The organism is Mucilaginibacter sp. P4_E8 (assembly GCF_056401495.1).
Map to the genome: position 1 here is coordinate 57672 of NZ_JBFUJG010000014.1, position 48952 is coordinate 106623.

General features: G+C 44.5%; 42 protein-coding genes (1 of these 42 running past the window's edge). 26 read left to right on the top strand and 16 right to left on the bottom strand.

All coding sequences use genetic code 11. The features are described 5' to 3' along the window. The 15 genes from AC1DRQ_RS08700 to AC1DRQ_RS08770 all read left to right on the top strand — a co-directional run. Positions 1 to 1399, top strand: the 3' portion of a protein-coding gene (locus tag AC1DRQ_RS08700; protein ID WP_477423675.1) for a glycoside hydrolase family 78 protein. It extends 1316 nt beyond the left edge of the window; 1399 of the gene's 2715 nt are visible here — the last part of the coding sequence; its start codon lies beyond the left edge, outside the window; it ends in the stop codon at positions 1397 to 1399. Between the two features lie 177 nt (positions 1400 to 1576). Beyond that, positions 1577 to 1741, top strand: a complete 165-nt coding sequence (locus AC1DRQ_RS08705; RefSeq protein ID WP_477423676.1) for a hypothetical protein — start codon at positions 1577 to 1579, stop codon at positions 1739 to 1741. Between the two features lie 130 nt (positions 1742 to 1871). Beyond that, positions 1872 to 2372 (top strand): hypothetical protein, encoded by a 501-nt coding sequence (locus AC1DRQ_RS08710; protein ID WP_477423678.1) that lies wholly within the window; start codon positions 1872 to 1874, stop codon positions 2370 to 2372. A gap of 365 nt (positions 2373 to 2737) precedes the next feature. Continuing rightward, positions 2738 to 3340 carry an RNA polymerase sigma factor gene (locus tag AC1DRQ_RS08715; RefSeq protein WP_477423680.1) on the top strand — a complete coding sequence of 201 codons (603 nt, stop codon included), beginning with the start codon at positions 2738 to 2740 and terminating at the stop codon, positions 3338 to 3340. A 210-nt stretch (positions 3341 to 3550) separates the two neighbouring features. After that, entirely contained in the window at positions 3551 to 4732 is a 1182-nt protein-coding gene (locus AC1DRQ_RS08720) for a FecR family protein (RefSeq protein WP_477423682.1), read from the top strand. Between the two features lie 215 nt (positions 4733 to 4947). Beyond that, complete coding sequence (locus AC1DRQ_RS08725; protein ID WP_477423684.1) at positions 4948 to 8430, top strand: TonB-dependent receptor; 3483 nt, start codon at positions 4948 to 4950, stop codon at positions 8428 to 8430. A gap of 12 nt (positions 8431 to 8442) precedes the next feature. Then, on the top strand, positions 8443 to 10182 hold the full coding sequence (locus tag AC1DRQ_RS08730) for a RagB/SusD family nutrient uptake outer membrane protein (protein ID WP_477423685.1): 1740 nt from the start codon (positions 8443 to 8445) through the stop codon (positions 10180 to 10182). Positions 10183 to 10323: 141 nt separating this feature from the next. Continuing rightward, complete coding sequence (locus AC1DRQ_RS08735) at positions 10324 to 11670, top strand: DUF3863 domain-containing protein (protein ID WP_477423687.1); 1347 nt, start codon at positions 10324 to 10326, stop codon at positions 11668 to 11670. Positions 11671 to 11767: 97 nt separating this feature from the next. Continuing rightward, entirely contained in the window at positions 11768 to 13414 is a 1647-nt protein-coding gene (locus AC1DRQ_RS08740; protein WP_477423688.1) for a hypothetical protein, read from the top strand. Positions 13415 to 13466: 52 nt separating this feature from the next. Continuing rightward, positions 13467 to 14492, top strand: a complete 1026-nt coding sequence (locus tag AC1DRQ_RS08745) for a GntR family transcriptional regulator (RefSeq protein WP_477423690.1) — start codon at positions 13467 to 13469, stop codon at positions 14490 to 14492. Between the two features lie 246 nt (positions 14493 to 14738). After that, a complete protein-coding gene (locus AC1DRQ_RS08750) occupies positions 14739 to 15299 on the top strand; it encodes an RNA polymerase sigma-70 factor (RefSeq protein WP_477423691.1) in 561 nt (186 codons plus the stop codon). Between the two features lie 481 nt (positions 15300 to 15780). Next, a complete protein-coding gene (locus AC1DRQ_RS08755) occupies positions 15781 to 16983 on the top strand; it encodes a FecR family protein (RefSeq protein WP_477423692.1) in 1203 nt (400 codons plus the stop codon). Positions 16984 to 17313: 330 nt separating this feature from the next. Then, positions 17314 to 20517, top strand: a complete 3204-nt coding sequence (locus AC1DRQ_RS08760; RefSeq protein WP_477423694.1) for a TonB-dependent receptor — start codon at positions 17314 to 17316, stop codon at positions 20515 to 20517. Positions 20518 to 20542: 25 nt separating this feature from the next. After that, a complete protein-coding gene (locus AC1DRQ_RS08765; RefSeq protein WP_477423695.1) occupies positions 20543 to 22342 on the top strand; it encodes a RagB/SusD family nutrient uptake outer membrane protein in 1800 nt (599 codons plus the stop codon). 15 nt (positions 22343 to 22357) lie between these two features. Then, positions 22358 to 23323 carry a BT_3987 domain-containing protein gene (locus AC1DRQ_RS08770; RefSeq protein ID WP_477423697.1) on the top strand — a complete coding sequence of 322 codons (966 nt, stop codon included), beginning with the start codon at positions 22358 to 22360 and terminating at the stop codon, positions 23321 to 23323. Positions 23324 to 23410: 87 nt separating this feature from the next. Here AC1DRQ_RS08770 and AC1DRQ_RS08775 read toward each other — a convergent pair whose 3' ends face one another. The 4 genes from AC1DRQ_RS08775 to AC1DRQ_RS08790 all read right to left on the bottom strand — a co-directional run bounded on the left by AC1DRQ_RS08775 (position 23411) and on the right by AC1DRQ_RS08790 (position 26610). Further along, positions 23411 to 23629 (bottom strand): hypothetical protein, encoded by a 219-nt coding sequence (locus AC1DRQ_RS08775; protein ID WP_477423699.1) that lies wholly within the window; start codon positions 23627 to 23629, stop codon positions 23411 to 23413. Positions 23630 to 23805: 176 nt separating this feature from the next. Further along, a complete protein-coding gene (locus AC1DRQ_RS08780) occupies positions 23806 to 24774 on the bottom strand; it encodes an ABC transporter permease (protein ID WP_477423701.1) in 969 nt (322 codons plus the stop codon). Further along, positions 24755 to 25735, bottom strand: coding sequence for an ABC transporter ATP-binding protein (locus tag AC1DRQ_RS08785; protein WP_477423702.1), 981 nt, complete (start codon positions 25733 to 25735; stop codon positions 24755 to 24757). Before AC1DRQ_RS08785 ends, AC1DRQ_RS08780 begins: the two co-directional genes overlap by 20 nt. Before the next feature lie 23 nt (positions 25736 to 25758). Beyond that, positions 25759 to 26610, bottom strand: a complete 852-nt coding sequence (locus AC1DRQ_RS08790; protein ID WP_477423704.1) for a COG1470 family protein — start codon at positions 26608 to 26610, stop codon at positions 25759 to 25761. A 377-nt stretch (positions 26611 to 26987) separates the two neighbouring features. Here AC1DRQ_RS08790 and AC1DRQ_RS08795 point away from each other — a divergent pair, with 377 nt between their 5' ends. The 3 genes from AC1DRQ_RS08795 (at position 26988) to AC1DRQ_RS08805 (ending at position 28688) form a co-directional block, all read left to right on the top strand. After that, positions 26988 to 27737, top strand: coding sequence for a sulfite exporter TauE/SafE family protein (locus AC1DRQ_RS08795; RefSeq protein WP_477423705.1), 750 nt, complete (start codon positions 26988 to 26990; stop codon positions 27735 to 27737). Between the two features lie 5 nt (positions 27738 to 27742). Next, positions 27743 to 28117, top strand: coding sequence for a hypothetical protein (locus AC1DRQ_RS08800; RefSeq protein WP_477423706.1), 375 nt, complete (start codon positions 27743 to 27745; stop codon positions 28115 to 28117). A gap of 88 nt (positions 28118 to 28205) precedes the next feature. Continuing rightward, entirely contained in the window at positions 28206 to 28688 is a 483-nt protein-coding gene (locus AC1DRQ_RS08805; protein WP_477423707.1) for a DoxX family protein, read from the top strand. Between the two features lie 122 nt (positions 28689 to 28810). Here the strand turns inward: AC1DRQ_RS08805 and AC1DRQ_RS08810 are convergent, their stop codons facing one another. Further along, on the bottom strand, positions 28811 to 29560 hold the full coding sequence (locus AC1DRQ_RS08810; RefSeq protein WP_477423708.1) for an MBL fold metallo-hydrolase: 750 nt from the start codon (positions 29558 to 29560) through the stop codon (positions 28811 to 28813). Between the two features lie 307 nt (positions 29561 to 29867). Here AC1DRQ_RS08810 and AC1DRQ_RS08815 point away from each other — a divergent pair, with 307 nt between their 5' ends. After that, a complete protein-coding gene (locus AC1DRQ_RS08815; protein ID WP_477423709.1) occupies positions 29868 to 31172 on the top strand; it encodes a spondin domain-containing protein in 1305 nt (434 codons plus the stop codon). Positions 31173 to 31225: 53 nt separating this feature from the next. Then, a complete protein-coding gene (locus AC1DRQ_RS08820; protein WP_477423711.1) occupies positions 31226 to 31762 on the top strand; it encodes a carboxymuconolactone decarboxylase family protein in 537 nt (178 codons plus the stop codon). A 45-nt stretch (positions 31763 to 31807) separates the two neighbouring features. Here AC1DRQ_RS08820 and AC1DRQ_RS08825 read toward each other — a convergent pair whose 3' ends face one another. Continuing rightward, positions 31808 to 32146, bottom strand: coding sequence for a putative quinol monooxygenase (locus tag AC1DRQ_RS08825; protein WP_477423712.1), 339 nt, complete (start codon positions 32144 to 32146; stop codon positions 31808 to 31810). A 393-nt stretch (positions 32147 to 32539) separates the two neighbouring features. Between AC1DRQ_RS08825 and AC1DRQ_RS08830 the strand changes: the two genes are divergently transcribed. From AC1DRQ_RS08830 to AC1DRQ_RS08845, 4 genes are read left to right on the top strand one after another with little or no spacing between them, the layout of a single operon-like run. Continuing rightward, a complete protein-coding gene (locus AC1DRQ_RS08830) occupies positions 32540 to 33220 on the top strand; it encodes a peroxiredoxin-like family protein (RefSeq protein ID WP_477423714.1) in 681 nt (226 codons plus the stop codon). Between the two features lie 7 nt (positions 33221 to 33227). Next, positions 33228 to 33662 (top strand): thioredoxin family protein, encoded by a 435-nt coding sequence (locus tag AC1DRQ_RS08835; RefSeq protein ID WP_477423716.1) that lies wholly within the window; start codon positions 33228 to 33230, stop codon positions 33660 to 33662. 58 nt (positions 33663 to 33720) lie between these two features. Continuing rightward, positions 33721 to 34326, top strand: a complete 606-nt coding sequence (locus AC1DRQ_RS08840; RefSeq protein WP_477423718.1) for a sigma-70 family RNA polymerase sigma factor — start codon at positions 33721 to 33723, stop codon at positions 34324 to 34326. Between the two features lies 1 nt (position 34327). Then, on the top strand, positions 34328 to 34615 hold the full coding sequence (locus AC1DRQ_RS08845) for a hypothetical protein (RefSeq protein WP_477423720.1): 288 nt from the start codon (positions 34328 to 34330) through the stop codon (positions 34613 to 34615). 209 nt (positions 34616 to 34824) lie between these two features. Here AC1DRQ_RS08845 and AC1DRQ_RS08850 read toward each other — a convergent pair whose 3' ends face one another. The 5 genes from AC1DRQ_RS08850 to AC1DRQ_RS08870 all read right to left on the bottom strand — a co-directional run bounded on the left by AC1DRQ_RS08850 (position 34825) and on the right by AC1DRQ_RS08870 (position 41474). Continuing rightward, positions 34825 to 35610 (bottom strand): SDR family NAD(P)-dependent oxidoreductase, encoded by a 786-nt coding sequence (locus AC1DRQ_RS08850; protein ID WP_477423721.1) that lies wholly within the window; start codon positions 35608 to 35610, stop codon positions 34825 to 34827. Between the two features lie 326 nt (positions 35611 to 35936). Then, the gene (locus AC1DRQ_RS08855; RefSeq protein ID WP_477423723.1) at positions 35937 to 36512 is read right to left on the bottom strand and encodes a Crp/Fnr family transcriptional regulator; all 576 of its coding nucleotides are present in this window, start codon (positions 36510 to 36512) and stop codon (positions 35937 to 35939) included. A gap of 15 nt (positions 36513 to 36527) precedes the next feature. Next, the gene (locus AC1DRQ_RS08860) at positions 36528 to 36881 is read right to left on the bottom strand and encodes a hypothetical protein (protein WP_477423725.1); all 354 of its coding nucleotides are present in this window, start codon (positions 36879 to 36881) and stop codon (positions 36528 to 36530) included. 2 nt (positions 36882 to 36883) lie between these two features. Continuing rightward, positions 36884 to 37279, bottom strand: a complete 396-nt coding sequence (locus tag AC1DRQ_RS08865; RefSeq protein WP_477423726.1) for an isomerase — start codon at positions 37277 to 37279, stop codon at positions 36884 to 36886. Between the two features lie 715 nt (positions 37280 to 37994). Continuing rightward, positions 37995 to 41474, bottom strand: coding sequence for an ABC transporter permease (locus AC1DRQ_RS08870; protein ID WP_477423727.1), 3480 nt, complete (start codon positions 41472 to 41474; stop codon positions 37995 to 37997). Between the two features lie 427 nt (positions 41475 to 41901). Between AC1DRQ_RS08870 and AC1DRQ_RS08875 the strand changes: the two genes are divergently transcribed. Continuing rightward, positions 41902 to 42114, top strand: a complete 213-nt coding sequence (locus AC1DRQ_RS08875; protein ID WP_477423729.1) for a TetR/AcrR family transcriptional regulator — start codon at positions 41902 to 41904, stop codon at positions 42112 to 42114. Positions 42115 to 42253: 139 nt separating this feature from the next. Next, positions 42254 to 42556, top strand: a complete 303-nt coding sequence (locus AC1DRQ_RS08880) for a hypothetical protein (protein ID WP_477423731.1) — start codon at positions 42254 to 42256, stop codon at positions 42554 to 42556. A 278-nt stretch (positions 42557 to 42834) separates the two neighbouring features. Here the strand turns inward: AC1DRQ_RS08880 and AC1DRQ_RS08885 are convergent, their stop codons facing one another. The 5 genes from AC1DRQ_RS08885 to AC1DRQ_RS08905 form a co-directional block, all read right to left on the bottom strand. Further along, on the bottom strand, positions 42835 to 44211 hold the full coding sequence (locus AC1DRQ_RS08885; protein ID WP_477423733.1) for a glycoside hydrolase family 43 protein: 1377 nt from the start codon (positions 44209 to 44211) through the stop codon (positions 42835 to 42837). A gap of 184 nt (positions 44212 to 44395) precedes the next feature. Beyond that, positions 44396 to 46810: a glycoside hydrolase family 31 protein gene (locus AC1DRQ_RS08890; RefSeq protein ID WP_477423735.1), complete on the bottom strand. Its 2415-nt coding sequence runs from the start codon at positions 46808 to 46810 to the stop codon at positions 44396 to 44398. Between the two features lie 693 nt (positions 46811 to 47503). Beyond that, positions 47504 to 47701: a sigma factor-like helix-turn-helix DNA-binding protein gene (locus tag AC1DRQ_RS08895; RefSeq protein WP_477423736.1), complete on the bottom strand. Its 198-nt coding sequence runs from the start codon at positions 47699 to 47701 to the stop codon at positions 47504 to 47506. A gap of 27 nt (positions 47702 to 47728) precedes the next feature. Then, positions 47729 to 48199: a sigma-70 family RNA polymerase sigma factor gene (locus AC1DRQ_RS08900; protein WP_477423738.1), complete on the bottom strand. Its 471-nt coding sequence runs from the start codon at positions 48197 to 48199 to the stop codon at positions 47729 to 47731. Positions 48200 to 48302: 103 nt separating this feature from the next. After that, the gene (locus AC1DRQ_RS08905; RefSeq protein WP_477423739.1) at positions 48303 to 48644 is read right to left on the bottom strand and encodes an Arm DNA-binding domain-containing protein; all 342 of its coding nucleotides are present in this window, start codon (positions 48642 to 48644) and stop codon (positions 48303 to 48305) included. Between the last annotated feature and the right edge of the window lie 308 nt (positions 48645 to 48952).

Sequence of the window (48952 nt, forward strand, 5' to 3'; positions counted from 1 at the left end):
TAACTACAAAGGTTTTCAATATGTTGAAGTGCGCAGTAATAAACCTATAAAGTTGGAGAAAGAAGATATTAAAGGTTACTTTATGCACAGCGATGTGGAACAGGTTGGCCGATTAAGTTCATCCAATCACTTAATTGATGACTTATGGCGGGCTACGAATGCCTCCTACTTGTCAAACCTGTTTGGCTACCCTACCGATTGTCCGCAGCGCGAGAAGAACGGTTGGACGGGCGACGGACATTTTGCGGTAGAAACCGGGCTGTTCAATTTTGATGGCATTACTGTTTACGAAAAATGGATGGCCGATCACCGAGACGAGCAACAGCCGAATGGCGTGCTGCCCGATATCATTCCTACAGGCGGCTGGGGCTACGGCACAGCCAACGGTACTGATTGGACGAGTACCATTGCCATTATTCCATGGGACCTTTACCTGTTTTACGGCGATACCAGACCCCTGGCGGACAACTATGCTAATATAAAAGCCTACGTAAATTATATAAATAAAATAAGCCCGACAGGATTGACCACGTTCGGCCGGGGTGATTGGGTACCGGTTAAATCGACATCATCGCTGGAATACACTTCGTCCATATACTTCTATGTCGATGCGAACATCCTCGCAAAGGCAGCAAAACTTTTTGGAAATCAAAAGGACGAATTGTATTACACACAGTTGGCAGCTAAAATTAAAAAAGCCATCAATGATAAATACTTTGATAAGGTTAATTGTACCTACGATAAAGGCGTACAAACAGAGTTAAGCATGGCGCTGGTATGGAAAATTGTTCCGGAAGAATACCGTAAACAACTTGCAGCAAATTTGGCCAAACGGGTCGCCAACGATGGAATGCATATAGACGTTGGAGTATTAGGTGCAAAAGCTATCCTGAATGCGCTGAGCGAAAACGGACAGGGCGAGACCGCCTACAAACTTGCATCGCAGGACACATACCCTTCCTGGGGATGGTGGATTGTGAACGGAGCAACAACCCTGTATGAAAACTGGGATATCAATGCGGCAAGAGACATTTCGCTTAATCACATGATGTTCGGCGAAATAGGTGCATGGTTCTTCAAAGCACTCGGCGGAATTAATGTGGATGAAAGCCACCCTGGTTTTAAAAACGTTTTACTAAAGCCGAACTTTGTAAACGGACTGGATCATTTCAACGCCAGTTATGACGGGCCTTACGGAACTATTATTTCTTCCTGGACGCGGAAAGGCAAAACTTTAGTTTACGATGTGACGGTTCCTGCGAATTCTACCGCTGATCTATACTTGCAACCGGATAAGCACCTCAGCATTTATTTAAATGGCATGGCTGCGGACAACAAGGTACCCTTTCATATTACAGCCGGTACCTACCAATTCACAATCGTCCAGAAAGATAAATAAAAAGCGAAGACTACGAGTGTCTTCACCGCACTAAACTGGTTATGTTGTGGTTTGACTGCAGATGAAAACTTAGTAATAATTCGTTAGCACAAGGAAAGACCAATCATGCACTTTCCTTTTTTATACTCAACTCATTCAAACAGACGATTCAACTGCTACCTGTATCCAAATCTCGGAATGAATTTATTACCACCTCTTCGAACCTCTACCCATAAGGTATTGGGTATTCCTGCAAAATTTGTAATTGATGCCAATGGTATTATCAGCTTTGAATTACCCTGGTTTGATGGCAGTAACGAAGCTGCTTTAACTGGTAATCGAAATTTTTCGAAAGTATTTTGATAAAGCCGCTGTGATAAATGAGCTGATCTTTAACCGTGTATCCGGGAATGAGGAAGATCCCGATTCGAAGCCATTTAAATATATCGTTGACAACAAGAAGGCTTTCTGTGAAGTCGCCGGCTAGGAAAAAGTGGATAACTACATCAAGCAAACAATGGTTTATGCAGTTGAATTTAACAAATATCCAACGGATGATGCCTATCAAAAAGCTAAAGAAGCAATAATGCGCCAGGTTCAGCTTACGGATGAAGAGGTACTATCTATCGATAACAATCATTATTGTGAAACAAAAGACCAAGGTAGTTTCCTGAATTCCGGAAAAAAACTGGCTGAAATTTATTGTCAAAAAAAGGACGATTTTGCTTTAAGCAACCTGATTGGAGGAGCTCTTCGTTTTGAATTTGATAAAAACGGGTGGACGATTATCAAAGATTGGGCAGAGCACGCGGTTCAATTTAAGGATAACGCTTTAAACAATGCAACCCTGGCAATGGTATATAAAAAATTAAAAAACAAGGAAATGGCCCTGTCTTTTATCGATAAAGCATTAAGCAATTGTAAGCGCGATAACGAAACTTATGGGGAACGTATTGAACTATTTAAAGAGATCGAAAACGCCAATTATAACTAAACAAATACTTGCATAAAAGCCAGAGGTTCAACGGTATTTTCTGGCTTTTTTGTTTTATTCAATATAATACATTGCTAATACCCGAAGGCAGGTAAAAAGCCAATTTAAAGCGATACGACAATTAATTAACAGTATAAAGAGTATGGGAGAGGGCACTTGGTACCATTCCGGTTTGGATGATGTGCACAGCAATGCAATTCATTATCTAAAGCATTGAATGCTCAGACGGATAGTGATAGTTGCAACTGTATTATTATATACCTTCGAACATAATAAACTTTGAAAAATAACGCAAATGATTGTAACTTAGTAGTTACAATCATGGTGTATCAGATATTTGCGTCCAATTAATGCCTCAACAAACGATGACGTCCGATCAGGAAAAAACTCAGTTAAAAAGACTGCTTGAAGGCGACGAAAAGGCGTTCGAGTACTTTTATGATCGTTACAGCTTACCTGTCTATCGTAAATTATTAAAGATGATTAAGGTAGAATTCGTGGCGGAGGAGATCCTGCAAAATGTTTTTATCAAGATCTGGGAAAAACGTTATTTGATAGATCCCGAAAAAGGGCTTAAGGCCTATATCTACCAGGTCGCCCGAAATATGGTTTATGATTTCTACCGGGAGCTAGCCAGGGAGGAGGAACTTCAGGCCCAGGTGAAATACATTGTTAAGGACCTTTCAGATGACGCCGCTGCGGATCTGCTCCTTAAGGAAACTAACCAACTTCTTGAAATGGCAATAGAGCGGCTGCCGGAACAGCAAAAAATCGTATTCAGGCTTTGCAAACAGGAAGGGAAGAGCTATGATGAGGTCAGCGAGTTGCTTGGCATCTCCACATCGACGATCAATGTGCACATTGTCAGGGCTACCAAAAAGGTTAAAACATTCATGTTCAAAACCCATCATATTTCCTACGGCTTAACCCTAGCAACATTTCTGCATTTTTTTCAACGAAACATGTGACTTTTCCTGTTATTTCCTCTCCCTGAAAGAATTAGGTCCTGGGTATACTTTGCTTCGAGTAAATTAAAAGGTACACCAACTGATTGTCGTTTGGAATTACACAATAATCTATAACCATCCGATTATTTTAAAAAATTAGAAATATTTTTTTTCGCACCATGTAGATGACAGGTCTTTTACAAACGTATTAGCATAAAAGGACCTACTATCTTGGAAGAGAACCATTACCTGTTGTATCGTAAATTTCTGAACAACGTTTGCAGTGAGGCAGAATTGTCTGAGCTTTTTCAGCTGTTCGGGACGGCAAATGAAAGTGTGCTGAAAAACTTAATTAACGAAGAATTGCAGGCAGCGAAATCTGATTTCCCCGCCAATGAGAAAGAAGAAGAGCGCCTAGATTTCGTTCGTCAACAGATTAAAGCAGCGATCAGCCGCCGCAGAAACAAGATCAGAACGCTTGTATACAAACTTAGTGCGGCTGCCGCAATCATTATCGCGGTGACCTCAGGCATACTGCTTTTGCGGCAGCCCGAAATTTATGTTCCTAAAAAAGCGCAAACGGTATCAGCTATTCGACCTGGACAGTTTCAGGCCACCTTGACGCTTGCTAATGGTAAAAAAATTGTCCTGAACCGATCAATGACGGCCACTTTAGGAAAACTTGGTCAAACAACGGTTAATGTTAGCCCCGCCAATGGCGTCGCGTATACGGGAACTGCCAATGATCAAATGACATCCAACGCTGGTAACACCCTTGCAACGGGCCGTGGCGAACAGTCTCCTTACCCGCTGATCCTTGCCGACGGTTCAAGGGTATGGCTCAATGCCGCATCCTCTATCACTTTTCCTACGCAGTTTACCGGCAAAGAAAGGGTTGTTACCATTACAGGAGAAGCTTATTTCGAAGTGGCACATGACCGGTCAATGCCTTTTAAGGTGCGATCCGGACGACAGGAGATCATGGTGCTGGGCACCCATTTCAACATTAAAGCTTATGATGACGAGCAGACGATCAGCACGACTTTATTGCAAGGCAGCGTCAAAGTAAAAGACCTGACCTCGGGTACGACGGGTCTTCTCATCCCCGGTCAGCAATCAAGATTGAACAGAACCAGTGGACAGCTGGCGATTGCGAAAGCAGACCTGGAAGAAGTTATCGCCTGGAAAAATGGATTCTTCATGTTCAATGATCAGCAGGTCACCAGTGTCATGAAGTCGATGAGTCGCTGGTACAATGTTGACGTCGAATATCAGAATTTTGGCAATAATAACGAACGATTCGGTGGAACTTTTTCCCGTTCCTCCAACCTGGCAGATATCCTCAGCAGTTTGCAAACCCTGGGGCATGTTCATTTTAAAATCGATAGGAGAAAAATAATCGTCAGTAACTGATGCTACCAATCATCAGCCCAATATAAAACCTGAAAAATCAACAACCAATGCAAAAATTCAAACTACAAAAAGAAAGGAGTCGCCTATAGAAGGAAAACGAACATAAAGGATTTACCAAAACCAGGAACGTTCGAACCGTTCCTGGCTGGTCAGCGGTGCTGTATCAGGTAATTAATTATTGAAGCTATCCAATAACACAATAACCTAACATTCAAATGTATAAAAAATTTACTGAATTACTTTTCAGGAGGGATTCCTATGTAATTTCCAATCTGATCTTAAAAATGAAGCTCACATGCCTTTTAATAGCCCTTGCCCTTTTACAGGTGCATGCGACCACTTTAGCGCAGCGGGTCACGCTATCCGTAAAAAACGCGCCGCTTTCGACTGTCATTGCACAGATCAAGCTTCAAACGGATTACGACTTTGTTTATAATAACGCCGCGATCGAAGGGGCGAAGCCTATTACCTTGGACGCAAAGGATCTGGATCTTAAAGCTGTACTTGAACAGTTCGTCAAAGATCAACCTTTTAATTATCGAATAGTCAACAAAGTCATCCTGCTGAACCATAGGGAAAATGCGGAACTGCCGCACCCGGCAACCAATTTCGTTGTTGAACAAAGAATATCAGGCGTAGTAAGAGACTCGTTAAGTAATGAGGCCCTGCCAGGCGTAACCGTCGGTGTCGAGGGTACTACGCTCGGTGTTATATCTGACAATAACGGGGCATTTACGCTTAATGTTCCGTCGGCGAACTCGGTGCTCGTGCTCACTTATCTCGGCTACCAGCGCCAGCGGGTACCGCTTAATGGGAAAACAGTCCTTGATGTACGGATGTCGAGAATCGACTCAAAGCTTAGCGAAGTTGTTGTAGTAGGCTATGGAACCCGTGCGAAAGGCGCTGTCACCGGAGCTATTTCCACCGTAAAAGCCGAAGTCTTTGAAAACAGGCCGGTCACCAGCAGCTTTGATGCATTGCAAGGTACGATTCCCGGATTAACTATAGCCAAAAATAGCGGACAGCCGGGTGGCGGCAACTTTGATCTGAAAGTGCGTGGTAATTCCTCTATAAACGGGAACGCACCATTAGTGCTTGTCGACGGTGTACCGGGAGATATTAATACCATTAACACCAATGATATCGCCGAGGTAACTGTATTGAAGGATGCCGCCGCCGCCATTTACGGAGCACGTGCCGCGGACGGTGTGATCATTGTGACCACCAAGCGCGGTAAAAAAGGCCCTCCGGAAGTTACGTATACCGCCAACTTCGGGATCAAAACTCCAATGTATCTCAGGAAAATGATGAATACGCTGCAGTATGCCGAATTCGCCGATGAGGGTTTGAGAAACACCGGCCTTCCCGGCTTTGATCCGGAAGTTTTTGAAAAGATTAAAGCCAATGCCCCGCCAGATCTTGATAAAGGCTGGAATTACGGTGTAACCAACTATCCCGGCTTTTACGGTTATACTGACTGGAACAAAGTTGTTTACAAAAGCTCTTCCCAGCAGATCCACAATGTGGCCATATCCGGCGGCGGCGAGAATAACAATTACATGATTTCCGCCGGTTATAAAAGGGATAACGGTATACTCCGGTTTGGCGAAAATAAGTCAGATGGCTATAATCTTCGTTTAAATTACGATTTTCGGATCAGCAGCAAATTGTCGGTAGAAACACGTACTAATTTTGATAACACCAACACGCTGACACCTTCAGAGATCAATGGAGAAAATCCGCTGAAAAACGTAACCAGGCAATTTCCTTATGCGCCGGTCTATAATGAGGTTGGCCAGTTTTACAGTTATCAGGGCTACGCAAACCCGGCGGGTTATTTAGCAGAAGGGGGTACAACAACCAACAGCTTTTCCCGTTTTGCAACGAATTTCAAAGTCGATTATTCGATCCTCCCGGGACTTAAGCTTATTGGACAGACTGCGGTAAGATTGGATTACCTAAATAACACCGCTATCCATCCTACCATCACCCGCAGCAATTATACCGGTGGTGTGCAGGACATTAGGAACACGCCAAATTCTGCGGCTTATACCAATGCGAAAACGCTAAACAAGCTGTATCAGGTCTATTTTGATTACAACAAGGAATTCGGAGCAGATCACAGGATTAATTTAACAGGCGGCGCATCTCTGGAACAGACCGATTTTTCAGGTCAGACCACGACAGGGTATAATTTCCCGAATAACACCCTATTCACGCTCAACCTGGCTGACCGCACAAAAGTGGCTTATGCAGATTTTACCGGCAACCTCAATGATCAGGCGCTTGGCTCGTATTTTAGCAGGTTAAGCTACAGTTTCAGAAACAAACTGATTCTGGATCTAACCGCCCGCGCTGACGGAAGTTCCAAGTTCGCACCTTCAAAACGTTGGAGCGCTGTATTCCCATCCGCAGCCTTAGCCTATAACCTGTCGGAAGAGAATTTTATCAAGTCGATGAATATTTTTGACCAGTTGAAATTAAGGGTGTCCTACGGCAAAATGGGTAACCAGGAGATCAACAGATTAGGCCTTTATGATTATATCCCATTAATTAATCAAGTGAGGGACAATAATGGCAATCTTATCGTTTACCCGTTAGGCTCACCAAATGCCGGCCTTTCCGGTGTCAATGCCAACCCTGCTTCCACGGACAGGACTTGGGAAACGATCACCAATAAGAACATTGGTATCGACCTTGCAGTGCTGCGTTCACGGCTTAGTTTTTCTTTCGATTATTATAATAAAATCAATGACGACATGCTCGTGAACATCGCTGTTCCGGCAACTTTCGGAGCTACGCCGCCGTCTAGTAACCAGGGAAAGTTGGTGACCAAAGGCTTTGAAGCCATTTTGACCTGGAAAGACAGGATTAATGATTTCCGTTACAGTATCTCGTTGCAACTGAGTGACAGTAAAAATAAACTGGTGGAATTGAAAAACAGTGATAACTATGGTGAAGGCCTCGTCGAGACCCGGAAAGGTTACGCCATTAATTCTTACTTCGGATATGTTTATGACGGTATCATCAAAACGCAGGCGCAACTCGATGCCTATAAAAAGCTTCAGAATGTGCCGGCAAGGGTCTCTATGGGGGATGTGATGTATAAAGATGTTGACGGGGACGGAAAACTGACTGCATTTGGTGATAAAAGCAAGGGGCTTGCCGGTGACATGGTATACCTGGGCAACGTCACGCCGAGATACACCTATTCGTCCAACATTAACCTGGGGTATAAACAATTTGACCTGCAGGTATTTTTACAAGGCGTAGGCAAGAGGAATGTGATCTATGAAAGCAACATCAGCAGGCCCAACACGTTCTTCTGGCCATCGCTGGCATATTTCTATAATAAAACCTACAGCGCCAGCCGGCCGAATGCAGAGTTTCCAAGGTACCTGCCGGGGAATTTAGGATGGGATGATGTATCAGGGTATGATTACCGTGCGTCAACCAAGACGATACAAAATGTCGCCTACCTGCGATTCAAGGTGATTACCTTAGGGTATAACCTGCCGGATGCAATAGCCAGGTCAATTAAGATGAAATCTGCGCGTATTTATGTAAGTGGTCAGGACCTGTTTACTTTTTCGAAAGGAACATTCGGCGACAACTTCGATCCGGAAGACGGTTACCGCCAGGAAGGCACTTACCCGTACAATAAAGTTTACTCCCTGGGCTTAAATGTTAAATTCTAAATGAAACACACGATGAAACTAAAATATTTAACTCATTATGAATCAATGATCAGTGCTTTTGATGTTAATCCAGCCACGGCGCGACGAGGGACTATGGTTATTTGTATCTTAATTATGGCAACGCTCTGGAGCGGCTGCAAAAAAGACCTCAACCTAGTGTCAAAGGACAGTCTCACAGATGCAACTTTCTGGAAAACGGGTTCTGATTTCAAGCTGGCAGCCAATAACCTTTATAATGGACTTGACAGGTTTGGCGAAGAAGATACCGAATCAGATATCGCCTTTAACGTGCCAAATCCGACCAGCAACGGGCAGTTGGTGCCGGGCGAAACATCAGACACGTGGACTCAAAGTTATAACTATATCCGCTCCGCCAATAACATTATGGAAAAAGGTGCCGGGAATGCTGACGCCGAAATTAAAAAGTACGTGGCAGAAGCTAAATTTTTCAGGGCCTGGTATTACTGGAAATTACTCCGGATCTATGGCGGGGTTCCGCTCATTACCAAGGTGCTTAAAACGGGTGACCCTGAATTGTTTGCCCCGAGGTCAAGCCGTACCGAAACGGCTGACCTGATCTTAAAAGACCTGGCTGACGCCCAAAATGATCTTCCGGTGCAATCGGATGTTTCGTCGCCAGATATCGGCCGGATCACCAAAGGCGCGGCATTAGCGCTTACATCACGCATAGCCTTGTTTGAGGGAACCTGGCAAAAGTCAAGAGGAGGAGCGAGTGCCTCCAAATATCTTGATCTTGCCGTGACGTCCTCACAGGCAGTGATCAACAGCGGCGTTTACAGCCTTTACACCGGCAGCGGTGCACAAAGCTACCGTTACCTGTTCCTGGAAGCAGGGGACGATGCCAAGGAAACTATTCTTGACCGTAGATATGCCAGAAATATTTTAGGTCATGATGCGCCGTATATGTATGACCAGGATGGCTATAACCCTACGCGCAAAATGGTAGATATGTACCTGGATAAAAATGGCTTGCCAATCACTGCGGCCGGTACCGTTTTCCACGGCTATAGCACTTTTACCTCGGAATTTCAGGACAGAGACCCGCGGATGACACAAACAATGATCATACCCGGGACGCTGACCAACCGCGTGTTTTTCCCGGTAACAAAAGTGGCCAACTGGCCTGATGCGCCTCAGCGTAACTACAATACAGGGTATATCCTTTATAAATACATGTCAGAAGACCCTGTAGCCAATAATTCAGGCCGTGAAGGTGATAATAGTTTATTTGATTATGATCGGCACCTGATCCGATATGCCGAAGTACTGTTGAACTATGCCGAAGCGGTATATGAAAAGAACGGTTCGATCAGTGACAACGATCTTAATCTATCAATCAATAAGCTGCGTGACCGGGTTGGAATGCCGCATTTGACCACCGCTTTTGTAGCTGCCAATAATCTGAATATGCAGGCAGAGATCAGGCGTGAAAGAACTGTAGAGCTGGCGCTTGAAGGTTTCCGTTACGATGACCTGCGCAGGTGGAAGACAGCGGAAACGGAATTGCCACAGGATGTGAAAGGTATCAAAATATCCGGCACGGATTGGGCAACGAGAAAACCTTATAATGATCCGAGCTTCGCAGGTAAAGTTGATGCCAACGGTTTTCTGATCGCCGAGAAGGGAAGAAAGTTCGATCCGGCAAAAGACTACCTGCAGCCACTGCCTACAAAAGAGGTTGCATTCTACCAGGCCAATGGCCACACCCTGGAACAAAATCCGGGATGGTAATTTATTAAATATCGGGCTGGTTAACTGGCCCGGTATTTATTATACTAACTATGATTGCCCTGGTTTGCCATTGATTTTATGTTTAGGTCAGTATACCACTTTTAATTGCAACAGCACCTTGCTGTCAAAACTTATCTCTATATGAACTTTAAGATCATATTCCCGTTGGCGTTTTTGCTTCTGATTTCATTCTCAGCTGCGGAAGCTCAGCGCGATAAAATAAAACACGCATCGGCCTTGATGGGGAATCGTTTTCTCACCTTTAATACCGTTATCAGGGTTAACCAGATAGAAGTTTCGAGAAACCGTAATGTTGGCGAAGATGAACGCGCGTTACATACGCCGGCACGGGTTATTGCTTTCAGGAATGCTGTGGCGGAAGGGTTTCCGGGCGGAAAAATAACCTGGTCATTCAGCTGGCTTGCACTGAACGACACCACTGCGAATTACAGGGAAATCAGAAAGCTGGTTGTGGGATACCATTACAAATATGGTGACGATGTTACATTTTTACCGGGCGCCTATTTTGCAAATGCTTATAATACAACCAGGCAGGTAAATGAGGATGTACACGATGCGCTGAAAATTATTGAGAAGTTGGTGGGCAATGGTTACCGTCCGTTAAGTATCGTCGCGGGATTTATGTCCGCTAAGAACCAGCAGTATCTTGCGGAATCCGAGGGTATACATGTATGCCAGGGGAATGTATGGAGCCAGTTCAGTATTGATAACCAGGATGGCGACGGGGCTGTAGTTTATCCTTTTTATCCATCAAAAGAACATTTCTGTAAACCTGCGCAAAATAAAAAAGACTTTATTGATTGCGTAAATTTAGATGGCTGGTCGGTTGATTTCCTTGCGGCCCGAAGGGAGGGTTTTAAAGACGGGTTCAATAGCCGCATGGGTGTTGGGCCCATCGAAACCATTGGTAAATATGGTAATGAAACCGGGTTGAAAGAGATGATGCATACAACAGCTATTCATTTTGATAAAGGTTTTACACTCAATGGCTTTGGCTGGGTTACCAATTGTTGGGAATTGAGTTTGCCCTATGATCCTGCATCATTAAAAAATTGGTTAACCGCTGTCAGGCAGCGTTGGCCCGGTACCCGATTGATTACCCAGGGAGAATTTGGTTTACTATGGCGGAAACACTACAAAAGCAACAGTTTCAATTACAGGTTCGAAGAACGGGGCTCCGGCATTGGCGGCTCGGATGCAAATAATGAGATCAGGTGGTTTATGAATAAGGATTTTCGCCTGGCTCTATTGAAAGACTGGAAGAAGAATTCTCCAGAAAAAGTTATCGATTTTACGCGTTATGATCTTCATGTTGCAGAACCTAAGCAGATGACCCGGAAATGGAGCCTGTTTGGTGCCATTAATCAAAAGCAATCGCGCCCGCAGGATAAACCGGTTCCTGTAGATTCTCTTTCACCTCGGGCACGTAATATGATTGATAAGCGTTATCCGCACCTCATTGAGTAATCATATAATTTGCCCTTTTTTTCCGTGTTCGGCCACTAAGGGCTAATACCCATCATGTACAACCATCATTTACAAATAATTAAAAACACAAGTGTTCATGAGATCTAAATTTTTTTCGCTCATCTTTCTTGTTGTAATGGCTTCGGTTATTACCATCCGTTCCTTCGCGCAAAAGTCAAAACCGGCGAGCGCTCCGAAAATTGTCAACATAGTCAATTTCATTCGGGATATCGAACCGCGTGACGCCAATGTCACAAAAGACGTGCTATATCAAACTGTAGTTAACCAGATCAAGCTGATGAAGCAATATCACCTCGGCGGTACTTTTTTATTGCAGTATGACGCCCTGATTGACAAACGCTATCAGGAACTTCTTAAAACATTGCCAAAGGATGAATTTGAAATCGGTGGCTGGTGGGAATTGCCGCAGCGGCTCATCGAAAAGGCCGGTATCAAATGGCGGGGAAAATATGCCTGGGACTGGCACTCCGACGTAGGTTTTTCCGTGGGCTATACGCCTGCCGAACGGGAAAAGATCATTGACGTTTATTTCGCCGATTTTAAGCAAATATTCGGATATTACCCCAGATCGATCGCCTCGTGGGTAATAGATGCCCATTCCCTGAATTACATGTATGATAAATATAAGATCGTTGCAACGGCAAATTGCAAAGATCAGGTAGGCACTGACGGCTTCACCCTTTGGGGAGGTTACTGGAACCAGGCGTATTACCCGAGCCGGGTTAACGCCTACATGCCCGCGCAGCATGCAGACAAACAACTACCCGTCCCTGTTTTTAGAATGCTGGGAAGTGATCCAATCAGGCAATATGCCGATGGGCGCTCAGTAACCACACTGGAGCCGGTTTACTCCCATGCGGGAGGGAACGAGCAGTGGATCAACTGGTTCTTTCAGTCATTTGCCAACGACCCTTCACTGGGATACAACTATACGCAGGCAGGCCAGGAAAATTCGTTTACCTGGCCTGCGATGAAAAAAGGGCTGGAATGGCAAATGCCGATCATTGCCCGGCTAAAAAGCGAGGGAAAAGTCCGTGTAGAGACCATGGCCCAGTCAGGTGAATGGTTTAAAAAAACTTATAAAGTTACCCCTGCAACCACCTTTACCGTAAGTAAAGATCTCGGTGAGAGCGATAAGAAGACGGTTTGGTATAATAGCCGGTTTTACAGGACCAATCTGCTTTGGGAGAATGGCAGCCTGCGTATTACCGATATCCACATGTTTAACGAAACGGTCCCGGACAAATACCTGAAGGATGTAACTACCGTCAATCAAAGTTTTTTTTATACGCTTCCCGTAGTGGATGGATCTCAGTGGGGGAAACGCGGTAATCCTGAGGGCTTCCGTTTGATGATGACCGAAAATGGCCAGGAAGTACCGGTGCATGGCGGGAACCCAATATTTAGGAACATAAGAAGAACCACGGCCAGCGCTTCCTGGCCGGTGGATAAAGGCTTTTTCAAAATTGATATGAATGAGAAAACTGTAACTATTACAGCCATCAAAAATCCCGCCGCCGATTGGTTTCTCGACCTCCATGTTGCCGAGGGAGCTAAAACCGCGCTTAAATCAATAACTGGTAACAGCGCTCAATATGAATTTGACGGGCATGCTTACCAGCTGAAAACTAAACTCGGTACGATCGAGAAAACGACAAATGGTAGTTTATACCGTATTAGGCCACACAATCAGCGTATCGTTTTAATGCTGGCAGATCAATAAGATCTGTCGGCATTCTAGCGGTAAAATCAGTTAAAAGTTATTACATGTATTCATGAAGAACTATCTGAAGATATTACATCTTGACGATCACTCGTTGACGCCATATCATCGGCAACTGTCTGATGCAATTATGTTGGCAGTTGACCGTAAACAGCTTGAATTGAATGATGTGCTTCCTTCTATCAATGACCTCAGCATTGCCCTTGATGTATCCCGGAACATTGTCACCAAAGCCTATAGTACATTGAAAAAAAGGGAAGTGATTGGATCAGTACATGGCAAAGGGCACTTTATCAAACAGGTTGAAACCCGCCGGTCACGGCGCATATTAATGTTGTTCAATAAACTGAGCAATCAGAAAAAAATAATTTATGATGCTTTTGCCAGTAACCTATGCGAGGGAGATTACATTAACTTCTTTATCTATAACAGTAATCTGAATTTATTTAAAAAAATACTGTACGAGAAAATGGATCATTTCGATAAGATCGTAGTAGCACCCCATTTTGTATGTAACGATGAGTCGCCTACTGATGTGTTAAAGAAAATTCCGGATGGCAAATTGATATTGGTAGGAGGTTTTTTAGAAGGGCTAAATGGGGCTGTTTCGATGGTATATGAGGATTTCGAACGGGATATTTTTAATGCTTTGAGCCATATGTTTAGTTATATCCGTAACTATCACGGGATCACGATGGTGTTTCCCAAGAATAGTTATTACTCGACAGGCATCATTAAGGGGTTTCTCACTTTTTGTAAAAAGTTCAACTGCGAATACCGTATTATCCCCAATGCAAAGAGCGAACCGATTAGTAAACGTATGCTTTACATTACCCTTACCGATGATGACCTGGTCGATTTGATCACCCAAGCCAAGGAAGAAAATTTGGTTCTAAAGGAAGATTTCGGCGTGATTTCGTACAATGAAACACCCTTTAAAAAGTTAATTCTGAATGGCATCACAACCATTTCTGCAGATTTTAGCTTTATGGGTGCCAAAGCCGCAGAACTGGCCAAGTCGGGGATAACTGAACAGATTAAGGCCCCGTTTTATACGACGATCAGGCCATCTATTTGAAACTTTATATGCTTGATTATAAAGGGATAGGTGTACAAAGCGTTGAAACACTTGGGTACAGTTAGTTTAATATATAAAATAACTTTGTAGTAAGGCTTGCCGGACGGAGGCGACCTCCTGTTGGCGATGTAAACCAAATTTTTTATACCAATATAAGCATTAAAAACAGTCGCTTGTAGTTGTGCGTCTCATTCACGATGCCCAACATTACATACGGCGCAAATTATAATAAGCTCAAGTGTCGATATGATCACTCCATGCAAAGATGAGGACTTACTAAATTTGTTGAGAAACGATGATGAGGTGGCCTTCAGCGAGATTTACAACAAGTATTGGCGCAAGTTGTACATTGTGGCGGCCAATCGTGTTGATCGTGAAGAGGATGCGGAGGAAATTGTGCAGGATATTTTTACCGCATTATGGTCACGTCGTAAAAGCATAGAGATAACAGATGAAGGCTTTGGCAGGTATTTAACAGCATCTGTCAAATACCGTGTAATTAAGACATTGGGTAAATATGCTATCAGGCAAAGTTATTTGAACGCAATCCCGGCAGATAGTTGTATTGACGACTCCACGCAGCAATGGATTGCTTTTGAAGAGTTGAAGGATGAACTGGCCAAGTATGTTAAACAGCTGCCCGAGAAATGTCAGTTGGTATTCAAAATGAGTCGCGAACTTGGTTATTCGCAAAAAAGAATTGCCACCGAGCTGTCCATATCCGAAAAAACAGTAGAAGCGCATTTGCAAAAAGCTTTTAAAACTCTTCGATCTAAACTTGCAAGTATTACGCTCACTCTTCTTTAAACGTTTACTACACAAATCCTTCCCTCAAAACAGCAACTTCCGACAATGTTACCATCATAGCATATGGTTTAATGTTCCCGCCCTGATCAAGGCAGAATAGATAGTGTCAGTAGCATTAAGTGTTGTCTCATTTAACACCTTCTAATGTTACACCTCTAATAAAAACTTTGCAACAGTAAAGGCCCCTTTTATTTTTTTAGCAGCTTGCCATTTTTTTCAAACTGTCCCGGACACCACCAGCATCAACACCGGTGTTTTCAGCTTTTAACAATCGTTTAAGTTAGAACATCGGCGGCTTTGAACGACTACGCTGATTTCAATAAGATTTTTACCCTGGCGGTTACAGGAATTTCTTGAGGGCATACTTTATTGTAAACGGTAGGGGCGGTCAGGTCTAAAAAATCGGCAGCCAGTCGAAAAAAAAAATCAGGAGCAAGTAGGGGTTTAGTGTGAGCAAAAGGATATATAGGTAAGACCAGTTATGACAGACAGAAAGCGAATACTTGAATTAGCCACCAAGTGGTTGACCGGAGCTATAACGTACGAGGAAAAAAAGGAATTTGCACGTTGGTACAACGGCCATGACGATACTCGTTTCGAATCATCCGCCACTGGGGAAGAGGCCCTTAAGAAGCGCATGTTTTTAAAAATTATAAAGGATATAAGGCCAGGAGATAATTGTATAAAATCTATACGAAAAACCAAATGGCGATGGCCGATTGGTATAGCTGCCTCTTTATCTACACTGTTTTTAATTTCTATCTTTTGGCACTCATTTAGGCGAACTGACACCCTCAGTCCAAGCAATCATAAAATGCCTACACTGACGCTGGCAAATGGACAGACAATTATGTTAAACCCGCAACAAAAAGGAATTATTGCAGGTGAAGACATTAAATATGTGAACGGTGACCCGATTCTGGTGTCAAATAAATCGACTGCTCACGACATACTTCATGCATCAGGAAAACAAAGTCTTCGGTTAACCACACCCAAAGGGTTGATTTATCAGGTCACCCTGCCAGATGGTTCACGAGTAATGTTGAACGCCGGGTCGACATTAAGTTATCCTTCGAAGTTTTCAGAGAATGAGCGTATAGTAGAACTGGAAGGCGAAGCTTTTTTTGAGATCAGTAAATTAAATATGCCGGCCAAATTTACCAATAAAGGCAAAGAGGCTGCGAGCACCAGGGTTCCGTTTAAAGTCAAAACCGCAGGCCAGATCGTGGAAGTTTTAGGTACGAAGTTCAACTTGAATGCCTACCTGGATGACCGGACAACGCGAACTACCCTTGTGGAAGGGGTTGTCAAAGTATCGACAGGTGGAGCTGGCATGAGGTCCGCCAGACTTTCACCCGGGGAACAGGCGCAATCCGACGCGAAAGGATTATCGGTACGGGCCGTCGACACGGAGCATTACACATCGTGGCGTAACGGGTATTTTTATTTCGACAATGCCAGTATTCCCGCGGTATTAGCGCAAATGCAGCGCTGGTACGACTTTCATACCGATTATGAAACGAATGATATTGATCAGGTATTTTCCGGGAAGATTCCTCGGAACATTAACCTTGCAGAAGCAGTCAATATTTTAAGAAAGGCTGGTATTCCTATCCGGCTTACAGACGATAATCAAGTCATTCTCGGCTCAACAAAAAAAACCAATAGTATAAACCAAAATTAAATCATTATGAGAAAAATCAGAGACGCATAACACAGAAGCATAAAACAAACGGAGGTGTTAAGTCCACCCACGTCTATCATTTCGCAAATACCGGCGTATTCATCGACCCGGACATTTAACTGGAGTTGTATTCATTCATCCCCATAATGCAAAACTATGCAATTAAAATTTTTATTAAACTACATGGTCAGGAAATATTGTGACGGCGCAAAGCTCAGGCAAGGTCTCCTGATACTAATTTTTTGTTCATCACTTTCACTGGAGTTGACGGCAAAGAGCTTTGCCCAGCAAGTTTCAATCCAAGTGCACAATCAGCCCTTGGGCGACGTTTTGAAACAAATAGAAAAACAAACCGATTATACCTTTTTTTACAATGCGAAAGAGGTCGATATTAATGCCCCCGTTTCTATTAACGTCAATAAAACAGAAGTCACCAAACTGGTGCGAAAGTTGTTCGAAGGAATGCCCTATCAGGTCGAGATCCAGGGCAGGGTAATTATTATCAATAAGAAAAAACCGGATTCGTCCCCCGGCGACAATAAAATTCAAACACTAACCGCGGAACCGGCGCACCAGGTTTCCGGACGCGTTACCGATTCGCTGGGCAAGACCCTGCCCGGTGTTTCGGTAGTAATAAAAGGAACATCACGTGGAACGGTAAGTGATGAAAATGGCAATTATCGTATCTCCGCAGAAGCTGGTGAGGTCATTGTTTTTAGAATGGTCGGCTTTATAAGTCAAGAGGTCACCGTAGGCAATCAAGCCAGAATTGATGTCGTATTAAAAGAAATTTCGTCTGGGTTGGATGAAGTAGTTATCGTGGCCTTTGGTGCACAGAAAAAGCTGACTACTATCGGGGCACAGAGTACGATTAAGGCAGAAGATCTTAAACAGCCAGTCGCTAATATCTCCAATCTGATCGCCGGCAGGGTTGCCGGAATCGTGGGTGTTCAGCGAAGCGGGGAACCTGGTTACGATAATTCTGAAATCTATATACGGGGTATCTCCACTTTTACCAGTAGCTCCCCATTGATACTCGTTGATGGAGTGGAACGCTCTTTTAACAATATTGATCCGGAAGATATTTCCAGCTTCAGTGTTCTGAAGGATGCCTCGGCGACAGCACTTTATGGGGTAAGAGGCGCTAACGGTGTGATTATTATACAAACCAAAAAAGGTCATGTTGGGAAAACCGCGATCAATGTGCAATATGATCAAGGCATGACGCAATTTACCCGGTTGCCACAATTTGCTGATGGCGTAACTTATATGAATATCGCCAACGAAGCATACAAAAATAGTTTTCCATCTGATCCGAATCCCAGGTACTCCGCTGAACGGATTGCTGCTACTAAATCGCAATCTGATCCTGACCTTTACCCGGATGTCAACTGGATGAATGTTATTTTAAATCGGTTTGGCCAAAATCGGAGGACAAGGGTAAATGCTAACGGCGGTTCGGATAAGGCGCAGTATTATCTTTCGGTGGGTTATTATGACGAAACCGGCATGTTTAAAACGGATGAACTGGCTAAATATAATTCTACCATGAAATTTACCCGGTTCAACTTTACATCAAATCTTACACTTAATGTCACTAAAAGCACAAAGGTTGATTTCGGTGTTTCCGGATGGATCAGTAATGGGAATTATCCCGGATCAGGTACGGGCAGTATTTTCGATGCGGCTTATGTATTAACGCCGGTGACTATTCCCGCCCGTTATTCCAATGGACTATTTTCTAAGATCAGAACAGCGGATGTCAATAACCCGTATACGATCCTGACACAGTCCGGTTATTCTACGGAATTCAGGAGCCAACTATGGAGCAATCTGCGCCTGACACAGAACCTTGATTTTTTAGTTCCCGGTCTCTCGTTAACGGGTATGTATTCATTTGATAATTACAACAGCCATCAAATAGCCCGGACGAAGTCGGTCGACGGGTTTCTGGCTACCGGCCGTAATGAGGCCGGCGAACTTGTCTTTGAGCAAACACAGATCGGTACTAACTATTTAGGTTACAGCAGGAATAACGGAGGTACGAGGCAGTTTTACCTTGAAGGCGCGATCAACTATACGAAAAATATCAAGAAGCATAACATCACCGCCATGTTATTATATAATCAATCTGATCGGGTGGATGCTTTTGCTGGCGATTTTATCAGCTCCATACCTTACCGGTATATGGGACTAGCAGGCAGGGTTACGTACGCTTATGATAACAAATACCTTACTGAGGTCAATTTCGGTTATAATGGTTCGGAAACTTTCGCTCCTGAGAAAAGATTCGGATTCTTTCCTTCATTTGGTTTGGGCTGGGTTGCATCGCAGGAGAAATTCTTTGAACAATTACAGAGCGCTTTTTCGCTCCTCAAGTTCAGGTTCTCTTATGGCACAGTAGGTAACAGCAACATTGGCGGCAGACGCTTTGCTTATATCAGCACTATTACCGGGCAGGGCGGTTATAATTATGGACAGAATAACACCAACAATAATATTGATGGTTTAAATTTCGGTGATTATGCCGTGGATGTATCATGGGAACGGGCCACGAAATATAACCTTGGAATCGAGGTCAGGACCTTGCATGACGCATTATCGATAACCGCTGATGTGTTCCGGGAAAAAAGGACAGGTATATTCAGGCAACGGGGCGATGTGCCTTTATCTGTTGGTATACCTAACCTGCCGTATGCTAATTTGGGTAAGGTCAATAACACTGGTGTGGATTTAACCGTTGATTTTCAACAAAAGATAGGCGATTTTAATCTTGGCATCAGGGGCAATATCAACTGGAACAGGGCTATTGTGATCGATGATGCAAACGCGCCCTTCCCATATCCATGGCAGCAGCGTATTGGCCGCAAGCTTGGCCAGCGGTTCGGTTACATCGCGGAAGGCGTTTATCAGTCTGATGCAGACGTGAGCAACAGCCCATATCAACCAGGCATAAACAAAGCGGGCGATATCAAATACAAGGACCTGAACGGCGATGGTAAAATAGACTCATATGACCAGGCGCCAATCGGTTATGGCAGCATTCCCGAGATCGTTTATGGCTTTGGTCCGACTATCAGGTGGAAGAACTGGTCAATAGCCGGTTGGTTTAAAGGAATAAGCAACGTTGATATTTTATTAAACGGAGACGGGCTGCAACCATTCAGACTCGGGGGTGAGCGCGGCAATCTTTTCAGTGCGGTTACCAACCGTTGGACGCCTTCGAACCCGAGTAATGATGTACTTTACCCGAGATTAACCTACGGAAATGACAATATGAACTATGAAACTAGTTCCTGGTGGACCAAGAACGGCTCTTTCCTAAGGCTTCAAACAGCCGAGTTAAACTACAATTTTAGCAAAACAGCTTGGTTGTCCAAAATTGGCGTCTCGAATTTAAACGTCTATTTCATTGGATACAACCTGTTAACCTTTAGTGAATTCAAATTGTGGGACGTCGAGCTGGGCGATGGAAGAGGCTCCCAGTATCCACTACTAAAAACCTATAATCTGGGTTTAAGGTGTACGTTTTAATCAGCCAATTTTTAACAGAAAAAAGATGAATCGACAAATAAAACTTAGTTTAATACTATTGTTATACAGTGGTATTTTAGGCTCCGGATGTAAAAAATACCTTGATCAGGTTCCCAATGACCGAATCACGATCGAGGAAGTTTTCCGCAAAAAGGCTTCTTCTGAACAATTTCTGGCCAATATTTATAGCGTTGTTCCGGACGAATCGAATGCAATAGATGGCTACCCGATGGTGGGGTGTAGTGACGAAGCTGATCTCACCTGGGCGGGTGGTCCGAATTACCCCGTAAACATTGGTAACTTAAACCCGGCAAATGTAAATAACCTCTTTGATCGTTGGGGATATTATTATCAGGGTATCCGGTCTGCTACTTATTTCATGAACCATATCAATGAAAACGTAGAGATCAAAGCACTCAATGGTCAGCAATTAATTGACCAGTACCAGGCCGAAGCCCGTTTCCTGCGCGCTTACTTTTATTTTTTACTGATGAGGCAGTATGGTCCTGTTGTATTGATGGGTGAGGAAGTTACGCCGCCTGATGCCGCAGCATCGCAAATGCAGGTACCGCGCAGCTCATTTGACGACTGCGTAAACTACGTGGCCGGTGAATTAGATAAAGCGGCAGAAGTGTTACCGATTCAGCCGCAGCGTAATGGCCAGGTCAGTGATGCGGAGTTCGGTCGTATTACCAAAGGTATTTGCCTGGCCGTTAAATCCCGGCTTTTACTTTATGCGGCAAGTCCGGAATATAACGGCAATACAGAAGCTGCTTCCTTTAAAAACCAGGACGGCAAAGTGCTTATTTCTCAAAGTTATGATCCGCAGAAATGGAAAAAAGCGGCCGACGCTGCCAAGGCAGTTATCGACCTGGGTATTTACTCGTTATACAAAGACCCTTCCGGTAGCCCGATTAAATCGCTTGACGGGGTATTTTTTAATAGTTGGAATTCCGAGCAAATATTCGTCAGAAAAGGGAACGACATCGGTCGATGGGATGTACATGCCACTCCACGGCAGGCAGGAGGCTGGTGCGGTCTTGCACCCACTCAGGAAAATGTTGATGCCTATTTTATGTCAGACGGATTGTTGCCGTCCGAATCGCCGTTATATTCTGAATCCGGTTTTACCAACGTTAACGGTGTACAGGTATACAATATGTATATGAACCGCGAGCCGCGCTTTTATCATGATGTTACTTATAATAACAGTATCTGGCAAGGAGGTACCATGAGCGCTCCAGCGCCCATTACATTTTATATATCGGGCCCTAATGGCAGGAACGGGCATCCCACTGATTTCTCTAAAACCGGCTACTTGATCCGGAAGAACGTCGGCCCCCAAACAAACGTTGGCGCGGGCGGCAACGGACAGGTGCAGTCGCGGGTGGTAATTTTATTTCGTTTAGCGGAGATCTATCTGAATTATGCAGAAGCATTGAACGAGTTCCAGCCCGGATCGCCAGATGTGCTTACCTATCTGAACGCCATTCGCGAGCGTGCCGGAGTTCCCGGTTATGGCTCCGGAACAAATCCGTTACCGGTGCCGGCAGGCCAGGCGGCTATGCGAGCGAAGATACGTGCAGAACGCCGGATTGAACTTGCTTATGAGGGGCATAGGTTTTTTGACATACGGCGATGGAAGATCGCCCCACAGGTCATGGGCACTATGCATGGGATGGACATTAGTAAGGACGGGAACGATTTTTACAAAAGAGTGGCAACGGCAACACCACACTTGTTCCGGCAGTCTTATTACTGGTGGCCGATAGCACAATACGAAATGGACAGGAACAGACTACTGGTCCAAAATCCTTGGTGGTAATTAAACTCAAAAAAAATGAAGAAAAATATATACGGCAAGCTGATCATTATAGCTTTGATCATCTTTTGCCAAAGTTGTAAGAACGAAATAGTTCTTCCGCCTCAGGACGAATCGAGCTATAATCAATTGTACATGCCCCAGGCAGTCAACGGGGCAGTCAATGGAATGCTGGAAGTTAAACCTACCGAACAGTCCCTGATTTTTGGAGCAAACTATGGTGGCAGAGGCTACCCGGACCATGATATTAAGGTGTCATTCAAAGTTGACGATGCTTTAATAGCCGCTTACAATGCAGCAAACAACACCTCCTACAAAGTGCTTCCGCCCGCATCGTACGAACTTAGTGCAACCGAGGCAGTGGTTGCAAAGGGTAACCTGGCTACTGCACCGTTAAAGCTAATAGTTAAAACAACCGGAGACAAAGCGATACCTATGTTTACGACCTACTTATTGCCCATTACCATAAATGCGGACTTTAAGATAAATCAAAACCTCAAGACTACTTATTTTCTCGTCACATCCCAACCCAGTATCGCTGATTACCCGGACTATGACCGTACAGCCTGGTCGGTTATTGACTTTTCATCACAGGAGTCGAGCGGTGAGGGGCCAGATAATGGCCGCGCAGAGTTTACGCTCGATAATAACGTCAATACTTATTGGCACGCACAATGGACGGGCAGTGGCAGTGTCTTACCTCATCACATCACTTTTGACATGGGCGCTGTTAAAACTATTCATGGTTGCAATTTTACCCAACGTCAGATTAGCGGTAGTGGCGGTAAGGCCGATTCTGTTGAAATTCAAACAAGTGTAGATAAGATTAACTGGACAAGGGCGGCAGGCTTCCATTTAGACATTGTGCAAACACAGCAAAAGAAATGGCTGCTTGACTTCATAGACGCTCGTTACGTTAAATATGTCGTGGTCAGTACACATGGAGGCGTATATAGCAGCCTGGCGGAATTCGGTACCTATTAGGATGCTAAAGATCGTAATGAGAACAAAACAGCATATTCTACCCGGCCGGCTTGTACCGGCTGGGTGGAGTATGTTTGATGATCCAGATCAATGATGCCGCGTCAATTGCTGCGTGCCCTCAAACACACGGTAACGCAGCACTTTATTGGCGAGGCGGTCATAGTACCCCCCCCCCGTAATTTTACCGAGACTATATAATTGTACAACAAGCCCGTTTTCCTCCCGGTCAGTTAGGAAATCAGCCTGGATGATCGCATCCGCCTTCTCTGATTCACTTAGCGCATTATATTGTTCCATGGTCAGCATAGGGCTAATTTACGCAATTTAAATATCCGGTTCCTGCTAAGTTTCAATAAAAACAGGCCGGCCTGTTCGACGATAATCAACAACTGCATTCAAAGGATTCATTCCAAACAGGCTAGCCAAGGTCAAATCAAAACAGGATTTATCTGCCCTTACATCTTACACCATTTGATTTCTCATCAGCTGCGTATCTCACGCCGCATAAAAAGGTAATAAGCAAATGCAAAACTCCCTACTGCTGACGCTATTAAACCGCTTACCTGCGGCCAGACAATCATTACACTCTCTTTAAAAGGCAACGGCGCTGGTATGGCACCTGCCAGTTGCTCCATAGTTACCGGGCCGAGGCTGCGAACTGACGGCATCAGAAAGGTGGTGACTGCATCTGAGTAAAGCTGGTTCGGGGCCACCCGTTGCAGATTCAAAATAAGGTCATTATAACGGATAATATCGACCTGGGTAAGATAAGCCGGATCAGGTAAGAAGGACTTGACAATAAGGTTAATGACGATCTGGTAAAATATCGTAAAGAACAACCAGAGCCCTATTGCTGTAAGCGCGGCTGTTGCCCCTTGCTTAAACAAAATAGATAGCATGATAGATAAACTCAACCAAAAAGCGACATAGAGAATGGTGATCATAATGAACGCAAGTATGCGAAGCAGTTCCTGCGGTTCCATCCGTACACCGGTCAGGATTAACCCACCCCCGATCATCAGCAGAACCAATGCAAAAAACAAACCACTGACGACTACCAGGGCACTTACAAATTTGGCCAGCAGCAAATTGTCCCGGTAGATAGGCTGCGCCATCAAGCGTGTTAAGGTACCGCTATTCTGCTCTGAGTTGACCGCATCGAACCCTAAGCTGATGCCCAGTAAAGGTGCCAGGAAACTTAGGAATACATGGAAAGGCGGAATAGAATTGTCGGTTGTTGTTAATAGTTTCAGGTATAAAAATAAATGATCGGGATCTTTTGTGTTGCCCATTGCCGATTTGATGTTCGCCAGCGATACGTACATCGAAGCGATAAAAGTAAGCACGATGAGCGCAATCAATATGCTGAAGCGCCAGCTGCGTATATGATCCGCTATTTCCTTGTGAACCATAACGCTGAATGGCCTCATGTCAGGAGATTGACTTTTCATAGCTTGTATTTTTTGTACTGTTGGATTCAAAATATTTTTGATAGATATCGTCCAGGCCATAATTTTTTTGATTAACGCTAATTACGTCGCAGCCTTTTTCAACCAGGAAACGGACCAGAGCGGCAGTTATATCACGGCTGCTGGTAAACCCCAGCTCATTGTTGTTGATACTGATTTGGCTGATCGCAGCCCATGTTTTAAGTTCCGTTTCCAGCGGCCAGGGCTGGGGAATAAGCTGAGCAAGCCTGATGGAAGTAATATGGCTGCTGGTGCCGAATAATTGAGTGGACAGCGAACTGATATCGCCCTGTGCCAGTAATTTGCCGCCGACAAAGATGCCCACCCGGTCGCATACCTGCTGAACATGATGTAAATGGTGCGATGAGAGCAAAACGGTAAGTCCCTGTTGCCGGCTCAGTTGTTTGATCAGCGCCAGGAAATCTCTAACTCCGGTAGGGTCGATGCCTAGCGTCGGCTCATCAAGAATAATCACCTCCGGGTTCTTGATCAGCACATCGGCCAGGCCTAGCCGCTGTTTCATGCCGCGGGAAAAGGTCGAGGTCTTTTTATATTGATCTGTAGCAAGGCCCACGATCTCCAGCACTTCGGCCGATCGTTTTTTTAGTTCGTTCTCGGGTACGCTGTTCAATCTGCCGATATATACCAGATTTTCCAGCGCGGTCATGTTATCATAAAAACCGACGTTGTCGGGCATATAGCCCACTTTTTTCTTAACCGAGATAGGGTTGCTGGTTGCATTGTGCCCGCAAACGAAAGCGGTCCCGCTGGTGGGATCGGTAAGCCCGAGCATCATCAATATGGTGGTGGTTTTGCCAGCTCCGTTAGGACCCAGCAATCCAAAGATCTCACCCTTGTCGATATCAAGGTTTAAGCCGTCAACAGCTTTAACAAGGCCATACTGTTTGGTTAAACCCGTTAATTGTATAATAGGATCTTTCATTGGTAAAAAATGGAATGGCTGTTTTATCTTCTGCCATATTTACGAATGAGGTAATACACGATGCCGATGGCCACCAGGATGACTAAAACCCCGATCCAGCCGGAAAGCAGCGACGTCTTGACCAGCAGCCGGAACGCGATCTGCGAGTTGGCATTACCGTTCGTCGCGGTAAAATTAGCAGCGTAATCGCCAGCGATGGTCTTGTCCGGCACTTTTACCGTCGCTTTAACGTCGATGGTTTTCCCTGCTTCCAATTGTTTGATACTGGCCGGTTCAAAAGTTGATTCCCAACCGCTGGGCAACTGTGCGGTAACCTGCAGGTCATTCAATGGCAATGTGCCCGTGTTTTTGACGGCCAGCAGCAACTCTTTCTGGCTGCCGGAAGTTACTTCATCGCTCAATCTTCCTGTGGGTGTGCTTAGTGCCAGGCTGTAAGAGCCTTTAACTACGGCCTCCAGGTTCAGCGATAAGGTATCAGAACCGGATACAGCCTTGATTGGAACTTTATATTTTTTCGGAGAGGCGGTGGCCGTGGCATTGATCTCGATGGCAATATCCTGCGTTTTTCCCGCATCCATATTGATGGAAGTAACTTGGCTGCCATCCACTTTGTAGGCAATCGTCCAGCCAACAGGAAGATCGGTTTTAAGTTCGTATATCTTGGTGCTGGCCGAACCGTTATGCAGCGTTGTACTGTAACGGAAGGTCTCATTGATCGCGGCCTCGATGTTCATCAATTTGGCAGTGAACCCTGATTTACCGGCTGGCCAGGTGACTGGCTGCTGCTGTGCCTGTGATGTGAATGCCAGAAATAAAAAAAGAAATGTAAAGCTGCGCGGCGCGCTCAAACGGGGGATAGTTAATTTGGATAACATGATCTACAACTAAAATGATTAATGATAGCTTCAAAAAATGCCTTTTAAATAATTGATTTAATGTTTAAAATTGACGGCCCAAAGAAAAAAAGCTATCAAATAATTTCAAATAGCTTTAACATTTTTTAACAAATTGATGCGGGCCTTAAAGACACAAGTTGCTGGGCCATCAGTTATCCGTCATTCATGAGTAAACGTAATCAGGTGATAAAAATTAAAAAGATTGTAAGGATTCGTGAGATATCTCGTCAAATACAAATAAAGTTATTGTGAATTTGATATATTGAGCATATGTTATTCACTTTGCGCGCAAGCAGGTGAATAGAGAAAGAGAACTCGTTTTTAACTATCATAACCAATAAAAGTAAACGACAACAGTGAAGTTCATCAATTCGATTGTTTTACAGGCAGACGCTATCGTTTTTGCCGCAACCATTTTCCGTTCTGCTTTCGGGTTCGGTGAGTCATTGATAGCCGTGCCACTGCTGGTATTGCTGATGCCGCTGGAAGTCGCGGTCCCGCTGTCTGTATTGGTATCTGTTACCATCGCCGGTTTTGTGGTTGTTCAAGACCGGGAAAAAATACATTTCAGCAGTGCCGGCTGGCTTATCGTTTATGCGATCATTGGCATACCCCTGGGATTATGGCTGTTAACGCACGTCAATGAACACGGGGTGAAAGTTATTTTAGGAAGTGTTATTATCGTATTTTCCATCTTTTTGTTAACAGGTAAAAGGTTAAAAGAATTGAAACGGGATGATGGCCGCTGGCTTTTTGGTTGCGGCTTGTTATCGGGTATCCTGGGCGGGGCTTATGGCATTAACGGACCTCCGCTCGTCATCTATGGTGCGAAACGCGGCTGGACTGCCCAGCATTTCCGGGCAACACTACAGGCCTATTTTTTGGCTGCCAGTTTGGTTGGCGTTATTGGCTATTGGTTCAGCGGTTTGATCACTGCGCAGCTGCTGTGTTACTTTTTGCTGGCGCTGCCAGTCCTCGTTCCGGCAATACTCATCGGCAGGCATATCAACTCCCGGATGCAGGGAAGCCACTTTTTTAAATACAGTTACGTGGTATTGTTGCTGCTGGGCACAATTTTGATAGCTAACGCGATCTTTTCCACATAGAAATAATGAAAAAAGCAATGGCAAAAGGCAAACGACACATATTCGGTACCCGAAAGCTTATTGGTATTACGCTGATTGCAGTTTTGCTCACGTTTGGCTTTTGCCCGCTGCGAAATACGCTGTTCGCGGTTGTTTTTCAATCGAAAGCACCGGTTCCTAAAACAACGGGAACACGCCTGCTAAATGCCCATGTAGTTTGTAAGACGGCGGTTGCGAATTCCGCGATAACGGTAAGTGAGTATCAGCCTTTGCCGCGTAATGCAGGGCCTGTTGTTATTAAGATGTATTTATTTGTTGTAGGCGGCCGTCTTCGCCTACAATCGCGTCTTCGCTCATACAAAATTCCTATTTACGCAGTTAACCAGGTCTGGCGAATCTGATAAATCTTTTTACTCAATGGTTTAAAGGCCCGATGATAGCGCCCTGCTGTTATCGGGGTAATTATTTATCAGACTCAACATTAATTAAATGAATAACATTTTTTCTGTGGCCGGTAAAGACTACCGGCAAGTGGCGCCTGTATTTTTGCGCCTCATTATTGGCTTTGGATTTTTAGCTCATGGTTGGGCAAAACTAACCCGGGGGCCGGAAGCATTCTCACATCTGCTTACGCAGCTAGACGTACCATTACCACACCTGATGGTATGGATATCTACACTAACGGAAGTTATCGGAGGCTTAATGATCCTGGCGGGGATTTTTACAAGCATTATTGCTTTACCGTTGATCATGACCATGCTCGTGGCCATGTTTAGCATTCATATCCATTATGGTTTTAGTGCAGTTAAAACAATAGGGCTCACCCCGCAAGGCCCTGTGTTCGGTCCCCCGGGATATGAGATTAATTTAATATATATCGCAGGTTTATCAGCGCTGATCCTTCTCGGTGCGGGGCGCTTCTCCCTGGATGTCTGGTTAGCTAATAGGTTTTTGCAAAAGCACAACCCGTAAAATTGACTATTAAACGGCGGTGCTCGTGCGCCGGGCCCGCCGTTTTAATATTTTACAAGTTCGCGTTAATTACCCGTTTGATGCAGATCTGATTACATGGCGGCTTGTTCGGGGGACAATCGCTACAGGCTGGTGTTTATCCCCGGTTCGAGTATCATTAACCGGTTACCAATGCCAACAGCGTCGAAGGCCTGGCGCAGTTCCTTATCAGACTCTGTGTAATGCGACCATCCCTCATAATGTAAGGGAATGATGGTTGCTTCAGGAAATACATATGCCGTATCAAGCGCATCATTGGCTCCCATGGTGAGGTTAAATGGGCCACGCGGCTTGGCCGCACCTGCAAAAATAAAAACAAACTTTGGGTTAAACTGCTCCGCCACTTGCTTAATGCCATCATAATAAACGGTATCACCAGTAAGGTAAATCTGAGCTTCACTTGTTTCTACGATGAAACCAATTACCTCACCAGTGATATGCACAGTACCGGCCGGTCCATGCCGGGCAGGGGTTGCTGTAATGGTAACCTTATCGTTCAATATAATTTTTTCGAACGGCTTTAACCCTTTTGAATTTCCCCCCAGGCGTTGAGCTCCATCGATTGTCGTAAATGTTTTTGCTACTTGCCTGAGGAACTCCTTTCCCGCATTGTCAAGATTGTCCTTATGCTGATCATGGCTTAGCAGCACTGCGTCGATATGGCCGATATCAGTAACGGCAGGGCCTGCTGTTTTCCAATAGCCCGGTTTATCTCCCAGCATAAAGGTTTCACCTTTAGGGTCTAAAGTTGGATCAGTCATTAGTCGTAAACCGCCAATTTCCAGTATAACGGTTGGACCACCTAAATATATTACATGGAGATTCTTACTCATGATCTTAGTACTGTGATTAAAATCTTTTCAGGTAAAAATGCAAATATAGATGGTATGAAGGGACACATTATTGTAAAAAGAGTATAAAATAAGCAGGCAAATAATTATGAAAAGAAGCTGGTAAGGTAAACAGTTGTTTCACGCAATCAAGCCGCCGGCCCATCATGTCCAGACAAATGAGGTTGGACTACTTTTAATAGGCTCATGAACCGGCTAAGCGTCATCCAAATGTCAGTATTTACGTTTTTCGACCTTACGCTGTAAGCTAATTTTAATTCTGGCGACAAACCGTGAAAATTATTAAAACATGAATCTACTTAGAAATCTGAAATCAATTATGTTGGTTGGCTTAGCTCCAATCGCATTAACCGCCTGCAAAAAGGACAACAACGGTAGCGCCGGCACACCTCAGCAAAGCACGATCACCGTAGAAAACTTGCTGCAATCGCAACCCTTGGTAGAATCCGGGACCTTTCAGGGTGCAGGCACGCCTGCATTGATTCTGCCAGGCCAATCAACTACCATCACCTTTTCAGCAGCTAAAGGTGAGGCGTTGTCCTTCGCGACCATGTATGGCGCATCGAACGATCTTTTTTTTGCTCCGGCAAACCCCGGTATCCAAGTCTATGACAGCAACGGCAATCCAATTGTGGGTGATGTTTCAGCACAGGTTAAGCTTTGGGATAACGGCACCCGCGTTAATCAGAAACCGGGGGCGGCAGTAACCCATCCCGGCGTTGCAGAAACCGGAAAGATAACAGAGGTAAGCGGAACAGATGCCCAGGGCAATACCTATCTCGCTGCAGCTAAACTGGTGAAAGCAACATTGAAATACAACGGCAACTCGACCTTTACACTAACCCTTCAAAATACTTCCGGCGGCACAGCCAATGAAACGCCGCTCAGCCCGGGCGTATGGAGCGTATCTTATATCGTTGGCGGTTCGCTTCTGACTCCTAATCCGCTCTATACTGCCGGCCAGCCAACCGCAAATGGTCTGACCAATATTGCGGAAGCTGGCGACAATACAGCTTTAAGCGCTTATGCAAAATCAATCACCGGTATTTTCACACCGCTTTCTCCGATTCTGGTAGTTGTATATAACGGCATTAATAACCCCATTTACAACGCTGATCAATTGGATGCCGGCAAGGGGCTTACACCATTGGCACAAAAGGGAAATGCCGACACGCTGGCAGCCTATTTAAAAACGGTAAAAGGTGTTAAGGCGGTTTATGTCTTGCCTGCACCAACGACAAAAGTATTACTGCCAAAAATCGCCGGTCAGCAAGGTGGTATCGTATCACAGCAGTTAAGTGTGAGTTCAGGCGACCGTTTGGCTATTGCAACCATGTACGGGTTTTCTAACGACTGGTTCTTTGCGTCAGCAGATAACGGTGTCGATGCCACTCAAAAAGGCGACATCTCGGGCACAATCAAATTATTTGATGATGGGACCGCAGTTAACCAATTTCCCGGTGCAGGTCTTACACAGTTTAACCTTGCAGGCACACCATTAAAGGAAAGCCAACCGATCAGTGCGGTTCCGAATCCAAACGCCTTTACCACGCTGCCGCCGGTTACGGGCATAATGAAAGTAACGCTTAAATAATTCAGTCACAGGCTGCCGGTCCGGCAGCCTTTTATTTTTTATTCATATCATACATGAAAACTTTTAGTGTTCCGGCAAAGGCTGAGGTTTCAGAAACCAATCAGCACCTATTCGATAACCTTCAGAAAGGTTTAGGCATGGTACCCAACCTGTATGCCTATTTCGCCAAAAACGATACTGCCCTGGCAGATTACCTGGCGCTCCAAAACAGGAAAAATACATTAACCGGCAAAGAACGCGAAGTCATTAACCTGGTCGTAAGCCAGGTCAACGAATGTGAATATTGTCTTGCCGCCCATACGGTAGTTGGCGGACTGCAGGGTTTCACCCCGGAACAAATAGTAGAGATACGGCAAGGGAACGTTCAATTTGACAACAGGCTTGACGCACTGGCAAAATTCGTTAAGGCGACGGTGATTGATCGCGGCAAGCCCGAAGCGGCTGTTGTTGATCATCTTTTATCGGCAGGATACAGCGAGGCCAATCTGATTGATATCATTATCGTGATCGGAGATAAAACGATCAGTAATTACCTGCATGGTATTACAGGTTTGCCGGTGGATTTTCCGGCTGCCCCAACTTTGCGGTAAAAATGTCTTTGGATAAAAAGTGCGGCCAGAGCCGCACTTTTTGTTTCATTTCACTGCAAGGAGAGCGACTTTCTCAATAACCGGATCTGCCGCCAGTAATTCCGGAGCCTTGGCCATCAGCGCAGCGGCAATCGGCCCGTTTAAGTGTGCGTCACGGCCTTCTTCAGTTTCAAAAGTGTCGAATACCCCGAAAGTGGCAGGGCCAATTTGCAGGGCGTACCAGCTAATCGTTCCTGTTTCTTCCTGGGCTAACGGCAACGCACTCTTCAGAAAATCGCTTAACGCCTGTTCTTTGCCGGCTTTCGCTTTAAGCCTGACCAATAATGAAAATTTTTCCATGTCGAATAAATGTGTTTTTATAGTAAGCTGTTTGTAAACAGCCATCAATGATGACTGCCAGGTAAAAATTAGTCGTAGCTACGATAATAACCTTACACCGGTTGAAATATTATTTAAAATATATTGTAAGGCTTTAAAGCCGGCAACGACTAAGCAAGAAATATTAAAATAACAAATAAAGACATGAAAGCATTTAAATTAAGACCCTTTTGCTAATGGCTGTTGCGGCGATTTCTTTATCACTTAACGCGAATGCGCAGGATAAAATGGCTCCGATGAAAAAAGACACAACGAAAATGTCTAAAATGAGCCATAAAAAAATGAGCAAAAAGCCGGGCAAAATGTCCAAAATGAAAAAGGATACCACCAAAATGTAAGCACTTACCGCCGCCGGAAGCAATTCTGCCGGTAATTTTCAACACCTGATGCTCAAATAATATGAAATTACAAATCAAGATAAAAAGTTCTCTTTTAACTATCCTTAGCGCTGTGCTGCTGTCCTTTACGGCATTTAATGCTTCCGCGTCTGATTCCCAGATACCGGATACGACGGCCATGCGGTCATACGCGCAAAAACCTACAGATATCAGCCCGCTGCTGATCGGCGAGAAAATACCGGCTGTAAATATTCCTGCCGCAGACGGCAAGTCGTTTGACCTGAATGCGCATATTGCTGAAAAACCGACCATACTGTTATTCTACCGTGGCGGCTGGTGCCCGTTCTGCAACAAAGAGCTGGCTGGCATTCAGGGCATTCAGGCAGATCTGGTAAACATGGGTTATCAGATTATCGCGGTCAGTACCGACAGCCCGGAAAATCTGAATAAAAGTATTGACAAACATCAGTTAACTTACACCTTACTTTCTGACGCCGATCTCGCGGTGTCAAAACAGTTCGGCATCGCATTCAAAGCGCCGGAAGCCTATGGCAAAACATTAATCGAAGGCTCAGCAGGAAAGAACGCAGATAAATTATTGCCCGTTCCATCCGTATTTATTTTGGATAAAAGCGGAATGATTCAATTTGAATATATCAATCCGGATTTTAAGCAGCGAATCAGCCCGGCGCTTTTGCAGGCTGTGGCTGCAGCGTTGAAAAAGGAAAATGCTGCAAAATAGATTTATCATGATTTTCGGTCAGAAAAACACAGGCTTTATCTGCGCATTGCTGCTAATGCTGGGCGAATATGGTTACGCTCAGCAGACCGGCAGTAAGAGCAGCATCAATTTTAATGAGGTAAATATCAACGTTGCTATGGTGATGGCAAAGCAACAGCATAAGCCTGTTTTCGTAGATGCCTATGCGGTATGGTGTGCGCCATGCCAGCAGCTTAAAAAGAAAACTTTTAAGGATAAGATTCTGGCTGCATATTTTAATTCGCACTTCGTGAATATTTCTGTTGATGTGGAAAAAGGTGACGGTGAAAGGTTCGCCGACCTGTACACGGTGAACAGCTATCCGACACTACTTTTTATCGACGAAAATGGAAAAATCCTAAAAAGGATCGAAGGCTTCGTAGATGCGAAATCGTTGCAGGAAACTGCGGCTACTATCAAATAGATCATCTAACATTCAATGAATTTTGACGTTTTTTGGAGAAAATTAACCGATTGAATTTATGCCTGAAGAACCGATTATAGACACATTAACCGAACAGGTAGAGCATGTTGGCCTTAACCCGGATAACTGGGTTGATTTCTACGCAGATTATCTCTATAATTTTGCGTTAAAACGGTTAAATGACGAGCAACTGGCAAGAGACCTGGTTCAGGATACGTTTTTATCCGCACTCGAAAAAACAGGCCGCTTCCGGGCTGAAAGTTCCGAGCGTACCTGGTTAACGGCGATCCTTAAAAATAAAATCATTGATATCTACCGTAAAAAGGCCAGGACGTTCCGCGGTGAAGGAAATGCCGGCTTCGTGATGGATGAGCCGGAATTCTTTGATCCTGATCTCAACAACTGGAAAAAAGAACACTGGCCGGCTCCGTTTGGCGTCGAGAATCATGACCCGTTACACAATAAAGAATTTATGAATGTGCTGGAAAAATGCATGGTCAAACTGCCGCCGCTATGGATGTCGGTTTTCAAACTCAAACACCTGGAGGAGGAAGAAACCGGCGCCATCTGTAAAAAGCTAAGGATCACATCGGCCAACTTTTGGGTGGTTATCCACCGGGCAAAAGTTAATCTGAGGTCTTGTTTACAAAAGAACTGGATATAAGATGAAAAAGGAATTAAAAACCGAGGAAGAACGGATCGCTTATAATTGCAGAAAAGCAACGCTTCTGATCGAAAAAAAACAGGAAATTGAACTGACCGCCCGGGAAAAAATGGAATTGAACATTCATTTGGCAGGCTGCTATATTTGCCGTGTTTATGAACAGCAAAGTATCCTGATCAATAACATGATGCGTCAGATGTTTAAAGCACAGGAAGGGGAAGTTAAACTGGACAACGGTTTCAAGGAACAATTGAAAAAGAAGATTGCGACGAAACTGGAGAAAAATTAACCAAAGTTAAAGGCGGCTGGATTATCTGCTACCATCAGCGGGAAATGAATTTATCGTGCTGTTCAAGTACATAACACACCATCAGGAAGCCGACTGAATGGAAAATTGCTTTAGGCGCGACGTTGACCTATATAAATGCACGCGGCAGATGCCCATAATATCAAATGTACTTTCGCCGCGTGCGGTCTTAGCGAGATTTTAATGATAGGTTACATTGAGCGATGTTTGGAAGCGCGGTCTTTCATCGCGTCATACATACCCTTGACCTTTTCATCATATTCCAGAGGACGCTCGAAATTCAACTTGCGGTTTTCAAGCATTTGCGCACCCCGGAACACGTTAATTTCACCGGCCATCAATCCTTTTATGGTGCTTTCCGCAACCGCTTCAGGCGTGTCCATATTGCTTGTGTTGGCGGTTTTCATCATTGGTGTGTCTGTAGCTGTAGGATATACGGTCATTACATGGATAGGAAAATCTTTCAGCTCCCGGCGTAAAGCTTCCGAAAAATTCGTGGCCCCTGCTTTAGCAGCAGCATAAGTGGCGTAAAAAGGAAGACCAATGACTCCTAAGCCGGAAGACAGATTGATGATTGCTGCCTGATCACTTTTTTTGAGCATCGGAAGCGCATATTTGGTCAGCAGGATCAATCCCGTAAGATTGATGTTAATTTGAGCAATGATATCTTCATCGCTGATCTGTTCCAAAGGGCCTGCGCTGACCACACCTGCGTTATTGATCAGTATGTCGAGCCCGTTCCAATCTTCTTTTACCTTACTGATGAAGGATTTGACGTCATCCGGGCTGCCTACATTACCAACCAGATACAAAAAAGAAGCCTCCGGGAAATCTTTTTCCAGCTGCCTTAACTTTACCGCGTCGCGGCCCGCTACCGCAAAATTCCGTGTACCCGATTGATAGAGCGCATCCACAATAGCTTTGCCGATTCCGCTCGATCCTCCTGTTATCAGTACTTTTTTCTCTTTTAAATTCATAACTAATTTGCTTTAATAAATGCATGAATGGGATTTGGTTATAAAATAACTTATGATGCCAATAGCTTAGTCGGTAAATAAAGAACATCCTTACAAGTCGAATTATAATTTTGTGGTAGATAATGAAAGTTCGGGGCACAGTTAGCAGCTTCGGAATGCATAAAGGCTATGATTGATTTCAAAATCCTTTTCTTTAATAAAAACCGGGAGATGTATATAATGCATGGCACTTGGTTAACGCACCAAATATAGAAAGCGATAGCACCACTAAACTATGTTCTTTACGTCTATAAAAACAGTATAATGAAGTCATTGGGCTGGCGAAATCACACGCCACTTTCCTTTCGCATCATGCTTAAGAACGCCGGCGTGATGCCCAGATAACTGGCGATATGTTTTTGGGCGATGCGTTGTTCCAGCCCGGGGTGGCGCTTACGGAACTCGAGGTAACGTTCTTCGGCGGTTTTATAAAGTTGAGAGGTTATGCGACGCTGGAAAAGTTCAAAGCCATTTTGGGTCAGGATACGGAAAAAGCGCTCAAACTTCGGAATAGCTTGGAATAATTTTTCCAATTGCAGTAACGAAGTATAGTACACCTCGGTGTCTTCAAGTGCCTGAATGGCATTTGCTGAAGGCTTTGCTTTAAAAAAGCTCACAATATCACAAGTCCACCAGTTTTCGGGGTAAAAACCGATGTTGTGCTCTTCGCCGCTCATATCGGTATAAAACATACGCACGCATCCCCGCTTTACGAAATAAATATAACGGTCAGTTTCTCCCGCATGCAGCAGCCAGGCGCGCTTCTTAACTTCCCTGACCTGAAAGAAGGAAAGCGCCTGCTCCTGTTCATCAGGGGCAAGCGCTATATGCTTGGCAAAATTATTCAGGATAAGCTGGTGCATGTGCTAAGGTAAGTATTACAACGCAAAGCGGCGCGTCATGTACAGTTTTAGATTGGCAGTAGCGGCCAGGCGCAGCGGTTCAGCTATTTCGTGGTAAGCCTCGCTTTGCGCCACGGTTAAAAATGCTTCGGCGCTGGGGTATTCAACGATGGCAATCGCGTCCCAGTCCTCGCCTTCATCAGCCAATACGCTGGCTAATACGTTGCTCACCAGGTTCACTTTGGCTTCTATCCCTAAGAGTTCCGTCACGCGGTTAAATGCCGGGAGATATTCTTCCATGTACAGGCGGCGGTCCGCAAATTTAAGCATATTCAGCATCAGTACCGGTCCTTTGCCTTGCACGGTGTCCGGGATCTTTACGACTGTCATGCTTAAAAGAAGCCTACAATACGGGTAATACGGTTCTGTTCGTCAAACTCAAAATAATCCAAGCCCTCTGCCGGATAACCCTCGGGGCGGATAACCAGCCAGCGGAAGCGGCCGCTGCGATGGTGCGTAACCGGCTCAGCCAGTACCTCAAAGGTCCGCGGCCCCATTTGATCATAAGAACTGATAATAAGGTCGGTAATGGCATCCCGCCCGGTTATGGTGTCGGTTACCTTGTCGGTGAAGGTCCCTTCAGCCGACCAGCATTGGTCGATCTTTTCGCGGATGGCACCAGGTTCGGTCTCGTTCCACGCATTGGTGTAGATGAGAATGATTTCTTCTATGCTTTTTATATTTTCCATAACACAAAGGTCGCCCGGTACAGCTACAAAAAAGTTCAACTGGTTGAAGATTTTAAAAAAAGTAAAATTGATAGCGGCACGGCTTCCTCCAAACGAGAAGACTTACCCTCGGTAGCGATTTGGGAACTAAAAAATTACAAATTTATTTTGCACTTAGATTTCATAATCATGATTTAAAATAATTTTTCATGTGAAAATGATTAATACTAAAAGAGTTTTGTATCGCAGATTTTTGATTTCCTGTCGGATGATGTAGTATCTATCAAAAAAAACTACTGTCCAAGTCGGACGGGCTCGGATAAACAACCAATTCCCTTCTAACACCTACCAAAAGGATAGTGTGGGAAAAAACACAATGGCACTTGATTTAGCGCTGTGTTCTAAATCTCTCGTATAAAGTCTTGGAACAGATACAAAATTCTCCATCGCCTCCTTGATGATCAACGACATCACCGGTCCCGTAAAAACACATTGGTTCGACAGGTAGCAATTTCATGAAATGCGGTACGATCTCATCCAAGCCATCTATACCCTCAAATACCGCCTCCTTTAAAACCCGCATGTTTTGCAGCAAAATATTATGCTCCAGATAAATGATCGTAAACTTTAGCCAAGCGCGTCAAAATCCAATCCGTTGGATAAAGCCGCAGCAAATCGAACGGACATTCCGGTGGCGGCTGATGAAACACCTGCGAATCAGCCACCATAATGCCGGCGACAAGAACCTTCAGAACGAATTTGACCTAGCGCAACATCATTCTGATCGAAGGCTTTTCACCGGGTTGGTCAATGCCGCTTTAATGCTGTGATAACTAACGGTAAGTAAAGTAATGAGGATAGCGCCTGCCCCGGTCAGCGCAAATACCCACCAGGACAGTCCTGTGCGATAGGTATAATGCTCCAGCCACTGGTGCATGACATACCAGGAAAACGGAACGGCGATGAGCAATGCGATACCCACCAGGATGACAAATTCTTTGGATAAGGAACCCCAGATGCTCATCACCGACGCGCCCAATACCTTGCGGATACCGATCTCTTTGATGCGCTGTTCTGCTACAAATGATGCCACCCCGAATAATCCAAGGCAGGATATGAAGATGGCGAGCGCCGCGAACACGGAAGCCAGCTTTCCGGTGCGTTCTTCCGCTATGAATTTTTGCGCATATTCACTATCCGCGAACTTGTAATTGAAAGGGGCTTCCGGCGCAAATTTTTTGAAAACTGTTTCTATTTTGGCTAAAGATCCGGCAACAGGCATCCCGGCCCTGAGTTTCAAATTGATTACGTTGAATGACCGCTCGCGGTCATCCATTAAAAACACTACCGGCGTAATGGGATCAAAAGGGGAGGTCATGACCATATCCTTGACAACACCCAGCACTTTCCAGTCTTTCCCGTGCCATTTAATGGTTTCGCCTATAGGCTCCTTCAACCCCATCTGCCTGATGGCCGCTTCATTGAATAAAAAGCCTGATGAATCACTCAGAAACTGCCTGGAGAAACTCCTGCCTTCCTTCATTTTCCAGCCCACCACGCTGCCAAAATCGGGATCGACCAGCACAGTGCCGAATACCTCCTGGCGGTTGGGGTCTTTTCCGCTCCAGCTCAGGTTATCTGCCGACGACCAGACGCCGGTCGTCGGATTAGACGATGGGGATACGCCGGATACTGCGCCTGTGTTCAACAGTTCCTGGCGGAAAGCACTGTACTCCTTGATCGCGTTGTAAGGAATCGATACGAGATTGTCCCGGTTATAACCGACCGGCCTGTCCTTTGCAAATTCAATTTGTTTGAAAACAACGATGGTGCCGATGATGATGATAACCGAAACTGCGAATTGAAGAACCACGAGTATTTTACGTGGCATGGCGGCGGCAGGCCCCGCTTTGAAGGTGCCCTTTAATACTTTTACCGCATTAAATGACGACAAGTAAAGCGCCGGGTAACTGCCTGCGATAAGCCCTGTGAAAAGGCAAAAACTAAAACTGGTCAGCCAAACCAGCGGGTTAGTCCAGATCAGATGAAGCTCCTTGCCTGAAACATCATTGAAAAACGGCAAAGTCAGCCAAGCCAGCAGGACGGCTATCAGGAATGACACGGCGACGATCAGAAAGGATTCGCTTAGAAACTGCGCCACCAACTGACCGCGCAGGGAGCCGATGGCTTTACGTATGCCCACCTCTTTAGCGCGCTTTTCGCTCCGTGCCGTGCTCAGGTTCATAAAATTGATGCAGGCCAGAAGCAGAACGAATAAGCCGATAACGCCGAAGAGCCATACAAACTGCAGTCTTCCCGGCACGGAAACCCCGTCTTTAAACTCGTAAAGATGCCACTGCCGCATCGGAAATAAAACCAGAGCAGGCCTGGTAGCATCTTGCCTGCGTTCATTCAGGAGGATGTTCCGTATTTTATGGGATACTTGCGGCAGCTGGCTTCCCTCATTCAGCAAGGCAAAAACCTGGTAGGAACTATCGTACCAGTTATTCATGTCTCCGGTACTTTTAAACAGGAGACGGATAGGCGCTATAAATTCTACATTGCCAAACTGCGTGTTCCGGGGCAGGTCCTGGTACACCCCGGCAACCTGAACCAGGTAGGTATCGCTGATCTTGATTATTTTGTTGATGGGATCAGCATCTCCGAACACGGCCCGCGCGAGTGATTCATTGATCAGTATGGTGCCCGGTATCTTAAACGCTGTTTTCGAGCCCTTCACCATATTTAACGTGATGATATCGGTCATTGCAGGCTCGGCAAAACAGCCTGTCCGGGAAAATGCATGATTATGATAATTGATGTTTTGCTCGTAGGTAACTGCGGCGGCAACAGCTTTAAAGTCGCTGCCATACTGGCCCCGCAACGCTGTTGAAAGCGGAAAGGGCTGCGAGGCCTGCGTCGCCAGGCCGCCGCCGATGTTCTTATTGGCCAGCACCTGCACAATGCGGTCATAATTCGTGTTGAATTTATTGAATGATACTTCGTCCCAGATCCATAAACCTATCAGCATGGCCACTGCCATACCCACGGCAAGGCCGCTGATATTGATGAACGAAGAAACTTTGTTCCTGGTCGTATTCCGCCAGGCGATCTTTAAATAATTTTTAAACATATGATTGCTGTTTACCGGGTTCGAAATTACCGCTGCGGGCCGGGAACCATATGTCAAATTATAAGATGGTAGTTGTTTTTTATATTCTGCGGGCGTTTTTCCAGTCAGTTGTTTGAATGCACGGTGAAAGGTGCTGGGAGAGTTAAAGCCGGAATCATAGGCAATGCCCTGCAAGGTAAGGTGATCAAAAGCCGGGTCCTGCATTTTGCGGGCTATATCAGCTACGCGGTATTCATTGATAAAATCATTAAAGCTTTTTTTTAATATGGTATTGATGATCCGGGACAATTCGTGGGTCGTCAGTCCGAGCTTTTCAGCGAGCGAGCTCAAGCTTAGTTCCGGATCCAGGTAATAAGCTCCGGTCTTTACCGTTTTTTTGAGCCAGCCGGCTTTATGCTTAAACTCATCCGGCGATGGTAACCTCAAAAAATAGGGTTCATCTGCGGGCGAGTTGATTTCGGGCTTTAAGATCACCATTCCCGCTGCTCCTATGACTGGGGCCGCTAAAAGGAGCAAAAAGGGGTAAATATTGTATAAAATTGCGATGATAGAAAGCGTTATCCACAATAGCCATGAAAAGGCGAAACCTGTCACCAAATTATTTAGCCACCGCAATTTCAGCCGGTAACGGTCGCCGCCTTTAAATTTCAATGTGAGGGAAAAGTCTTTGATCAGCTTGTGAGCGGCATACCAATAGCCGCAAACCGAAATAAATACCAGTAGCTGGAATACTGTTGTCAGCCCTGGAAGGCTTGGCATAACGAAAATCGCCGCGCCAGTTGCTATGAGCAAGGGGCAGAAATGCAGCAAATCGCGGGGGCGAAATTTATCGTCCGGCCTTGTTATGCTCCATACATAAAAGTATAGGAGCGGGCCTAAGGCTAGTGAGAATTGCGGTAGTTCAAGGCTCAAATGCCGAAAAGTGTTTTCCAGATGAATGTGTGCGTTTAACGCCCGGATCATCTCCAGGACGGTAATACTCAGGATGAGGCCAAGAATCCGGTTGGCGGTCTTGTTGCCCTTTGGCATGAGCAACAACATCAGGCTGAAAGTGAGCCCGACGGATATCATTCCCAGGAAAGCAAGGTCGTAAAGATTAATATGGAAGATATGCGTATTCAAGGTGTTTACTCAAATCAATCATTGTTCCAAATTTATAAACAATTGACAAACAAACGTATATATAATATTAACTGAGTCGACTGTAACAGATCCGAACATGCGTATGTGCGGTTTTGGATGTTAAAAAAAGACTCAATTCGCTAATGCCCGTAAAATTCATCGCAGTGCTTTCAAACTGCTTTGCAGTGTTTTTTACCGTGCTTGTCGTTTTTTATTGGCTTAATTGGAGATTCTGCACCCATTGATCAGCCTGTTCTGAAATCGCGGTCAATTGATTCCACAACACTTTGATCACGTTAAACTGCTTACTATTAAATTAAATCTTATTTCTCACTAACACAACCCATTGATCCGTCTCCTACGGAATCGTCTGGTCAATGCTTCCGGAATATCCAGTTTACCCGATGTTTACGTTAACTTATGTACTATGAAAGACAAGGAACTTACAAAAAGGAAGCTTATTGATACAATTGGCGAAATCTCCAAAGTACATGGCTTTAAAAGTGTCAGGATCAGTAAAGTTTCCCGGCAGGCTGGTGCAGACAGAAAATTAGTATACCGGTACTTTGGAGACCTCAATAATTTGATTGAGGCATATATCATTGAAAATGATTATTGGATGCTGTTCGCTGATCATTGAAGAAGGTTTTAAGCGAAAAGAACATAAGTGACAGTCAGGCTTTAGTTACTTCAATTTTACAGGAACAGTTTAGGTTTTTTTGGGAACGAAAGGAGATGCAGCGACTGATCCTGATTGAGTTATCAGAAAAAAACCGCTTATGCATAGTATACACAACGCAAGAGAAAGTCTTGGTCAAATTTTTTTTGACTTAACAGATGTGCACTTCAAAAACAAAGCTGTTGACTTTCGGGCTGTTGCTGCCTTGCTGGTAGGGGGGATCTATTACATGATCTTGCATACTAGCAATAATGGACATAAGTTTGCAGATATTGATTTTGCTGTATTCCTTTTTTGGAGTACGCCCAAAGACCACGGCATAATGGCCTGGCTCGTACCTTACCAACCCACCCTTTGGGACTTATTCCGAAAAGCTGGAAGGGCCCGCTGCTATAAAAAGTAAAACTGCTCTTTAAATTCATACAGAATTGCCCTAAGCATAGGCTTGCGCCAAATGGCGCCATCGCTTTTTGCAAAGGGCTGGCATTGCTATTTGGGCATGGACATATTTAATCATATCGTTCAATGTGGAGCGGATGGCCTTTTTTGTAGATAATGCTTTTTATAATCCTGCATAAAAGTTAAAGACGGCATCGCTGCAATTAAAAAGAATAGTAGCTTCTTCCATGTCTATTAGGTAACGTTATAGTTAAAAACCCGAGACTGCATCATATATCTTTTTTAAAGCCTGTTGAATTTCCACCAGTCGAAGTAAAACAGATCTTTCTCTCCCCGAAAAACGAAGTACAGATCATGCGTCCCTGTTCTTGATTTTACTGGTGTTGTAATAGTCTTAAAAACATCCCCTTCGCCGGACTTGTTAACTTGTACCGTGCCCAGCAGAGGGCCGTCAATTTTGTCAAGGTGAATCTCAATTTTACCGCCATACAGTGCAGCAACATTTACTTCGACAGACGAACCCCCCGACGAAAAATCGACGCCCTGCACCTTTAAATAATCACCATTGTTAACGGAGCTTATAAATTGTCTATCTGCGATCTTTTTCCCTTTATCCCAAGCCACTGTTCTTTCCCATTCCGTGGCTTTTTCTGTTTTAAGGCCCTCGCTATAGGCAATTGTTTCGGCCTCCACCCGGTTATAGGGATTTAATTTGCCCAATTGTTTTACGCCAGCCACTGACCAGAAAGGTAGTTTTTGAATCGTGCCATCAGTGTTATAAGTTATTTGCTCCACGGATACAGAACGCCTTTCATAATGCCTGGACATGGTTTGCTTTAAAAGATTGTTATTGAAGCCAAATACATAAGAACTGCCTTTATAATCAATGATGCCCGGGTGATTGCCCGGTGACCGTTGATCGCCATCCATAATGCTGCCTTTATAGGTCCATGGGCCGGTTGGGCTATCGCCCATTGCATAGCCGATACCTTCGGGGCAGCAGGTGGAAGCATAGGACATATAATAATGTCCGTTACGTTTATAGGCCCAGGGTCCTTCCTGGTAGTGAAAGTTATCCGGCTTACCGGCAACTTTGGCAAAAGAGGTGTCCTTGATGATTTCGCCCGAATAGGAGACCATATCTTTATTGAGTTTGACATAATACAAGTTTGGATTGCCCCAATACAGGTAGGCTTGCCCGTCATCATCGATCAGTACTGTTGGATCGATATCTTGTGGGCTATTTTTGATCAGCGGCTTTCCAATAGGATCTTTGAAAGGACCATAAGGGCTATCAGACACTAAAACCCCGATCCCTCTGCCATTGGGTACCGGGCAGTATAAATAAAATTTACCATTACGTTCCACGCATTGCAGTGCCCAGGCTCCGTTATCCTCCGGCACCCACTTGAAATCTTCTAATGTAGCTACCACGCCATGGTCTGTCCAGTTAACCATATCTGTAGACGTATATAGAAGCCAGTCATGCATTTTAAATCCAAAAGCATCATCTTCGTCATGGCCGGTGTATAAAAAAACGGTATCATGGTAAACCATGGGCGCGGGATCGGCAGTATACTTGGTTTGGATGATCGGATTCTGCCCATAGGCGGTAGCGGAAACGATCGTTAAATAGATGAAGAGGTAAAAGATTTTCATGATTTTTTTCATTTATTTTTTGCAATACTGCTTACGCACTCCGTTGTGCGCGTAATAGGTTTTATCAATCCATTAGCATTAAATTGAAGGTATTCCAAACAAAAAGGCCTCCCGCAGTCGCCCACCGGTGCGTCATTTAATACATAGGAACCGCCTTGAGGTTGTGGCTCCGTTGAAGGGTACCCTATAGTTTTATACTTTTCTTCTTACCATAGTAAAAAAATGTTCTTCCCGATGCTGGTTCTATCCCTGAAGGCGCCAGTACAACATTGAACTTGCGATCGGCAAGCATGCCGTCAAAGTTGCCTTTTCGCTCACCAACGGATACTGTTTTAGTTCTGTCATTCCAATGAAACTGAATTTCGCTGAACTTGCCTTTTTCATAATTGTAATTGTCATTTTCATCCTCATAAAGCGTAAAATCGGCATCAGCCCCGGGATAAATCCTGATTTCCAGATTATCCCATTTCTTCTCTGTGGCATACTGCACCTTAGGCCCCCAGGGTAAAATAGTACCCGCTTTAACATAAAGTGGCATGATATCAAGTGGTGCTGGCTTGCTTACATTTTGTCCTCCGGATAGCTTTTCGCCCGTCCAGAAATCGTACCAGTCGGTACCAGCAGGTAAATAAACCTGTTTTGATTTTACCGAGCTAAAATCTTCAACCCTTACTGTATCCCTGCCTTCAATAGCGCCGCTCGGTTTAGTATACATCGGGCTGGTTACCGGGCTTACCAGCAGCGATTTGCCAAACATATACTCCTGCGCATTACTCCAGGTTTTGTCGTCTTTCGCAAAATCCATAACCAATGCGCGCATCATGCTCGACCCATGGACAGTAACATCCCATGAAGTGGAATATATATAAGGCAAGAGGCCATAACGGAGGTTAATATATTTCTCAATCGCATCGTAAACCTTATCGCCCTTGCTGCCAAACTGGTAGATTTCACGTGGCGCATCTGCGCCATGTGAGCGCATCATGGGGCAAAAAGTACCGAATTCCAGCCACCTGGCATACAGTTCGCGGTAATTCGGGTCAGCCAGTTTTCTGCTGAACCTGGACAGGAAAAACCCGCCGATATCGCTGTTCCAATACGGAATGCCGCTTAGTGAAAAGTTTAAGCCTGTAGGGATTTGCTGTTGCAGCGCCTGCCAGGAGGAAGTAACATCGCCTGACCAGGTATTGGCGCCATAACGCTGCTGCCCTGCAAAGGCGGAACGCGTCAGTATAAATACCCGTTTTTTATCGGTAGCTGAACGCTGGTGTTGCGATACGCCGCCTACAGTCATTAGCGGGAAAGCGTTTCGCACTTTACGAAATGAACCCAGGTAGGTTTTTATATCAAAGTCCGTAGGTTTAAAATGTAAATGATCAGGCTCTGTCGAGTCCATCCACCAGCCGTCAATGCCTATGGAAAATAAGCCCTTGTTCATATACTTCCAGTAAATATTCCTCGCTTCGGGGTTGTAGGCATCATAAGGTATCACGCCGGAAGGATAATCCATATTGGGCGGCCATTTGTCAGAACCAGACTCAGGCCAGGTATTAAAATCAAGCAGCATATTTTTAGATTTCAACTCTTTATACGGCAAAGTTTGCGGACCAAATGACGCCCATATAGAAATGATCATGTGCGCATTAAGCCCATGCACATCGTTTACCATTTTTGGTGCATTGGAGAAATCTGCATTCAGGAAATCCATGGCATTCCATAAATAATTACTGCCCCAGTATTGCCAGTCCTGTATGATGCCATCTAAGGGCACTTTTATGTCCCGGTATTTTTTAACGACACCAACCAGTTCGTCCTGGCTTTTATAACGCTCCTTGCTTTGCCAGTAACCAAAGGTCCATAGCGGGAACATGGGCGCCTGCCCGGTAAGATCCCGCATTTTAGCAATAACGCCATCTGCGTTACCACCAAACATGAAATAATAATCTATCCCATCGCCTGCATCCGACGTAAAACTGGTTTCCTCGGGCTTATCGCTAAAAGTAGTGGGCGAGTAATTATCCCAAAAAAGGCCATAACCCTTAACAGATTGAAAAAATGGTACCACATCTTCTGTGTTGCCTTGTACCATATTTTTATATTGCTGGTTCCGCTGGTTTAGGTTGCCTCGCTGATGCTGGCCCAAGCCGTATATGGCTTCACCATCGTCAAGCGTGAAGGCTTGAGAAACTGTATAAGTATTGCTGCCGGCATCATTGAAAGGGGTAAGGCTTGCGCCGTTTGGTTTTTCTTTTATAAAAGATGTTCCGTTTATGGCGGTAAAGTCGACCTCACCGGTCTTAAGGTTAAGCATCACCTTTAACTTACTGCTCTGTATGTTTAATCCATCGCCCTTCTGCTTTAAAGTTAACGGCGTAGCTTCAGGCTTTTTGATGACCGATAAACTCTCTTTGATAAAACTTTGTCCTTTAAGCGTTTTGATCACCCTAACAATTTCAGGGCTGTAAAATTGAATTTCTATAGATTGCGATCTTGTTTCAGCTTTTACACCTTGCCGGGTTTGCTGGAAGGTTTGAGCACGGCCTGCAAAGGGTAATATAGCCAACGCAAAAAACGTCACCTTAATTAATGGATTGGACATTGATAGATATAATTAGTTCAATTGATTGATATAGCAAAACTATATTTTAAAACCAAAACAACCTACCACTGATGTTGAGATTATTATCACTAATGTTGATTCTAGCCAGGGAAAAATTGTAGTTCTGCCATTATTAAGGGGCCCTTGCCTCGAAAGCCTGCTATATTTGAGAAAAGCGCCATTGATTCAACAGAGGAGGTCCGTGTAAAGACAGCAAGGAAAATCTCCCTAAGGAGAATTAGCTGCCGTGTATCCGGTAACAAGTATCTGTTTCTAAATGCATAACCAATTGGCCTCACAAAACCAGCATTGGAGATAATCGCGGAGTTTATCGTGTCCGGCTATCACGGATATTTTTTGTCGATCTCAGGGGTCAATTTCAGAGCTGTCGCTGCATTGCTAATTGGAGGGATTTATTATATTGTTCTGCATATATGCAACAATGGTCATGATTGTGCGGACATTAGATTAAAGACAGAGGATGGAGTGAATTCGATATTAAAACCAGTTGCGAAATCATTGATTGGGGTTTTATTACAGCCTCCCATTAAGGGATGAAGGCAATTTTGAATCATTTTTGATACCTGCTTCTCCTTTTATTTACGAAGGTGTCACTTCGGCCACGCTTTTATGTTTAAATAAAAAGTATAAATTAAAATAAACAGCTCCTTGTTGATGTCAAGGAGCTGTTTATTAGTCCAGATACCCTTTTAGCACCCGGGCATTTGAATTTGCCCGGAGCCGGTCCAATGCTTTGTCTTTAATTTGCCTTACCCGTTCCTTCGTAAGATGGTATTTATCTCCGATTTCTTCCAGGCTGTAAGGCTGCTGGCTTCCCAGTCCGAAAAATAACGCCAATATTTCTTTTTCCTTATCAGCAAGTATACGCATGCTATTGGCTACCTCCACGGATAAAGATTACTGCATTAATGCCTTATCAGTGGCGGGTTCCGGGCTGTGAAGTACATCTAACAATGTATTTTCTTCCTCACTGGAGAAAGGCGTATCATAAGATATGTGTCTCGCCGAATGGCCCAATAAATCACTTACTTTTTCCGCGGTAGTTTCCAGGCTTTCTGCCAATTCTTCTGGCGTTGGCTGACGTTCAAATTGTTGTTCTAATTTTGACGCCGCTTCTGCAATTTTGGCGAAATCGCCAACATTATTTAACGGCAACCTGATCATCCGTGATTGTTCGTTTATGGCTGATAAGATGGATTGATGGATCCACCAAACCGCATAGGATATGAATTTGAATCCCTTCGTTTCATCAAAACGCTTGGCTGCTTTGACCATGCCAACGTTACCCTCGTTGATCAGGTCACCGAGGGTCAGTCCGGAACTCTCAGGTTCACGCGGGTGTTTTCCATGTCCCCTGAGAACCGGCACAAAATAGCTATAGCTCAGTAATTAACTACTTTACTTAGATGTTCTGAGGGCTGATCAGATTTTTCCGTCCCTAACAGAGCATCAAACAGTGCCATTATTGACGCTAAAAACATCTATTATCAGTTTTAGGCTCAGTGAATTTGCCCGTTAATATATCCTTCAATGTTTGGGCACTTATATCCACATTCGATTCTATTAATCTCTGTTTAGCTAGAAATACCAGGTATTTAAATGAAAAGAGATAATTATTTAATTCTTTCGCCGACGGATGATTGCCTTTGACCTTTCCCGCCATTGGGATCCATTGCGATACTTTACATTTTCGTTTTGTTGATAGTTCATTTGAAAGACCATCAACAGTTATTTTTAAGTAAATGAATCGGTCATCACTCTGATTCTTAGTCTGTTTAAGGAAAAAAAGAAGTTTGACAGATTTTTCTAACATGAGATTAATATATACTTCGAAACAAAAATACCCTTATATCTTTTTTTAAACAAGATGTTTGCGAGGTAAATATCTTGTCTTCAGTAAGTTGAATTGTATTTTAATTGAATGTTATAAGATTTTTCATTTTGCTATTCATTTTGAAATGAATAAAATTAGGCTAACTCTAATTTCTTTTTTAATTGTTTCATATCCTCACTAACCTTTAGATCACTAACCCTTGCGTAATGCTGGGTTTGCTTGAGCGATTTATGTCCCATCATTTTCGAAACCGTTTCCATTGGTACTCCATTATTGAGCGTTATCGT

Coding starts and splice junctions, on each gene's coding strand:
- AC1DRQ_RS08705 (WP_477423676.1), top strand. CDS start 1,577: ATGAATTTATTACCACCTCTTCGAACCTCTACCCATAAGGTATTGGGT.
- AC1DRQ_RS08715 (WP_477423680.1), top strand. CDS start 2,738: ATGACGTCCGATCAGGAAAAAACTCAGTTAAAAAGACTGCTTGAAGGC.
- AC1DRQ_RS08725 (WP_477423684.1), top strand. CDS start 4,948: ATGTATAAAAAATTTACTGAATTACTTTTCAGGAGGGATTCCTATGTA.
- AC1DRQ_RS08730 (WP_477423685.1), top strand. CDS start 8,443: ATGAAACTAAAATATTTAACTCATTATGAATCAATGATCAGTGCTTTT.
- AC1DRQ_RS08735 (WP_477423687.1), top strand. CDS start 10,324: ATGAACTTTAAGATCATATTCCCGTTGGCGTTTTTGCTTCTGATTTCA.
- AC1DRQ_RS08740 (WP_477423688.1), top strand. CDS start 11,768: ATGAGATCTAAATTTTTTTCGCTCATCTTTCTTGTTGTAATGGCTTCG.
- AC1DRQ_RS08745 (WP_477423690.1), top strand. CDS start 13,467: ATGAAGAACTATCTGAAGATATTACATCTTGACGATCACTCGTTGACG.
- AC1DRQ_RS08750 (WP_477423691.1), top strand. CDS start 14,739: ATGATCACTCCATGCAAAGATGAGGACTTACTAAATTTGTTGAGAAAC.
- AC1DRQ_RS08755 (WP_477423692.1), top strand. CDS start 15,781: ATGACAGACAGAAAGCGAATACTTGAATTAGCCACCAAGTGGTTGACC.
- AC1DRQ_RS08765 (WP_477423695.1), top strand. CDS start 20,543: ATGAATCGACAAATAAAACTTAGTTTAATACTATTGTTATACAGTGGT.
- AC1DRQ_RS08770 (WP_477423697.1), top strand. CDS start 22,358: ATGAAGAAAAATATATACGGCAAGCTGATCATTATAGCTTTGATCATC.
- AC1DRQ_RS08775 (WP_477423699.1), bottom strand. CDS start 23,629: ATGCTGACCATGGAACAATATAATGCGCTAAGTGAATCAGAGAAGGCG.
- AC1DRQ_RS08780 (WP_477423701.1), bottom strand. CDS start 24,774: ATGAAAAGTCAATCTCCTGACATGAGGCCATTCAGCGTTATGGTTCAC.
- AC1DRQ_RS08785 (WP_477423702.1), bottom strand. CDS start 25,735: ATGAAAGATCCTATTATACAATTAACGGGTTTAACCAAACAGTATGGC.
- AC1DRQ_RS08790 (WP_477423704.1), bottom strand. CDS start 26,610: ATGTTATCCAAATTAACTATCCCCCGTTTGAGCGCGCCGCGCAGCTTT.
- AC1DRQ_RS08800 (WP_477423706.1), top strand. CDS start 27,743: ATGAAAAAAGCAATGGCAAAAGGCAAACGACACATATTCGGTACCCGA.
- AC1DRQ_RS08805 (WP_477423707.1), top strand. CDS start 28,206: ATGAATAACATTTTTTCTGTGGCCGGTAAAGACTACCGGCAAGTGGCG.
- AC1DRQ_RS08810 (WP_477423708.1), bottom strand. CDS start 29,560: ATGAGTAAGAATCTCCATGTAATATATTTAGGTGGTCCAACCGTTATA.
- AC1DRQ_RS08815 (WP_477423709.1), top strand. CDS start 29,868: ATGAATCTACTTAGAAATCTGAAATCAATTATGTTGGTTGGCTTAGCT.
- AC1DRQ_RS08820 (WP_477423711.1), top strand. CDS start 31,226: ATGAAAACTTTTAGTGTTCCGGCAAAGGCTGAGGTTTCAGAAACCAAT.
- AC1DRQ_RS08825 (WP_477423712.1), bottom strand. CDS start 32,146: ATGGCTGTTTACAAACAGCTTACTATAAAAACACATTTATTCGACATG.
- AC1DRQ_RS08830 (WP_477423714.1), top strand. CDS start 32,540: ATGAAATTACAAATCAAGATAAAAAGTTCTCTTTTAACTATCCTTAGC.
- AC1DRQ_RS08835 (WP_477423716.1), top strand. CDS start 33,228: ATGATTTTCGGTCAGAAAAACACAGGCTTTATCTGCGCATTGCTGCTA.
- AC1DRQ_RS08840 (WP_477423718.1), top strand. CDS start 33,721: ATGCCTGAAGAACCGATTATAGACACATTAACCGAACAGGTAGAGCAT.
- AC1DRQ_RS08845 (WP_477423720.1), top strand. CDS start 34,328: ATGAAAAAGGAATTAAAAACCGAGGAAGAACGGATCGCTTATAATTGC.
- AC1DRQ_RS08850 (WP_477423721.1), bottom strand. CDS start 35,610: ATGAATTTAAAAGAGAAAAAAGTACTGATAACAGGAGGATCGAGCGGA.
- AC1DRQ_RS08855 (WP_477423723.1), bottom strand. CDS start 36,512: ATGCACCAGCTTATCCTGAATAATTTTGCCAAGCATATAGCGCTTGCC.
- AC1DRQ_RS08860 (WP_477423725.1), bottom strand. CDS start 36,881: ATGACAGTCGTAAAGATCCCGGACACCGTGCAAGGCAAAGGACCGGTA.
- AC1DRQ_RS08875 (WP_477423729.1), top strand. CDS start 41,902: ATGAAAGACAAGGAACTTACAAAAAGGAAGCTTATTGATACAATTGGC.
- AC1DRQ_RS08880 (WP_477423731.1), top strand. CDS start 42,254: ATGCATAGTATACACAACGCAAGAGAAAGTCTTGGTCAAATTTTTTTT.
- AC1DRQ_RS08885 (WP_477423733.1), bottom strand. CDS start 44,211: ATGAAAATCTTTTACCTCTTCATCTATTTAACGATCGTTTCCGCTACC.
- AC1DRQ_RS08890 (WP_477423735.1), bottom strand. CDS start 46,810: ATGTCCAATCCATTAATTAAGGTGACGTTTTTTGCGTTGGCTATATTA.
- AC1DRQ_RS08895 (WP_477423736.1), bottom strand. CDS start 47,701: ATGCGTATACTTGCTGATAAGGAAAAAGAAATATTGGCGTTATTTTTC.
- AC1DRQ_RS08905 (WP_477423739.1), bottom strand. CDS start 48,644: ATGTTAGAAAAATCTGTCAAACTTCTTTTTTTCCTTAAACAGACTAAG.